The organism is Arthrobacter sp. 08Y14 (assembly GCF_002929455.1).
GTDB lineage: Bacteria > Actinomycetota > Actinomycetes > Actinomycetales > Micrococcaceae > Arthrobacter_B > Arthrobacter_B sunyaminii.
Genome location: NZ_PJIX01000004.1, coordinates 1 through 56,533 on the forward strand (window position 1 = coordinate 1; position 56,533 = coordinate 56,533).

General features: G+C 65.6%; 51 protein-coding genes and 1 tRNA gene. 31 read left to right on the top strand and 21 right to left on the bottom strand.

Going from position 1 to position 56,533, the window contains the following annotated elements; translation table 11 throughout:
• Nucleotides 1–149 precede the first annotated feature (149 nt).
• Both CXR03_RS15840 and CXR03_RS15845 read left to right on the top strand, forming a co-directional pair.
• Complete coding sequence (locus CXR03_RS15840; protein ID WP_104104727.1) at nucleotides 150–803, top strand: TMEM175 family protein; 654 nt, start codon at nucleotides 150–152, stop codon at nucleotides 801–803.
• Nucleotides 804–870: 67 nt separating this feature from the next.
• Nucleotides 871–958: transfer RNA gene (locus tag CXR03_RS15845), tRNA-Ser, on the top strand.
• A gap of 100 nt (nucleotides 959–1,058) precedes the next feature.
• On the opposite strand, the gene CXR03_RS15850 is transcribed toward CXR03_RS15845, so the two are convergent.
• From CXR03_RS15850 to CXR03_RS15875, 6 genes are all read right to left on the bottom strand, one after another.
• Nucleotides 1,059–1,748: a thioredoxin domain-containing protein gene (locus CXR03_RS15850; protein ID WP_104104728.1), complete on the bottom strand. Its 690-nt coding sequence runs from the start codon at nucleotides 1,746–1,748 to the stop codon at nucleotides 1,059–1,061.
• Between the two features lie 368 nt (nucleotides 1,749–2,116).
• Entirely contained in the window at nucleotides 2,117–2,521 is a 405-nt protein-coding gene (locus tag CXR03_RS15855) for a hypothetical protein (protein WP_258073713.1), read from the bottom strand.
• 131 nt (nucleotides 2,522–2,652) lie between these two features.
• Complete coding sequence (locus CXR03_RS15860) at nucleotides 2,653–3,561, bottom strand: oxygenase MpaB family protein (protein WP_104104729.1); 909 nt, start codon at nucleotides 3,559–3,561, stop codon at nucleotides 2,653–2,655.
• Nucleotides 3,562–3,657: 96 nt separating this feature from the next.
• Nucleotides 3,658–6,969: an ATP-binding protein gene (locus CXR03_RS15865; RefSeq protein ID WP_104104730.1), complete on the bottom strand. Its 3,312-nt coding sequence runs from the start codon at nucleotides 6,967–6,969 to the stop codon at nucleotides 3,658–3,660.
• Nucleotides 6,966–7,778 (bottom strand): DUF4194 domain-containing protein, encoded by an 813-nt coding sequence (locus CXR03_RS15870; protein ID WP_104104731.1) that lies wholly within the window; start codon nucleotides 7,776–7,778, stop codon nucleotides 6,966–6,968. Before CXR03_RS15870 ends, CXR03_RS15865 begins: the two co-directional genes overlap by 4 nt.
• Nucleotides 7,775–9,220: a DUF3375 domain-containing protein gene (locus CXR03_RS15875; protein ID WP_104104732.1), complete on the bottom strand. Its 1,446-nt coding sequence runs from the start codon at nucleotides 9,218–9,220 to the stop codon at nucleotides 7,775–7,777. Before CXR03_RS15875 ends, CXR03_RS15870 begins: the two co-directional genes overlap by 4 nt.
• A 1,415-nt stretch (nucleotides 9,221–10,635) precedes the next feature.
• Here CXR03_RS15875 and CXR03_RS15880 point away from each other — a divergent pair.
• The 5 genes from CXR03_RS15880 to CXR03_RS15905 all read left to right on the top strand — a co-directional run bounded on the left by CXR03_RS15880 (nucleotide 10,636) and on the right by CXR03_RS15905 (nucleotide 15,391).
• Entirely contained in the window at nucleotides 10,636–11,547 is a 912-nt protein-coding gene (locus tag CXR03_RS15880; protein ID WP_104104733.1) for a nucleotide-binding protein, read from the top strand.
• A gap of 5 nt (nucleotides 11,548–11,552) precedes the next feature.
• Nucleotides 11,553–12,020: a hypothetical protein gene (locus tag CXR03_RS15885; RefSeq protein WP_219816266.1), complete on the top strand. Its 468-nt coding sequence runs from the start codon at nucleotides 11,553–11,555 to the stop codon at nucleotides 12,018–12,020.
• A gap of 517 nt (nucleotides 12,021–12,537) precedes the next feature.
• On the top strand, nucleotides 12,538–14,256 hold the full coding sequence (gene poxB / locus CXR03_RS15895) for a ubiquinone-dependent pyruvate dehydrogenase (protein ID WP_104104734.1): 1,719 nt from the start codon (nucleotides 12,538–12,540) through the stop codon (nucleotides 14,254–14,256).
• A gap of 170 nt (nucleotides 14,257–14,426) precedes the next feature.
• A complete protein-coding gene (locus CXR03_RS15900) occupies nucleotides 14,427–14,672 on the top strand; it encodes a hypothetical protein (protein WP_104104735.1) in 246 nt (81 codons plus the stop codon).
• Nucleotides 14,673–14,989: 317 nt separating this feature from the next.
• Nucleotides 14,990–15,391 (top strand): hypothetical protein, encoded by a 402-nt coding sequence (locus CXR03_RS15905; protein WP_146070541.1) that lies wholly within the window; start codon nucleotides 14,990–14,992, stop codon nucleotides 15,389–15,391.
• 78 nt (nucleotides 15,392–15,469) lie between these two features.
• On the opposite strand, the gene CXR03_RS15910 is transcribed toward CXR03_RS15905, so the two are convergent.
• The 7 genes from CXR03_RS15910 to CXR03_RS18375 all read right to left on the bottom strand — a co-directional run bounded on the left by CXR03_RS15910 (nucleotide 15,470) and on the right by CXR03_RS18375 (nucleotide 21,027).
• Nucleotides 15,470–16,165, bottom strand: coding sequence for a hypothetical protein (locus CXR03_RS15910; RefSeq protein WP_104104737.1), 696 nt, complete (start codon nucleotides 16,163–16,165; stop codon nucleotides 15,470–15,472).
• 168 nt (nucleotides 16,166–16,333) lie between these two features.
• A complete protein-coding gene (locus CXR03_RS15915) occupies nucleotides 16,334–16,969 on the bottom strand; it encodes a response regulator transcription factor (RefSeq protein ID WP_104104894.1) in 636 nt (211 codons plus the stop codon).
• Nucleotides 16,970–16,982: 13 nt separating this feature from the next.
• The gene (locus CXR03_RS15920; protein WP_104104738.1) at nucleotides 16,983–18,659 is read right to left on the bottom strand and encodes a sensor histidine kinase; all 1,677 of its coding nucleotides are present in this window, start codon (nucleotides 18,657–18,659) and stop codon (nucleotides 16,983–16,985) included.
• A gap of 23 nt (nucleotides 18,660–18,682) precedes the next feature.
• Nucleotides 18,683–19,324, bottom strand: a complete 642-nt coding sequence (locus CXR03_RS15925; RefSeq protein ID WP_104104739.1) for a hypothetical protein — start codon at nucleotides 19,322–19,324, stop codon at nucleotides 18,683–18,685.
• 242 nt (nucleotides 19,325–19,566) lie between these two features.
• Nucleotides 19,567–19,941: a hypothetical protein gene (locus tag CXR03_RS15930; RefSeq protein ID WP_104104740.1), complete on the bottom strand. Its 375-nt coding sequence runs from the start codon at nucleotides 19,939–19,941 to the stop codon at nucleotides 19,567–19,569.
• Between the two features lie 159 nt (nucleotides 19,942–20,100).
• Nucleotides 20,101–20,847 carry an acetamidase/formamidase family protein gene (locus CXR03_RS15935; RefSeq protein WP_104104741.1) on the bottom strand — a complete coding sequence of 249 codons (747 nt, stop codon included), beginning with the start codon at nucleotides 20,845–20,847 and terminating at the stop codon, nucleotides 20,101–20,103.
• Between the two features lie 18 nt (nucleotides 20,848–20,865).
• Nucleotides 20,866–21,027: a hypothetical protein gene (locus CXR03_RS18375; RefSeq protein WP_181034656.1), complete on the bottom strand. Its 162-nt coding sequence runs from the start codon at nucleotides 21,025–21,027 to the stop codon at nucleotides 20,866–20,868.
• Nucleotides 21,028–21,092: 65 nt separating this feature from the next.
• Between CXR03_RS18375 and CXR03_RS15940 the strand changes: the two genes are divergently transcribed.
• From CXR03_RS15940 to CXR03_RS15955, 4 genes are all read left to right on the top strand, one after another.
• Nucleotides 21,093–21,494, top strand: a complete 402-nt coding sequence (locus tag CXR03_RS15940; protein ID WP_181034657.1) for an ATP-binding protein — start codon at nucleotides 21,093–21,095, stop codon at nucleotides 21,492–21,494.
• A gap of 359 nt (nucleotides 21,495–21,853) precedes the next feature.
• The gene (gene dctP / locus CXR03_RS15945) at nucleotides 21,854–22,906 is read left to right on the top strand and encodes a TRAP transporter substrate-binding protein DctP (RefSeq protein ID WP_104104743.1); all 1,053 of its coding nucleotides are present in this window, start codon (nucleotides 21,854–21,856) and stop codon (nucleotides 22,904–22,906) included.
• Complete coding sequence (locus tag CXR03_RS15950) at nucleotides 22,903–23,613, top strand: TRAP transporter small permease (RefSeq protein WP_104104744.1); 711 nt, start codon at nucleotides 22,903–22,905, stop codon at nucleotides 23,611–23,613. Before dctP ends, CXR03_RS15950 begins: the two co-directional genes overlap by 4 nt.
• Complete coding sequence (locus tag CXR03_RS15955; RefSeq protein WP_104104745.1) at nucleotides 23,610–24,893, top strand: TRAP transporter large permease; 1,284 nt, start codon at nucleotides 23,610–23,612, stop codon at nucleotides 24,891–24,893. The genes CXR03_RS15950 and CXR03_RS15955 overlap by 4 nt, the downstream gene beginning before the upstream one ends.
• Before the next feature lie 162 nt (nucleotides 24,894–25,055).
• On the opposite strand, the gene CXR03_RS15960 is transcribed toward CXR03_RS15955, so the two are convergent.
• From CXR03_RS15960 to CXR03_RS15970, 3 genes are read right to left on the bottom strand one after another with little or no spacing between them, the layout of a single operon-like run.
• On the bottom strand, nucleotides 25,056–26,168 hold the full coding sequence (locus CXR03_RS15960) for a CaiB/BaiF CoA-transferase family protein (protein ID WP_104104746.1): 1,113 nt from the start codon (nucleotides 26,166–26,168) through the stop codon (nucleotides 25,056–25,058).
• Nucleotides 26,168–26,968, bottom strand: a complete 801-nt coding sequence (locus tag CXR03_RS15965) for an SDR family oxidoreductase (RefSeq protein WP_258073714.1) — start codon at nucleotides 26,966–26,968, stop codon at nucleotides 26,168–26,170. The genes CXR03_RS15960 and CXR03_RS15965 overlap by 1 nt, the downstream gene beginning before the upstream one ends.
• Nucleotides 26,952–28,148: a CaiB/BaiF CoA-transferase family protein gene (locus CXR03_RS15970; protein ID WP_104104748.1), complete on the bottom strand. Its 1,197-nt coding sequence runs from the start codon at nucleotides 28,146–28,148 to the stop codon at nucleotides 26,952–26,954. Before CXR03_RS15970 ends, CXR03_RS15965 begins: the two co-directional genes overlap by 17 nt.
• Before the next feature lie 153 nt (nucleotides 28,149–28,301).
• Here CXR03_RS15970 and CXR03_RS15975 point away from each other — a divergent pair, with 153 nt between their 5' ends.
• From CXR03_RS15975 to CXR03_RS16005, 7 genes are all read left to right on the top strand, one after another.
• Nucleotides 28,302–29,210 carry a CoA ester lyase gene (locus CXR03_RS15975; protein ID WP_104104749.1) on the top strand — a complete coding sequence of 303 codons (909 nt, stop codon included), beginning with the start codon at nucleotides 28,302–28,304 and terminating at the stop codon, nucleotides 29,208–29,210.
• 5 nt (nucleotides 29,211–29,215) lie between these two features.
• Nucleotides 29,216–31,171: an AMP-binding protein gene (locus tag CXR03_RS15980; RefSeq protein ID WP_104104750.1), complete on the top strand. Its 1,956-nt coding sequence runs from the start codon at nucleotides 29,216–29,218 to the stop codon at nucleotides 31,169–31,171.
• Nucleotides 31,168–32,337 (top strand): acyl-CoA dehydrogenase family protein, encoded by a 1,170-nt coding sequence (locus CXR03_RS15985; protein ID WP_104104751.1) that lies wholly within the window; start codon nucleotides 31,168–31,170, stop codon nucleotides 32,335–32,337. Before CXR03_RS15980 ends, CXR03_RS15985 begins: the two co-directional genes overlap by 4 nt.
• 13 nt (nucleotides 32,338–32,350) lie before the next feature.
• A complete protein-coding gene (gene fabG, locus CXR03_RS15990; protein WP_104104752.1) occupies nucleotides 32,351–33,106 on the top strand; it encodes a 3-oxoacyl-ACP reductase FabG in 756 nt (251 codons plus the stop codon).
• A 25-nt stretch (nucleotides 33,107–33,131) separates the two neighbouring features.
• Nucleotides 33,132–34,349 (top strand): acetyl-CoA C-acetyltransferase, encoded by a 1,218-nt coding sequence (locus tag CXR03_RS15995; RefSeq protein ID WP_104104753.1) that lies wholly within the window; start codon nucleotides 33,132–33,134, stop codon nucleotides 34,347–34,349.
• 15 nt (nucleotides 34,350–34,364) lie between these two features.
• Nucleotides 34,365–35,207: an acyl-CoA thioesterase domain-containing protein gene (locus CXR03_RS16000; protein ID WP_104104754.1), complete on the top strand. Its 843-nt coding sequence runs from the start codon at nucleotides 34,365–34,367 to the stop codon at nucleotides 35,205–35,207.
• A gap of 102 nt (nucleotides 35,208–35,309) precedes the next feature.
• The gene (locus CXR03_RS16005; protein WP_368784664.1) at nucleotides 35,310–35,834 is read left to right on the top strand and encodes a MaoC family dehydratase; all 525 of its coding nucleotides are present in this window, start codon (nucleotides 35,310–35,312) and stop codon (nucleotides 35,832–35,834) included.
• 112 nt (nucleotides 35,835–35,946) lie between these two features.
• Here the strand turns inward: CXR03_RS16005 and CXR03_RS16010 are convergent, their stop codons facing one another.
• The 4 genes from CXR03_RS16010 to CXR03_RS16025 are packed head-to-tail and all read right to left on the bottom strand — an operon-like array spanning nucleotide 35,947 to nucleotide 40,427.
• Nucleotides 35,947–36,918, bottom strand: a complete 972-nt coding sequence (locus CXR03_RS16010; protein ID WP_104104756.1) for a MaoC family dehydratase — start codon at nucleotides 36,916–36,918, stop codon at nucleotides 35,947–35,949.
• 52 nt (nucleotides 36,919–36,970) lie between these two features.
• Entirely contained in the window at nucleotides 36,971–38,191 is a 1,221-nt protein-coding gene (locus CXR03_RS16015; RefSeq protein ID WP_104104757.1) for a CoA transferase, read from the bottom strand.
• 41 nt (nucleotides 38,192–38,232) lie between these two features.
• Complete coding sequence (locus CXR03_RS16020; RefSeq protein ID WP_104104758.1) at nucleotides 38,233–39,612, bottom strand: acetate--CoA ligase family protein; 1,380 nt, start codon at nucleotides 39,610–39,612, stop codon at nucleotides 38,233–38,235.
• Nucleotides 39,609–40,427, bottom strand: a complete 819-nt coding sequence (locus CXR03_RS16025) for an enoyl-CoA hydratase/isomerase family protein (RefSeq protein ID WP_104104759.1) — start codon at nucleotides 40,425–40,427, stop codon at nucleotides 39,609–39,611. Before CXR03_RS16025 ends, CXR03_RS16020 begins: the two co-directional genes overlap by 4 nt.
• Nucleotides 40,428–40,636: 209 nt before the next feature.
• Between CXR03_RS16025 and CXR03_RS16030 the strand changes: the two genes are divergently transcribed.
• From CXR03_RS16030 to CXR03_RS18745, 8 genes are all read left to right on the top strand, one after another.
• The gene (locus CXR03_RS16030) at nucleotides 40,637–41,830 is read left to right on the top strand and encodes an acyl-CoA dehydrogenase family protein (RefSeq protein WP_104104895.1); all 1,194 of its coding nucleotides are present in this window, start codon (nucleotides 40,637–40,639) and stop codon (nucleotides 41,828–41,830) included.
• A gap of 15 nt (nucleotides 41,831–41,845) precedes the next feature.
• Entirely contained in the window at nucleotides 41,846–42,730 is an 885-nt protein-coding gene (locus CXR03_RS16035; protein ID WP_104104760.1) for a CoA ester lyase, read from the top strand.
• A gap of 48 nt (nucleotides 42,731–42,778) precedes the next feature.
• Nucleotides 42,779–43,528 carry a GntR family transcriptional regulator gene (locus CXR03_RS16040; RefSeq protein WP_104104896.1) on the top strand — a complete coding sequence of 250 codons (750 nt, stop codon included), beginning with the start codon at nucleotides 42,779–42,781 and terminating at the stop codon, nucleotides 43,526–43,528.
• A gap of 88 nt (nucleotides 43,529–43,616) precedes the next feature.
• Nucleotides 43,617–44,039: a MarR family transcriptional regulator gene (locus tag CXR03_RS16045; protein ID WP_104104761.1), complete on the top strand. Its 423-nt coding sequence runs from the start codon at nucleotides 43,617–43,619 to the stop codon at nucleotides 44,037–44,039.
• The gene (locus tag CXR03_RS16050) at nucleotides 44,032–45,447 is read left to right on the top strand and encodes an MFS transporter (protein ID WP_104104762.1); all 1,416 of its coding nucleotides are present in this window, start codon (nucleotides 44,032–44,034) and stop codon (nucleotides 45,445–45,447) included. Before CXR03_RS16045 ends, CXR03_RS16050 begins: the two co-directional genes overlap by 8 nt.
• Before the next feature lie 174 nt (nucleotides 45,448–45,621).
• A complete protein-coding gene (locus CXR03_RS16055) occupies nucleotides 45,622–46,398 on the top strand; it encodes an electron transfer flavoprotein subunit beta/FixA family protein (protein ID WP_104104763.1) in 777 nt (258 codons plus the stop codon).
• Nucleotides 46,399–46,406: 8 nt separating this feature from the next.
• Complete coding sequence (locus CXR03_RS16060) at nucleotides 46,407–47,393, top strand: electron transfer flavoprotein subunit alpha/FixB family protein (RefSeq protein WP_104104764.1); 987 nt, start codon at nucleotides 46,407–46,409, stop codon at nucleotides 47,391–47,393.
• A 499-nt stretch (nucleotides 47,394–47,892) separates the two neighbouring features.
• A complete protein-coding gene (locus CXR03_RS18745) occupies nucleotides 47,893–48,777 on the top strand; it encodes a cytochrome b/b6 domain-containing protein (protein WP_258073726.1) in 885 nt (294 codons plus the stop codon).
• A 123-nt stretch (nucleotides 48,778–48,900) separates the two neighbouring features.
• Here the strand turns inward: CXR03_RS18745 and CXR03_RS16070 are convergent, their stop codons facing one another.
• Nucleotides 48,901–49,644, bottom strand: coding sequence for a FadR/GntR family transcriptional regulator (locus CXR03_RS16070; protein ID WP_104104766.1), 744 nt, complete (start codon nucleotides 49,642–49,644; stop codon nucleotides 48,901–48,903).
• Nucleotides 49,645–49,814: 170 nt separating this feature from the next.
• Between CXR03_RS16070 and CXR03_RS16075 the strand changes: the two genes are divergently transcribed.
• From CXR03_RS16075 to CXR03_RS16095, 5 genes are read left to right on the top strand one after another with little or no spacing between them, the layout of a single operon-like run.
• On the top strand, nucleotides 49,815–51,332 hold the full coding sequence (locus CXR03_RS16075; protein ID WP_104104767.1) for an ABC transporter substrate-binding protein: 1,518 nt from the start codon (nucleotides 49,815–49,817) through the stop codon (nucleotides 51,330–51,332).
• Nucleotides 51,333–51,387: 55 nt separating this feature from the next.
• On the top strand, nucleotides 51,388–52,335 hold the full coding sequence (locus CXR03_RS16080) for an ABC transporter permease (protein WP_104104768.1): 948 nt from the start codon (nucleotides 51,388–51,390) through the stop codon (nucleotides 52,333–52,335).
• Nucleotides 52,335–53,222 (top strand): ABC transporter permease, encoded by an 888-nt coding sequence (locus CXR03_RS16085; protein WP_104104769.1) that lies wholly within the window; start codon nucleotides 52,335–52,337, stop codon nucleotides 53,220–53,222. Before CXR03_RS16080 ends, CXR03_RS16085 begins: the two co-directional genes overlap by 1 nt.
• Complete coding sequence (locus tag CXR03_RS16090) at nucleotides 53,219–55,057, top strand: ABC transporter ATP-binding protein (RefSeq protein ID WP_104104770.1); 1,839 nt, start codon at nucleotides 53,219–53,221, stop codon at nucleotides 55,055–55,057. Before CXR03_RS16085 ends, CXR03_RS16090 begins: the two co-directional genes overlap by 4 nt.
• Nucleotides 55,054–56,496, top strand: coding sequence for an amidase (locus CXR03_RS16095; RefSeq protein ID WP_104104771.1), 1,443 nt, complete (start codon nucleotides 55,054–55,056; stop codon nucleotides 56,494–56,496). Before CXR03_RS16090 ends, CXR03_RS16095 begins: the two co-directional genes overlap by 4 nt.
• Nucleotides 56,497–56,533: the final 37 nt, after the last annotated feature.

Genomic DNA, 56,533 nt, shown 5'->3' on the forward strand with positions numbered 1-56,533 from the left:
GAGAGTAGGTCACCGCCGGACAATATTTGTTCAGAGAGTTGGGCCCCGCATGGTTGCGGGGCCCAACTTGTTTAACCAACAACCAGGCAGCTGGAGCTCCGGCGGGCTCCTGGGGTGACGCGGTGGGTGCAATCCGCCACACTGGCTGTGTGTCCATCAAGAGCATGAACGAAGCGTTCGCCCAGCGAGTCAATTCCGGTGCTGACGTAGAGCGCACCGCTTTCTTCAGTGATGCAGTGTTTGCCATTGCCATGACCCTGCTGGCCGTGGATATCAAGGTTCCGCGGGTGGCGGGCGATGAGCTGGGCCGGGCCGTCGTCGAACAGGGTCCCGAATTTGCCGCCTACCTGCTGTCCTTCGTGGTGACCGCCGCATACTGGCTCAGCCATCACCGGCTTTTCCGGCTGTTGTCCGGCTATACAGTCGTCCTGCAGCGCCTCAATCTGGGGTTGCTGCTGATGGTCGGGCTCATTGGCTATGCCGCCGACATGATGGCCTTCTACAGCGACCAGGTGCTGGGGGTGGTGATTTACGCGACGATCCTCGGGCTGATTGGGGTGGCCAACACTACGCTGTGGATCTATGCCGGGCGCCGCGGACTGTTTCAGGACGACATTGACCCCCAGCTTCTGGCCTACGCGCAGCGCCGCGTCGCGGTGACGCCTGCGGTCTTCCTGCTTTCCATACCGATTGCCTTTATTAGCCCCACTGCGGCCGCCTTGTCGTGGGCCGCCATCGTCGTCGGCAACCTGGTATTTCGGCTCCTGGGGAGAAGAGCGGCAGCGGCGGATGTGAAGCCTTGATCCCCCGATTCGTTGGTTTGGCCCTTTGTCGGGTAGTCTTATATCTGCTTCTTCGGGAGCAAAGCCTGGAGGATTCGCCTAGCGGCCTATGGCGCACGCCTGGAACGCGTGTTGGGTTAACGCCCTCGGGGGTTCAAATCCCCCATCCTCCGCCAATAAGAAACACCCCGGTCCCTTGGACCGGGGTGTTTCTTTGGCTGGGCTGCATTTGCGCCGGTCCAGCCGGGCGTGCGGGCCGCCTAGTAGGCGCAAGTACTATTTTTCGAGTGCGTTATCCAGCGGGCCGGAAATTTCGCTGTAGGCGCCGGTCTCCAGCTGTACGGCGGTTCCGTCGAGATACAGCGTGGGAGTGCCGGGTACCTCAAGGTCCTGGGCATCCTGTAGATCCCGGGCCACTCGCTCCTTGATGGCGTCGGAGGAGTAGTCGGACTTGAACTGCTCGATGTCCAGCCCCAGCTCCTCGGCGTAGCCGGTGAAGATTTCGTCCACGTTGGACTCGTTCTTCCAGTCCTCCTGATGTTCGAAGATGGCGGCGGCCATTTCCTCCATGGCACCCTGTTCCGCTGCGGCTTCCACGGCGCGGGCGGACGGCTCGGCGTTCTTGTGCTTGGGGAGCGGGTAGTTCCGGACGACGATGCGGACCTCGTCTCCGTAGTCGGCCTTGGCCTGCTGGATCAAGGGGTCCATCATGGCGCAGTAGGGGCACTGGTAGTCGGTGAAGAGCACCAGGGTGGCCTGCGGATCTGCCGGGTCGGTGATGGTCCGGGCATCCGCGGGAACCAGCTGGTCCATCTGGTCCGCCGGTACGGTGACTTCCGGGGATGGGGAAGCAGACGCGCTGACCGAGGTATCGGGGGAGGAAGACTCTCCGGAGGTTCCGCAGGACACGACGCCGCCGCTTACCAGCAGGCCGGCGATGATCAGTGACGGTACAGCTTTGTGCATAGTTCCTTTCCTGCATGGGGAGCGCGCGCCGATGCGCGCCGGATACGGGTTGGGAGTTGCTGTCCTTTAAATGGTTCCACCGGGGCCGGGGGAATTGGAAGGGGGCTTTCCGCCCGCTTCCTGTGATCTTGATCAGCTTGGCCTGTGACTCACATGACGGTGCCGGTAAGCGCAGGACGACGCCGGTTACCGTGGCTCGATGCTGATGCGCATCACGGTCTTGTTCTTACCGATATGCCGCTCGAAGACGAAGCCGGCCTTTTCAAACATGGCCCTCGTGCCGTTGTGAAGAAATGAGGACGAGGTCCTCTTGCCGGGGGTGAGTTCGTTGGGGAACGAGACTACTTCGCCGCCGCCGGCCCGGGCAATCAGCTCAAGCGCACCGTCCAGTGCTCCCGGGCCACGCCGGAGCGCCGGTGGTCGCGGTCGACGAAGAAGCATGTGATGCGCCACGGCGCCGGTCTGGTTTCGCCTGCGTCGTACTGCTTGCGGTGGTAGATCCCCGGCAGCTCGTCCGGACTGCCGTACTGGCACCAGGCAATCGCTGCATCGCCGTCGAACACCAGTGCCGCGTGTGCTGCACCTTCGGCTACGAGCCGCTGCTTGAAAGTCGGCCTGTCGTACTCATTCTTGACGGTGTTCTGCGTGTCGCCGTGGAAATACGAGCAGTAGCACCCGCCCCACACCCCGTTGTGCTTCTGCGCGAGTGCCAGCCACGCCGGATAGGTCTCCGGGGTGAGTGGTTTGATGACGTGTGCCTGTGCCTGTGCCATGCCCGCCTCCAGGGTTGCCGCGGGTCACGCCACCCGCGTGTGTGCGAACAGTACATCCGATGCCGGGCCGGCCTTCAAGACGAAATCGGCCGGTGCTGCACTATTTCGTGTCCTGACTGGCTTCCCGCCGCTCAGTCCTGCGGCTGGGCCAAGCGGGCAAGTCGCTCGCGGGCTGAGCGTTCGGACGGGGCCATATTTCCGAGCCCGAACTGGATGACGCGCAGCACCAGTCTCACCGGGCCGTGCACCGGCAGCTTGATTGGCCCCAATCGAGGTTCGCGGAGGCCGAGCAGTTCGCGGTGCCGCGGTTCCAGGGAGGCGACGGCGCCGGCGAACAGGACCCGGTAGCCGATGAGCTGGTTCTTCGGCAGGGGAGGATGGCGCAGGAACCGCACCACTTCCTGGACCGTGGCGCTGGAGCACAGCTCAGGGTCGAAGGCGGCCATCTGCTTCCGCAGCCCGGCCAGGTCCCGGGGCGGGCTGTCGATGCGCATCAGTTCACCGGCGGTGGCCCACTCGGCCACGTATGCATCCGGGCCGCCGGGTATGGGCCCGCCAAACTCCATGTGAGAGGTCAGGAACGCATCCGTAAAGGCGAGGTGGACCCAGCGGGCCAGCTCGGGATCGTTCGCCGAGTAGGGCCGTTCTACGCCGGCGGCATCCTCATAGGTGCCCTGAACCCGTTCATGCAGCCGCAGCACCCAGTTTGATGCGCCGCGTGCCGCCGTCGTATCCCCGTAGGTGACGGTGAAGATCCAGCGGATGGTGCCCGCAAGCCGGCCGAGCGGATCTTCCTTGTAGTTGGAGTAATCGCGCACGCCGGCCATCGCGCCGGGGTGCAGCGCCTGCAGGAGCAGGGCGCGGATGCCGGCGACAATCGTCGTCATCGATCCGTGGACCGCCCACACTGCGGAGTCCGGTCCGTAATAGCCGCGGTCAGCGCCGTTGGCGAGCTCCAGTTCCCATTCCGGGATGGTCTCGGCATTGTTGCTGAAGGTGCCGACCAGCTGCCGGCGCCAGGAAGAAAGAAGCGTGCCCATCGTCCCAGTATGGCCCCGGCGGCTGGGAGGTGCCCGGCAAGGGGTACCTCTCCGGATCAGAGGACCCGGCGAGCCGAACCCCCGGACCCCCGGGACCTAGCGCAGCTGGATGTCCACCGACCGGGAATTGCCCAGCCCGCGCTCCAGCACGCCGGAACGGTTGGTGACGTCGTCGCGCAGGATCTCGGTGACCGACCCCAGGAACCTGGACAGATCCACCTTGTCCTCCGGGGCGGCGAGCAACAGCTGGAAGCCGAACTCGTGCAGCGCGTTGATGGACGCCTCCGCGAAGGACAGCGAGGACTTCACGAACGCCTCATCCATCATCACCGTGCCGTAGGTGCTGAACCCCTGGGACACGATGCCCAGCTGGTAGGCCAGCGCCGACGCCATGATGAACGCCGTGAACCGCTGGCCCTCACCGCCGGACATCAGCGACGCCTGCAGGTTGGTGTACGTGTGGCCGTTGGCAAGGCGGTGGTTGCAGGTGATGGTCACGTGCGAGCGGACATCCAGCACCTCGGCCCGCCAGCGCTTCTCCTCCGGGTCCTTCAACCGGTCCACCAGCGTCTCCAGGGCCGCGTAGCGGGCGTCCATCTCGGCCTTGTCCTGCCGCCGCCCCATCATGGGCAGCGCGTTCTTCAGCTCGGTGCGGAACTTGTACGCGGCGTCGGGAACGGTGGTGGCCACCTCGATCTCCAGGTGGCTGCCCGCGTGGTATTCCACCCGGCGCAGCACGGAGTTCAAGGGCAGCAGCCGGGAGGAGATGCTCCGGCGTTCCTCATCGAGCAGCTGCAGCAGGTCGCTGAACCGCTCGTAGGTGCGGTTGTTGAAGTATTCGCGGAACTCTGCCTCGCGCTGCGGCAGGCCCTCGGTGATGATGCCTTCGAACCGGTCCTCGTAGGCGCCGGCAGCCTCCACGGAGGTGCCGAAGTCCGAACCCCACTTGTCGGAGTACGTTTCGAAGGTCCGCTCCAGCTTCGCGCGGGTCTCCAGCAGGGTCTTCTCCAGCCGGCTCTGCTCGGTGATCAGGGACCGTTCAACCTCCCCGGCGGCTTCCTTCAGTGCGGCGGCGTCCGTCAGGTCCCCGAACGGAGCAAACAGGTTCGCCAGCGCGGTCCGCAGCCCCTCGGAGAGATTGTCGGGCGCCTTGGCGGAGAGCGCGGTGCGGCGTTCGACGGCGGCGGCCAGGTCCGCGTTCAGCCGGGCAGTGTTCTGCTTCAGTCCGCCCACCCGCTCGGTGGCGGCGGTCAGGTCCAGCTCGGCGGTGTCCAGCTCAAAGCGGATCTGCTCGAGGTCCTCGTTGGCATCCCGGGCCGATTCTAGCCGGTCGTTGGCCTGCGCGACGGCGGCGCGTGCGGCCTCCGCGGACAGCTCCTCCCAGGTGCGGCCGTCGTCGAGCACGCGGCGCACAGCGGCCAGCCGGCGGACAATCTCATCCTGTTCCCGGGCGTGCTGCTGGGAGACAGTGTCCGCCTCCTCGAAGACCGCACGCAGGGCCAGCAGCTCATTGCCGAGCGCCGCGACGGTGTCCTTGTTGTCAAAGCCCAGGACGTTGTCAGAGGCCTTGGTGTGCCGGTCATCCTTTTCCGTGGTGCTGCGGTTGCGCTTGACCGCACCGCCCAGGCTCACGCCCTTGGCGACGCCGGCCAGCCCTGCCGGGTCCTCCACGCACACGAAGTCGTAGTGCGCGGTGATTTTCCGGCGCACCCAGTCGCCCATGGCGGAATCGTGGGTGACGAGCTTGGTGATCAGGTCATCGGGGCCGGGCTCGGACGGTCCGTCCAGGGGCACGGAGACGTCGATGCAGCGCACGTAGCCCTGCATGTCGTTTTCGCTCAGGAAGCGGGTAACGGCGGCCATGTGCTCGCCGGGCACCAGCAGGGCGGTGGCCAGGGAGCGCAGGGTGCGCTCGGCGGCCGGCCGCCACTGGGCGTGCTCGGCGGGCAGGTCGATCAGCTCCGCGGCGAAGGGCATGTCCGCCTCGTCGATGCCGGTGGCGGCACAGATGCGGGTCCGCTGGTCCAGGGATTCCTGCCGGATGCTGGATTTGCGGCGGCGGAAGGAACCAATCTCGTTTTCCAGCTTGGCGATCTGCCCCTTCAGAGACCAGGCCTCGCCGTGCGCGTTGCTGCTGCGCTCCTTGGCGGCGTCCAGGTCCTTGGTCAGGGACTTCATCAGGTCCGCGGCGCGGCTGCGGGCGGTGACCAGCCCGGCGGGGGAGAAGTCGACGTCGATCCCCGCCGCGGTGAGCTCATCGCGGAACGCGTTTTCCACGGTTTCGCGGGAGCGCAGCTGCGCGGCCGCGGCGGCGAGTTCGCGTTCCAGGGTGGCGATGGCGCCGCCGCCCTCTTCTGCGTAACGGGTGCTCAGGGCATCGCGCTGGTCCTTCAGGGTGGCCCGGCGGGCTTCCGCGGCGGACAGTTCCGCGCGGGCAGCCGCGGCTTCAGCTTCCAGCTTCTCGGCGGTGCGGCGGGCGCCGTCCAGGGCCAGACGCTGCCGGTAGGCGGGCAGTCCTTCCTTGGTCAGTGCCCGGTTGTGCGCCAGGGCGTCCGCTGCCTGCCGGTAGCGGGTGTGCAGCTCGGGGACGGAGGCCAGATGATCGCGCTGCTGCCGGGCGCGTTCGAGCTGGCGGCGGATACTGCGCAGGTGGCTGAAGTCCTCCACCGCTTCCTCGGCGGCGGTGAGGGTGCGCGGGGTATCCAGCACATTGGTGCGGAAGAAGTCATTGACCGTACCGCCCAGGCCCTTGCCGGTCTGCAGGATGCGCAGCAGGTTGAAGGCCTTCTCATCCTCCACGCCCAGGGCCTGCCGGTAGCGTTCGGCGAACGTCTTGTGCGAATCGAACACGGCGGCGCCGGGCAGCAGCGACTCCAGGCTGCCCTTGGTGAAGCGGCCGCGGATGCCGGTCTGCAGGGCGGCGAGGTCCAGCGGGCGGTTGTGCACCAGGTAGAAGCGGCCCAGGTTGTGTTCGGTGCCGGTGGCCGGCAGATCCATCACCACGGAGAGGGACGTGATCTGGCCCAGGCCGTTGTCGAAGGTCAGGCAGACCGCGGACCAGGTGGCGCCGGGCCGCTGGTAGGCGGTGCCCGCGCCGTCGTCCGCTCCCTGCGTGCCCAGCCGGCCACGCATGTAGGAGAAGGCGGTACGCTTTTCCTCGGCGTTGGTGCCGTTGTTGTTCTGTGCAGCCTCGTTCATCTTCGGGCGGGCGTCCATCACCAGCAGCATCGCGTCAAAGACGGTGGACTTGCCGACGCCGGAATCGCCGGTGAGCAGGGTGCCGGCGCGGTCCACCTTGATGGTGTGCGCGCCGTCGAAGGTTCCCCAGTTCACGATCTGCACGGAGGAGAGCCGATTCTGGCCGGGGTTGATCAGGTCGCCCATGGGGAGGGTGGTTTCGATGCTCATGCCGGCTCCTCGCCGTCGTTCGTGGCGGGTTCAGCGTTCTCAGGAGCGACGGGCTCGATGGGGTCGAGAGTGGGAATGCCGTCCAGATCCAGGGTGGCCGCGCCGTCGTCCGCTGCGTCCTCCCCGGAGAGGGTCTGCATAAAGGTGACGATGTCGCCGATCTGGCTGTAGGGCAGGGCCAGCGGCAGGGCGGGGGAGATGACCCAGACGTTGTCCAGCTCGGTGGGGATGAGCAGGCGGCGGTCCTGGACGAGCTTGCGGATAGCGGCGTCCGCGGTGTCCTCCACGGACTTCGCGTCGCGCTGGCCCGGGTCCACGTAGGCCTCGAGGACCTCGAGGATGTCCTGCCGGGCGATGGTGGCCTCGTTCCCGGTGCCGGTGTGCCGGTCCAGGATCAGCCGCAGGCGCAGCAGCAGCAGGGTTTCCTCGCGGGTCATTTCGCGCTGGCGCTGCAGGGCGGAGGTGTGCGGTTCGGGCATTTCCACCGGGCGCAGCAGCGCGACCTTGCGGTCCTCGTCGATGACCAGGGTCAGGAACAGTTCGCTCAGCCGCACGCGCAGCTGCTCCTGGTTGTCCACCACGGTTTCGTACACGTTGTCGGACGAAGTGCCATCCAGATAGGGGCCGCGCAGCAGCCGGATCAGGGCCTGGCGCAGCTTCAGCGGCAGGGTGCCGGTGTCGCCGGGGAACAGCTCCGGGCCGTCGACCAGGAGGTCGCGCGGGGCGTCGGTTTCGTCGGTGTCTTCGGCTTCCAGCTCCGGGTTTTCCGGGGCGATCTCTTCCGGGGCGGCGTGGATGGTCTCGCTCATTTTTCGGGGGCTTTCGCGACGGCGACGGCGGGCAGCAGCGCGGTGCGCTCGCTGCCGTCGATCTGGGTAAAGGTAACGGATTCAAGGGTGTCCCCGGCAGCACTGCCGCCGGCGAGCAGGGCACGGATACTGTTCAGGTGCCGGTGCTCGGGCGGCAGCTGCTCGAACACCTGGGCCACCGTGGCACCGGGGCGTTTCGCCGTAGCCCGGGAGACGGCGTCGGCCAGCACCCGCCGGTCCGCGCGCGGGGTGCGGGCCGAGCGGTGGATGTCAGCCTCGGTGAACTGCGGCGGTTCGGGCAGGGTGCGCGGGGCGGCGTGGTCTTCGGGGTTGTAGACCCGGACCATGCTCAGGGACTCAAAGCCCGACCCGTACAGCTGCGGCGCGGGCACGACGGCGGCGCGGCGGCGTCCGCGCGGAGCCTTGTGGATGGCGGCCTCGGCGGCGCGGATGAGCTGGCGCAGCTGCACCGATTCGCGGTACTCGTCGCTCTGCACGTAGGTGTGCATGGATTCGGAGAGCCGGCCGTAGATGCGGTGGATTTCGGTGGCCTGGTCCCGCATGTCGCTGATCAGCCGGTACAGGCTCTGCCGGTCCTCGGGGCTCAGGTTGTCGGCGAAGTCCCGTTCCAGCACCTCGGCGATGGCGGCACGGAAGCGGGCCTGCTGGTCGGCGTCGTTCAGGAAGGCGGTGAAGCCCTCGTAGGTGCGGCCTTCGGCGGTGCTGCGCAGCTTTTTGTCCGCTTCGAGGATTTCGCCCATGGTCAGGCCCTTGGCGGCGTTGGATTCCACCATTTCCTGGCGCAGGTTGTGCAGCATCTTTTCCAGGCCGTCGCGCATGCGTTTGAAGTCGGCGGGCAGGGCGGCGGCCAGGTCCAGGATGTCGCGGGCGGCTTCGACGGCGGTGTCCTCCGGCAGCGGCGGGGGAGCCTCGCCGGTTTCCAGGGCGCGGATCATCTCCTCGCGGCGGGCGACCTCTTCTTTAAGGACCGCGATGCGGGCCGCCGGGTCCGGGTTGGATTCCTGTGCGAGGTTCTCCACCCGGTCCAGCAGGGTGGCCAGGCGGGAGGAGTTCAGGGACGTTTTGTCGCTGGTGTAGCCGTCCAGGTAGGAGAGGAAGCGGGCGGAGGATTCGGTGAGTTCGTAGACGAACTTCCCGTCCGCACGGGGCCGGGCGAGGAAGCGGCGGGCCACCCAGTCATCGGCGTAGTTCCGGCCGGTCCAGTCCTCGCGCAGCTGCACGCCGTCCATGCGGAGCCGGTTCAGGAAGGCGTCCGTCATGGCGTGGAAATCGTCCAGTGGAACCCGCGGCCGGGTGCGGGTGAAGGCCTCGCGGAAGAGCGCCGGGACCCAGGCGTTGGCGTTGGTCAGTTTCCAGCCGGGGGAGGCCTGGAGCCGCTGCAGTTCGGCCCAGCGGGCAACGGCGTTCTCGATGAAGGACATTCTGCGCTTTCCGCCCGTGCGGTGGGGAAAAACGGGCCTCCTCGATTTTAGCCGGGTGGAGGAGCGGGGTGGGTATTTGGACGTGGCGGGACAAGACCGTCCCGGGGTCCGGGACTACGTCGGGATCACTTGAGTATTGACCTGTTCAATCGCCAGATTTGTCTGCCAGATGGGTAGATAAACGGCCAGTTTGCACACCGCAGGCCCCGATGGGAAGGGCTAATGCACTCGCCAAACCACTGTTTGCCAATTGTTTGTGCTGGAGGACCTCACTAGGACCGTCCTTATCTTTAAGGGAAGCCTAGGCCGGCCGTTTTTCTTTCTCGGCAGTCCATCCAGGACGAGCTTGTTGCCAGCGAAGCGACCCCCCCAGTCCATCAGGCTATATTCGTGATTGGTTGCGGCTTGGCCACTGTTTGGTGATTCGAGGATCGATATCGAGTTACTGCCATATTTACGTTTAGGCATATTCTTGTGTAGCGACTCTATTGTGGATTTCACTTGGTCGATGGGTCCGGAAAGGACGAAGAAACAATCGTTAGTTAGTGAGTGCTCTCGAACAAGGGCAAGGCGGCAAAGGTCGAGGAGGACTCTGTCCCAAGTGCAGTAATTTGATCCAGCCCATTTGGCTTCAACACAAACATTTTGGGCGCTGGGGTCATGAGCATATACGTAGAAGTCAACCTCACGCTGACGCCCGCTTGCCCGGTCATCGTTCCTAGCGAGTGCAGGATGGGGGAAGCCTGAACGCGGTATAAAGTCCTTGGGGCTTATTATCGATGAGATAATCTCGTTCATCACACCATGAAGATGATACTCGCTGAAGGAATGCCCTCGCTCGCATACGTAGTCAAATTCGAGCTTAGCGGTAATCCCATCAGCTAATCGCTTGCCAATATCTTTTCGTTGCTGCACAGGACAAGACTAGTCGGGAACATCGGTAAAGAGAAAAAATATAGTTGATGTCCGAACTTAGACTGGCTCGATGAATCGGTCAGCTCGTGAGGGGTCAAAGCGGGCGAAGAATGCATGAAGATACCACCCCGCCGGGGGGGGGGGGCTGGTCCCGGTTGCGGCGACCTGGTCGCGGCCGGCCAGCAGGGCGGAGGCGTTGGCGGTGGTACGGCCAAGTCGCACGAGGAATAATGTTGCCATCCACCAGCCTAGTCATGGGTGCGGGGGCGGTGTGTTGGGCTCAGGGGCGTAGCGGTTGGGCTACGGGCATTAAGGGGCGGGCAAGGTATACGCGAATCCGAGATCGCACTTTCTAAATATGAGTTTCCATGGTGGGGGAGTGGGTCAGAGGTGGCGCGGTCGGGGGCGGCTTACCGGAGACTGTCGGAGGTACCGTCTATCGTCAGTTGTGATGCTCGTCCCATCCGTGGGTGAGCCGGATTTTCCGGAGGAGAACTTCATTGAACACCCCGAGTGACGGTCGTTCCGTCTTTGTTGTACACGGACGTAATGAGCCGCTCCGCAAGTCAATTTTTGAATTCCTGCGGAGCATCAATTTGTCGCCACTGGAGTGGACAGCTGCCGTTGAGCTCACCGGAGAGGGTTCTCCCTACATCGGGCAGGTACTTGATGCCGCCTTTGATCATGCGACTGCTGTAGTAGTCCTTATGACGCCGGACGAGGTTGCCTACCTACAACCCCGCTATGGGTATGGCGAGAACGACCACGAGACACAGCCTGCGCCGCAGGCCCGACCCAACGTGCTGTTCGAAGCTGGCATGGCGTTAGGCCGGGACGCCAAGCGAACCGTACTAGTAGAAGTAGGTGAGGTGCGCCCGTTTAGTGATGTTGCCGGACGCCATGCGATCCGTCTTACGAACGCTCCAGCTAGTCGCCAGGCGCTGGCGAGCAGGCTTCGAACGGCGGGCTGCGCTGTCGACCTTATAGGTACTGATTGGCTCGCCTCGGGTGATTTCACCGCGCCCCCTCCGCCCGGTGACGGCCTCCCGCTAGGTCGCCGGCTGCCGAGCGGCACCTCGGTTAGGAAAGCGCTCGACTTCGACCTCAAATACTTCAATAGGGGCGGCACCCGTGCGGACAAGCTTCAGGTCATTAACCGGGGAACAGAGACTGCCTACGACGTGGCACTGACCGTGCCGGAGAACGCGGCTCTGGATCTGCGCTCGAGCGACATCGGGACAATTGCAAAGATCCCAGGCAACGGCCGCTCTGTCACCCTGACCGTGTTCAACATGGCACGGATGGTGTCCGGCGGTACTCGACAAGACAAGGCCTTTGATGTCACGATCACAGCCCGGGCCGAAGGCGGGCAGCAGATAAACCAAGAAGTGTTCCTCGATCTGAACGGATAATGACTATGGACGATGAGATCCAAATTCCCATAAGCATGCCACTGGACAGTGATGGCTTCCTACGCCGTGAGTGCCCGACCTGCGAACAGGAGTTCAAGTGGTTCAACCACGCCGAAGGCGATCAAGACGCTGCGCAGGTCTCCCAATATTTCTGCCCACTATGCGGGGCGGCGGCAGGGCTAGATTCGTGGTGGACCCCGGCGCAGCTTGAGTACGGCTTCGGCAGCGCCTCTGGTGCCATCGATGAAGCAATGAACGCAGCAATTGCCGACGCGTTCAAGGGCGTTAAGGGCATGAAGTTTAAGCAGAACTCGTCCTTTAGCCTGGACATCGAGGCTCCGGATCCACTCATAGAGCCTGATGACATGCTCATTGTGGAGCCGCCGTGCCACACCAATGAGCCGTTAAAGGTCCCAGAAGGGTTTACAGAAGGTGTGTTCTGTTTGATCTGTGGTGCACAGTTCGCGGCATAGACCGGAAGGGCGCCAGCCTCACCCTCTGTGCGCCCGGTAAAGGGATCCAAAATAACACTGCAGAGGCTTCAGCCAACTAGTCGATCTGCGCGCTGCAGCGAGCTGGATCCATAAGGGTTAGGCGTCCAAGGGGACCGGCTCCATGCACGTTAGGCCGCGCTTCGCTTTCCGAGTGGCCGGTGATCCCTGGCGGGACAATCTCGTCAATCCTGTCGAGGGAGTCATAGGAGAGAACGGTGTAGAAGCCGGCGAGGAGGTCGCCGAGCTGCGCCTCAGTGCGCGGCACCGAGACGTGCGCTCGTGATACGGGGGCGCGAGATGGGCGACGACGGGCTCCCGCTGGCCAGCAACCTTGAGGCATTCGCTGTGGTGTGGCCGTGCCGCACCATCACCACAGCCTAGACATGGGTTCGGACGTAGCGGGAGCCAGCCACACTCCCGCCACACCTCTGGCCCCGCCCGATCCCAGGTGCATAGACTGATGACGCCGTCTGAATGCACCAAACAGAGGAGCAGCATGCCCACGATCGCCGAGACCGTCGTCCACAACCTCGCCGTCAACGGGATCCAGCGGATCTGGGGAGTGCCCGGCGATTCCTTGAACGCGGTGACCGAGGCCATCCGCCGGGAGAAGGGCATCGAGTGGATGCTCACCCGGCATGAGGAGGAGGCCGCGTTCGCTGCCGCGGGGGAGGCGGCGCTGACGGGCGAGCTCGCGGTGTGCGCGGGCAGCTGCGGCCCCGGAAACATGCACCTCATCAACGGGCTCTACGACGCGCATCGCAGCCGGGTTCCCGTGCTCGCGATCGCCTCGCACATCCCGAGCGACGAGATCGGCAGCCAGTACTTTCAGGAGACCCGGCCCACCGAACTGTTCCGCGACTGCACGGTCTTCTGCGAGATGGTGCTGAGCCCTGAGCAGATGCCGCGGCTGCTGGAGATCGCCATGCGGACGGCCATCGAGAAGCGGGGCGTCGCCGTGCTCGTGATGGCGGGCGATACCGCTCTTGAAGACGCCGCGGACGAGCGCGTCTTCACAGTCCGCCGCACCGACCCGGTCACCGTGCCCTCCCCGGCGGAGCTGCAGGAGGCCGCCGCCACGCTGAACTCCTGCGGGAACGTGACCATCCTGGCGGGCGCCGGCGTCGAGGGGGCACGCGAGGGGGTCCTCGCCCTCGCCGACGCCCTGGCCGCGCCGATCGTGCATGCCCTCCGCGGCAAGGAATTCATCGAACACGACAACCCGTTCGACGTCGGCATGACCGGGCTCCTCGGCTTCGCGTCGGGATACCGGGCGATGGAGGACTGCGACGCGCTGCTGATGCTCGGCACCGACTTCCCGTACCAGCAGTTCTACCCGAAGAAGGCGAAGATTCTGCAGGTCGACATCCGCGGTGAGCAGCTCGGCCGCCGCGTGCCGCTCACCCAGGGCATGGTCGGCGGGGTGCGGGAGACGGCGTCGGCCCTGCTGCCGCTGCTCGAGCGGAAGTCGAACCGCACCCACCTCGAGAAGTCCCTGGACCACTACCGCCGCACCCGCAGCCAGCTTGACGACCTCGAGAAGCAGGGCCCGGGCACCATCCATCCGCAGCACCTCGCCCACCTGATCGACGAGCTCGCGGACGACGACGCGGTCTTCCTGCCCGACGTCGGCACTCCCGTCATCTGGGCGTCCCGGCACCTGCACATCGGCGCGCGACGGCGCCTGATCGGCTCCTTCTGGCACGGCACCATGGCGGCGGCGACCCCGCTCGGCATGGGCGCCCAGGCCGTGGACCGGAACCGGCAGGTCGTGGTCCTCGCCGGCGACGGCGGCCTCGCGATGATGCTCGGTGAGCTGCTGACCGTGGTGCAGCATCGGCTGCCGATCAAGATCGTCGTGTTCGACAATGCGGCGCTCAGCTTCGTCGAGGTGGAGATGAAGGCGGCGGGTCTCGTCAACTTCGGCACCGGGCTTGAGAACCCGGACTTCGGTGCGGTCGCGCAGGCGGTGGGAATGCACGGCGAGAGCGTGACGCGCCCGGAGGACCTCGAGAGCGCTCTGCGCCGTGCGTTCGCGTACGATGGCCCCGCGCTTGTCTCCGTCGCGGTGGAGCGGCAGGAGCTCTCCATGCCGCCGAAGATCGAGGCGAAGCAGGCCACGGGCTTTGCGGTCTACGCGATGCGCACGGTGCTCGCCGGCAACGGCCGCGAACTCATCGACCTGGCAAAGGCCAACGCACGGCAGCTGCTCTGAGATCTCGTTTCTGCTGCGGGCCCGGAACTGTCTATCAGCTGACGGGCCAGCAGCAGGCACAAATCGATTCAGCCGAGCGCCCGGCTAGTTGTCATATGGGCTATTGATGACGCTTTTAAATATGGCAGGTGGGATACGCTGAGCCGGTCGTCATTTCCAGGGGGAAATAAATGAACCGTCCGCATCCGGTCGCCGGAATGTTCGCTGCCACGCTAGTGCTGTGGCTTGTATCCATCGGCTGCACACTATTCGCCGCTTTCACAGTCGGGATTAACCCGAACGCCGGACTCGCCGGCCAGCCGTCGCTGCTGGCAGTCTTCGCGGCCGTGGCCGCCGTAGGCGCCGGTGTCTTTGCCATATGGACTGGATGGCGGGCCTGTCGAGCTCTGGATTATCTGGTGCGCACCGCGAGGTGACTAGTTAGCCACCACTGCTGGTTGCGAAACAGACACCGCCCATCTTCATGTAAGTGACCAATAGCAACTGCTGTTCGCATGGCATGTTTACCGGAGGACCCTTGAAGTATTTAAAGATTGTTGTCGTTGCTACGCTCAGCGCCCTGCTGTTCACTGGATGTAGTGACACGGGTCCCGTGCCAGTGGATAAACCGGTTGTGGAGTCTTCAGCATCCAGCACAGCGGCATCCGCGCCGTCACAAGACGGCACAACATCCCGTCCATTCGATTTCGGAACGCTAGCTACCTCTTCTGCCAACAGCAGGTGGGATGTGACCGTGACTGAGACGGTAACGACTGGCGGTGCGGCGCAGATTCTCGCTGAGGACTCGTACAACGAGGTCAAGGACGGTTGGGACTACGTGCTCGGCCGGATGACCTCAGTGGTGAATGAAAGCCTTCCAATTGCGGATGCCGGTGAACCTATGTCCCCGACATCTGTTATGCCGGTATTCATTGGTAGCGACGGACGGATTTACGACATATGGAATGACGACAACTCAGCCGTCGTGATGGAAGAGGGATGGGTCGGGCAGCCCGACATTATTGCCAAGACAGGGATTGCATCTACCGGCCGCTTCGCTATCCAGGTGCCAAGTGCTGCTATTCCCGGAGGCCAGTTCGCGACACGTAACCAGGTCAATGGAACAGTTCTCTACTTCGGGGAACCCGCTAAGTAGGACGGCCAAACAGACCGGAGGCCAGGGAACCGCCTGCATCCCGCCGCTCACCAAATCCCCGACCCAGCCCCTCGCGCCCTACCCGCGCTTGAAGAGAACGAACTCAATTTCGTCGGCGCGGACTTTACGCGAACCCTCCAAGCGTTCAGTGGCCTGCTCTGCCCAGGAGCCGGCCACCGCACAGTAGCGGGCGTAGGTGTCCGGAAACCATGCAGCCTTCGGAGCGCCGGGCCAGACATCGGACAAGTTGTGGGCAACTACCTGATCGAGGATGAGGTAGCGGGGTGGGACATCTTGGCCTTGGGCAAAGTAGAGGAACTTGGTCGAGAAAGCAGGGCCGAGCCACGGAATGCGTCCGGCACCTCTGTCCGTGGTCAGCACGCCGTAGACGTCCTGTGCAGACTCACCGTTCCTGACCGCTTGCCAAGCATCAACCAGCAGCTCTCCGGCCCGGTCCTGATGGGCGGCGAGGGCGTTCAGCCGCTGATGCAGGCGTGGGGCCCGGCCGCCAAGGCCCCAGGCGAGTGAATAGTACAGAAGCTGGAAAGCGTTCGGCGGGGTGATCTCACGGCCGCCCAACTCGAATACATCGCCGCGGGAAACTTTCGTGACACCCGGGCCGGCCAGTGCACCTTGCAGCGGCGGCAGCCCGCGAGTGCTGAGTGCATCCTGCCATCGGTCGCCGTTGACAGCGATAGCGTGGCCCAGGACGGCATCCTCCCCGGGAAGAGCGGCGAAAAGATCTTCGGGCAGGGGTGCATCAGCATTGATCATGGCGTGACTCTACGGGGTAAATCGCGGGTTTACCGGCGACTCACCAACACAGGAGGCCGGCGAATCAATGCCAGTCGGGCAACGGCCGCGCGTGGGCGCTGAGAGCGGTGGCCATCGGCCTGTTCCTACCGCCCGGATTGCTGCAGCACCGGTTCCCGGCGACGCCCCCTACGGAGCAGGAGCCTCAGCGCCGTCGACCCCCGCATCGCGTGCTGCTGCCACGGCCTGCGCCCGGGTGGTGACACCGAGCTTACGGAAGATGCCCGAGACCACGTTGCGCACCGTTTTGACCGAGAGCACGAGCACGTCAGCGATATGTTCGTTGGTGCGGCCCCGGCTCATCAGGCCCAGCACATCCCGCTCGCGCGGCGTGAGCTGCGGGAACGGCTCCGGCGGGCGCAGTCCTGCACGCAGGCCCTGGGCGACCTCCGGTGCGATCGTCATACCGCCGGATTCCACGGCGTCCAGTGCGGCCCGGATTTCCGCATGGCCGGCGCCTTTGAGCAGGTAACCGCTCGCTCCTGCCCGCAGCGCCGCAAGCATGGTTGCCGGTTCGTCCACCATTGTCAGTGCCAGAACCCGGACTAACGGATGCTCGGCCACGATGCGCCTCGTGGCCTCCACGCCGCCCATGCCCGGCATCGACAAGTCCATGACCACAATGTCGGGTTCGAAGGCCGCCGCCAGCATCACCGCCTCCTCTCCGCTCGCCGCTTCGGCAACTACCTCGACTCCGAGCTCATCGAAGAGGGCCCGCAACCCGTCCCGGTAGACCGGATGGTCGTCACACAGCAGGACTCTCATACGCGTGCCAATCTCAATCCGGAACAGGGATCCGGGCGCGGACGGCGGTGCCCGCGGCACTGCTGGTGATGGACAGTTCTCCGTTCAGCTCAGCGACGCGCTGGTGCATCGAGGCGAGCCCGACGCCGGCGCTGGGCTGGGTGGGATCGAACCCGGTCCCGTCGTCGACGACCTCCAGATGCAAGGCATCTCCGTCCGCCGTCAACCGGATATCCACGGCGGAGGCGCCGGCATGCCGTACCGCGTTGCCCGCCGCCTCCGCTGCAAGACGATAGACCGCCACCTCGACCGCTGCCGGCAGAGATGTCGCCGCCATCGCCGTCACCCTCACGCTGGTTAGTCCCGAGAGCCGGACAGCGAGTTCGTTGAGGGCACCTGCCAGCCCGAGGGTGTCGACGGCGACAGGGTGCAGGTCACGGGAGATCCGGCGAAGAGCGGTGACGGCTTCGCTGCCGGCGGTGCGTGCCTTGTCCAGGGACTCGCGGGCGCGCTCCGGTGAACGGTCCAGGGCCAGGCCGGCGACGTCTGTCTGGGCGATCACCGCAGCGAGCAGGGGTCCTACCTCATCGTGCAGATCACGGCGCACGCGCCGTCGTTCCTCCTCCCTGGCCACCGCCAGCTCCGCGCGGGAACGGCGGACGTCCGCCGCGAGCCGTGCTGAGCTGAGCACCGCGGCGATCGACGGTGAAACCGCGTCTATTTCTTCAGCAGCGTCTCCGGCCAGCTTCGGCGTGAGGAGGAACCCCTCGAGCCGGCCCAGGTGAAGGAGCGGCACCCGGTGGTGGCCCGGATCGCCGTCGGAGGCCACGACGTTTTCACCGACCTTGATGGCGAGGCCCGAGAGGCCAAGGTCGCGGGCGACTTCAGCGAGCGTCGCGTTCAGGGCGCTGGAGGGATCGGCTGCGCCGTCGAGCTGGGGGCCCACCGAGCGGAGGGTGCGCGAGCCCGTGCCGACCGCGGTGAGGGACAGTGCGACCGGCAGGAGGGGGAGGGTGAGCACCTGAATCAGGGGCGACCATTCATTCGCGGCTGCTCCCACTGCGATTCCTGCGAGGCCCGCAACGGCTGCGATCAGTACCGGCAACGCCTGCCGGCGTCGGGCGGGACTTGTCAGCTGCAGCGCCAGGAACGCTGCCGCGGTGAAGGCGGTGCATGCGGTGAGCAGGACGCCTGTCAGGGACAGGGCTGGAGAAAAAGGAAGCTCGAGGGGGTTGGGGTACTCGACGCCTTCCTCCACCGTGACCGTTGGCAGTGTTGCGAATCCGAGTGCCATCACCGCGGTGCTGAGGACGGCGGCAAGCTTTATAAGCCGGGAGGAACTCCGCCAGCGCGCAGCCCTCAGCACGCCCAGCGTGTAGGACAAACCGACGGCGCTGCCCCAGGCCCAGGTGCATATCCAACCCGCGGTGACGGACAGGGGCGAGCCCGCCACCGCCAAACCACCAGTCGCGGCCGCCACACTCCATGCTGCCGCGATGGTCAGGACAGCCCCGGCCGGGCGGCCGCGGACCGTCCAGATGGCCGCAAGCACCGTCCATGACAGAGCCGCCACCGTGTCCTGCACCAGGTTTGACGTGAGTGCCCGCTCAGGACCCACGACGACGACTGCTCCGGCTGCGCCCACGGTCAAAAGGAAGCAGACCGTGGGCCCTGTCAGGGCGCGAAGGCGGCGGGCGGTTGGCTGGTTCATAACGCCTCGATGGGGACGTTCGTTTAGGCATCAGTGTGAACGCTTGCCGGTTGCGGAGCAAGGGAAAACACTTTGTAGACCGCCAGCGCGATCAGGGCGGCGACGAGTGGTATCTGGGTGAGTGCGACGACGGGACCTAGGCCGGCGGTGAGGAACCCTAGAACAACTCCGGCGAGCAACAGCAGGGGCATCCACCGGGGAGCTGACTTGGCGATCAGCAAGCCGATGCCCATGACGATGAGTCCGATGCCGAACAGCGGAACCGACCAGTACGAGACCACCAAACCCGCCGGGCCGTCTTCCAGGTGCAGGAGGGTTTGCATGGAGGCCCCGTGGTCGAGCCCCGGGGCCGTTGCTCCCCAGGCGGCGTAGCCCTGGACCGCCTGGCTGACGGCGTTGAAGAAGGTGCCCACAGCGGCGATGGCCGCGCCCGCGCGCGTGACAGTTCCGCCCAGTCCGGCTACCAGCCAGAACAGGGGAAGCAGCAGGTAGGCGCCGGCGGTGGTGAGGAGGCGGGAGAGGATGAGCTGGTCGCGGTATTCCAGCATCAGGGGAAAGGCCGTGGCAGGGTCACGGCCCAGATTCGGCAGGAGCGCCTGACCGGTAACAAAAAGGATTGGAGCGGCGAGGGCCGCTGCGAGCAGAAGGATACGTGTTGGTGTCATGTGCTGATGCTGGCCCGGGCCGTTCCCGGGCGGACAGAGGCGCAGGTCCCGGTTTGTCACCGTGCTTCGATATCACTGTCAGTGCGCCGGTTTCCGCACCAGGGGCAGGATGCAGCATGACGGGTTCCTAGCCCAGAAGTTCCTTCACCGCCTTGTCGATGAAAGCGGTGTCAGCGGGGTTGCTGCCGCCGTCGGCGAGGTGCCCCCCGATGCCGGGAATGACGCGCACTTCGGCCCGTCATTTAGGTGCCGGCAGGACGCTGGCCCATCCGCCTTTGGGCGACTAGCCAGGTTATCGCCCAATATGCGGCTGGTGTCAGCGCCAGCAGCGAAACGGCAGCCAGGGGAATGGCGGCACTTGCTGTCCACGTAAAGAGCGGAACTAGCAGCGACAACGTGAGAGTAAACATTCCAATGGCTGCAAGATATTTTGAAGAGTTTTCCGCTCTCATAAGATCAGCAACCGCGAACGTGCCCGCGCATAAGGATGCAAGCGCCGCAAAAACCGACAGCGGAATTAAGCCGTTCGCGCCAACAAAGACGGAGCCGATCGAGAAAAGTGCAGCCACCAGGATGGTGGTCCCAGTTGAAAGACCCCGAAATTTCTGACGACCCATGGGTGACGCCTCCTTCCTTACTGCGATTGCAGTTCTTCGCGCTTTTTCGCAAGCTCGCAGATTTCATTCCATTCGGAGGCAGCAACGCTAACAAGGATCAAAACTGCGGGCAAAGCGCAAAGTTTCCCGCCTGCGGGCACGGCGCACCAATGAACCGAATCACCGGTTCATCACGGAGAGCGGCAGGTAGGCGCTGACAATCCAGTTGGGTGCGTCAACAACCTCGCTGATCTTCAGGTCCACGATGACCGAGGACAGCAGATATGCCTCATGGGGTTCAACGCCGTAGGTGAAGCACAGGTGGCCGATCATGTGCCGGAGGGCGTCCCGGGCCGTCCCCAGAAGATCCGGCCCCACCCCGGTGGTGGCGTAGTACCCCTGGTCCTCGATGCCCGGCCGGAGCGGTCCTGACGTCTGGAACTGCGGTGACGGAATGGAACGTCCCTGGTGCAGAGTCACCTTCAGCGTTCCGCACAGTGGTGCTTCGATGGCGGTGACGCACACTTCCCCGTCCCCCTGGGCGGCATGGGGGTCGCCGAACATGAGGCGGGCGCCGGGAAGGCGGACGGGCAGGAAGATCTTGGTTCCCCCCACCAAGTCGCGGATGTCCATGTTTCCGCCAAAGTTTCCCGGAGGCATTAAGGGCAGGGGATCCTCCGTTGCGGGCGTGCACGCCATCACCCCGAGGAAGGGCTGCAGGGGAACGGCTGCTATGTCAAGGAACGCGGTGGTGGGGCCGGTGGACAGATCCCATTTGTAGATGAACGCCTCCGTGAAATCATCCGGCAGGAGGCCGGCGCCGGGGCGGCTGGCAGTGAATCCCCAGCCCAGAGGGGCGAACTCGAGCGGCTCGATCTCCAGCACGTCACCGGGCCGGGCGCCGTTCACCGTGACCGGCCCGCGCAGGGGTAGCTTCGGGCGGGATCACCGTCGGGGATGGGATCCGTTGCGGTAGTCGTCCAGCTGCCCGTCCGCTGCGTCCCTGCCCTCAAAACTGATGGTGTCACCGCTGCTGATCGTCAGGACCGGATCATGCCGGGGAGTCCACAGGCGGTTGTAAATGTCCAGTACTTCGTGGTGCCCCATCGATGTATCGCCGCTTTCTCTTGTTGTCTGGTGCTGGGGGAAATGATGAAACGTCCGCGAACCGAATGACCCGTCCCTCCTTGTGGATGAAGCAACGGAAACCCTGCTGCCCTGGCCGAGAAGCGCCGCATCCGCTCCTGGTCCACGGCAGGGTCGCTCCCGCCATCGGCTCCCGGGCGCTGCTGCTGCAGGTGGCCATCAACCTCCTGCACAACGCGTTCAGCCACCATCTGCCCGACGGCGGCACGGTGCGGGTGTGTGCTGAGTTGCACCCCGGTAGCGTCGAACTCGTGGTGGAGAACCCGGGTAAAAACTATCGTCCGAACTGGTCTCGACGCATGCCGAACCGTTCCAGTGCGGCACGAAACGCGTGCTCGGATCAAGCCGGCGTCGGTTTGGTACTGAGCATCGTTCGGAGCATTGTCCAGGTGCATGACGGAGCCCTCACCATCACCGCACGGCGCTAGGGCGGACTCCATATCTCTGCGGTGATGCCCCTTGGGGATTTGGCTAGGACAGGGTCAGCGCCGCAATGTCACATGGCGAGTGAAGCGGTTTCCTCGGAGCGGGCAGCCTGTTCATTGAATCCCGACCCGGATGTTACCGAGCATGGCCTATCCGATTTCACTGATTGTGACAATAGACACAGATAACTCTGGTGTTTAGATCCTGTAAAATATATGATGCTGAAAGTGGGTCAGCGGCTTCAGGTTGCATGCGGCTCGGCTGCACCCCCAGCGGCCGGTCGCATCTGCATACGGAATGAAACGTGTCTGAACCCGCACGGGGGTGTCCTGATTTGATGAAGTAAGGAGCCAGTTTCCATATGCTAAAAACCGCGAGATTATCTGCTGCCTGTGCAGTCACCATGTCGCTGGGTCTGGCGGGGTGCGCCGCTCCAATGGAGGAGTCGTCGCCGAACGTGGTCCTGACCTTTGCGGATGGGTTTTCTGAGAAGCATCCGCTCGGAGCCGGGACGGTCCAGCCGTTTCTGAAGTACCTGGAGGAACACGGTGAGGCGGTCGGCATTGAGATCCGGCGGCTGCCTCCCGGAACCATTGGATCGACCAAGGATCATCTGACGCTCATGCGGACCGGGGTCGTTGATATGGGGCAGATGGTCCCTTCCAACCAGCCGACGCAGCTGCCGTTGTCCGCTGTGGCCGACCTGCCGGGAATCAGTGATGATCCCTGCGCAGCGCTGGACGCCCTGATGCCGATGATGCGGGAGGGCGGCATCCTCTACGAGGAGGAATTCAAGGCAATGGGGGTGCGCCCCCTCTTTACCATGCCGATCGTTGGCTACGAAGTGGTAACCAAGGGCAAAAAAGTTGAATCCGCTGCGGATCTGGAGGGCACGCTGCTGCGTTCGGCAGGCGGAGTTTCGGATCGTGTCCTCAAGCATTACAACGCGGCGCCCGTCAACATTCCGGGTTCCGACATCTACGAGGCCATATCACGGGGCACAGTCACCGGCGCCCTGATGGCACCCCTGAGCATCCCTGAATACGGCTTGCAGGACGTGGTCCACTACGCCACCGACGGCGCAAACCTGGTTAACCTGACAAGCGGGTTTGGAATCAGCATTGAAACATGGGAGGAGCTGACGCCGGAACAGCAGGAGGTCTTCGACGGTGCCTCCCTGCTGGCCCAGACCGAGGGCTGCCAGGCACAAATCGATGCCGACGAAAGGATGGATCAGGTCCTGGTCGACGCGGGTGTGGAGCTGACAGAGATTACGCCGGAACAGCGCGAAGCCTGGATTGACCGACTGGAGCCGGTCCACGAGGAGTGGCTGTCCGTCCTGGAATCGCGTGGATCGCCGTCACGCGAGGTCTACGCGGAATTCCAGCGCCGGCTGAAGGAGGAGCAGTCATGACCAGCATAGTTGTCCACCCCTTCCGGCAGGGCGCGGCGGAGCGGACCCGCTTCGGCTACCTGACCGGGGAGTATCCGCGTCTGGAACGCATGCAGAACACCATCTCCGCTGTGTGTGGCTACGCGGCAGGCCTGGCCATCACAGTGATGGTCGTGCTGACCCTGGTCGACGTCGCGGGACGCACCCTCTTCGACAGTCCGCTGGGCTGGACGGTGTCCTTCATCGAAACCCACCTTATGCTCGCTGCCGCCTTCTTTGGAATGGTCGCAGCGTACCGAAGCGGCGCGCATGTCGCCGTGGCATCCGTCTACAACCGCTTCTCCCTGCGGATCCAAAAGCTTCTGATGCTGATGAGCCATAGCATCGTGGCGCTGGGGTTCACCGTGCTTCTGATTGCAGGCACACAGGACACACTCTTCGCACTGGAGACCGGGCAGCAGGCCCTCCCCGGCGGCGCGGACCTCCCCATCCCCGCCGCCGTCTGGAAGGCATACATCCCCATCGCGTCAGCGCTGGGATTGGTGCTGGTCCTCGTGGACCTCTTCCGCGAACTGCTCAGCCCGTGGGACCAGCCCAGCACCGACTACGACCCGGGTGACCTGGTCGAGGACGTACTGCCCGATTCCCCGCCGCCGGCACCCCAGCCCTCCGCGGACCGCTCCCCGTCGCCCACTGAGCTGATGGCCAACTCGAAGGACGCCAGATGATAGCCCTGCTCATGATCTTTCTGCTCATTGCCCTGATTGTCTGCAGGGTGCCGGTCGCCTTCACGATCATCTTCACCGGTTTCGTTGGCCTTCTTGCCATCATGGAACCGGGAGCGGTGTTCGGAGTCCTGATGGTGGCCCCGGCTGATGCTGTGCAGAGCTTTTCGCTCTCCGCCATTCCGCTGTTCATCTTTATGGCCCACCTGATGCTGCAGTCCGGACTGGTGGACAAGCTCTTCGCAGCGGCCCAGGCGCTGCTTGGACGCACCCCGGGCGGCACCGGCGTCGCGTCCACCGTTGCGGGCGTCGCCTTTGCCGCGGTGTCGGGCTCGTCGACAGCCTCCGCCGCGACACTCGCCCAGACCACCTCCGTGAAGATGATCGAGGAGGGATATAAGCCGACGACGGCCACGGGCATCGTCGCCTCCGTGGGCACGCTCGCGGGCATGATCCCGCCGAGCATCATCCTGGTGTTCTATGCGATCACGGCGGAGGCTAATGTCGGCGACATGATCATTGCCGGATTCGTTCCCGGTCTGATCATCGCAGCCGCACTGCTCCTGACGATGTACATCACCATGCTGCGCGACCCGGAGGCCATGCCCAAGGGTCAGCGCGTTGGATGGATGGACAAGATCCGGCAGAGCAAGGGTGCTATTCCGATCGTCCTGATCTTCGGCGCGGTGATCGGCGGCATCTACTTCGGCATCGCCACCCCCACGGAGGCCGCGGCGATCGGGTGCCTCTCTGCCTTCGTTCTGCTTTTGCTGAGCGGCAAGATGACCGTGCAGGGCCTGTTGGGCGCGGTGATCGAAACCGTGAAGTCGAGTTCGATGATCTTCGCGATCATCATCGGCGCGTTCATCTTCGGCCACTTCATCACGGAGACCGGGGTAACTGACGAAATCGTCGGCTGGGTGGAATCCCTCGGCGTGCATCCCCTGGTGATCATGTTCTTCATTACGGCCTTCTATGTTGTCCTGGGCTTCTTCATGGATCAGGCGGCGATTGTGGCGCTCACCGTGCCGATCATGCTGCCCGTGGTGGAAACCCTCGGCTACGACGCGATCTGGTTCGGCATTTTCGTGGTGCTGATGGGCGAAATCGGCCTGATCAGCCCGCCCCTGGGCCTGAACGTGTTCATCGTCGCCAAGACCGCCAAGCGGCCGACAGAAGAGGTGTTCAGGGGAGCTGTTCCCTACATCATTTCAATGATTGCGGTTGCGATCCTGTTCATCCTGTTCCCGGGCATCGTGACCTGGCTGCCCAACACCATGTAGGTGTGTCCGGCAGGATGCCGTCCCCCGCGGCATCCTGCCGGACTGCACCGAGGTATCGAACAACAAACAACAAAAGAAGGCCTGGGGCGGGTAGCTTGGCTACCCGCCCCAGGCCTTCTTCTATGTGGGGGTCCTGACGGACGCACCGCGTGCCGGCCGGAATCAGCTCCTGCGCCAGCTGGCAAGCAGCTCGCCGACATCCAGCAGATTCTCATCCGGTGTTGCCGGCGGCCGGGCCGGCGTCCGGCTGAAACGTGGTGCCGGCGCGGGCTGGAGAGCTCCGTCAAGCTCGGCATAGAGACCGCGCTTGTGGTGGCGCTGCGCTGCCTCGTCAAAAGTCAGAACGGGGCTGACGCAGGCGTCCAGGGAATCGAAAATCCCGGCCCATTCGCGCATGGTCCGCTCTTTGACGGCCTCCGAGATGCGCCGGCGCAGTTCCGGCCACGATGACTCGTCGTTCTGGTCCGGCCACCCGTCCGTATCCACGCCGAGCCCGGAGAGGAACTGCCGGTAAAAGTCGGACTCCAAGGCTCCCACGGCAAGGTACCGGCCGTCGGAGCATTTGTAGGTGTCATAGAACGGCGCACCGGAATCGATAAAATTCGTGCCGGGGAGGTCGCTGAGCAGGCCGGCGGCCCGCAGGCCTTGAAGCTTGGCGGTGAGCAGCGCGACCCCGTCCACCATGCCGGCATCAACCACCTGTCCCTCTCCGGTGGTGCGGGCCCGGAGCACCGCGGAGACAATACCGAAGGCGGCCAGCAGGCCTCCGCCCGCATAGTCGCCCAGGAGGTTGAGCGGAGGCTTCGGGCGCAGGCCCTCCCCGCCCATGGAATGCAGCGCCCCCGACTCGGCCAGGTAATTGATGTCATGGCCGGCGGTGGCGGCGAATTCGGAGTCCTGCCCAAAGCCGGTGAGCCGTGAATAGACAATCCGGGCGTTGGCCTGCAGGAGCGCTTCAGGGCCCAGGCCCAGGCGCTCAGTGACCCCGGGCCGGAAGCCCTCCATAAAGACGTCGGCCTCAGCCGCCAGCTCGAGCACCCGGGAAACACCCTCGGATGACTTCAGGTCCAGGGCAATGGAGCGGGTGCCCCGATTCACCACGTCCTGCCGGGCCGTGAACTCAGCAGTCTGGCCCAGGGCGCGGGCGAGGCGGTGCGGCGGGCGGTCGACGCGCACGACGTCGGCACCGAGATCGGCGAGCAGCATGCTCGCAAAGGGGCCCGGGCCGAGGCCTGCCAGGGCCAGGACCCGAACGCCCTCCAGCGGCCCGGGCATCAGTGCAGCGTTCCCACGCCGCCGTCGACCGGCAGCACCGTGCCCGTGACGTAGGAGGAACACGGGGCCGAGAGGAAGACCGCCGCTCCCGCAAGGTCCGTCGGCTTTCCCAGCCGTCCCATCGGGACCCGTCCGAGGACGGATTCCTCCCCGTCGCGTTCAACCGTTCCGGCCACCATCTTGCTCGGGTAGATGCCCGGAGCAATGGCATTGACCGTGATGTTCTCCCGGGTCAGCCGTTCGGCCAGCACCTTGGTCAGATGGTGCACGGCGGCCTTGGAGGAGGAGTAGGCGTAGGTTTCATGCGGGGAGAGGGCAAAACCCTGGATCGACCCGACGTTGATGATGCGGGCCGGTTCCTCCACTGAGGCTGCAGCCCTCAGCAGGGGCAGGAGGGACTGAATGAGGAAGAAGACGGACTTGACGTTGATGTCATACACCTTGTCCCACCCGGCCTCCGGGTACTCATCGATGGGGGCCGCCCACATCGTTCCCGCATTGTTGATCAACACGTCCAAGCGGGATTCCAGACGGGAGAACGAAGCGGCCAGCGCCTGCGCCGTCGCCGCGTCATTCAGCTCCCCGGGAAGGGGCAGGCAGGTCCCGAAGGCGGACAGCTCGGCGGCGGCTTCCTCGCACCGCTGGACGTTCCGCCCGCCGATGTAGACTTTGGCGCCCGCCCGGACCAGGCCCTCGGCAATGGCCCGTCCGATGCCGCGGGACCCGCCGGTGACGAGCACCACCTTGCCCCGCACGTCGAAAAGCCCGGCGATATCCATTGGTTCAGTTGCTGCTGACATATTCACTCTCCTGTGTGTAAATGACGCCGGAAGCCAGAAGCTCCTCGACCTCTTCCGGCGGGCAGACCTCCGCTGCGATCTCGAGGGTATGTTCGCCCACCCGCGGAGCCGGCAGGTCCCGGTGGGGCCGTTCGCCGTCGAACCGCCAAGGCGGGCGGACCTGCGCCACGCCGTCCGTTTCGGGCTCGTACAGATCGAGCCATTTCATCTGCGGGTCCTCCTGCAGGGAGGAAATCGTGTGGACCGGCGAGAAGGGGACATCGTGTTCAATGAGCCGCTCCTCCCATTCCGCGGCGGGACGGGTCGCCAGGGTTTCCGCGAGCATCGGAGCCAGTTCGAAGTAGTTCCGGACGCGGTCCGCATAGTTGGCGAACCGCTCGTCCACGGCCAGATCCTCCCGCCCGATGGCGTGCAGGAAGCTGCGCCAGAATTTCTGGGAGGAGGAGAGGTGGACGGTCAGGAAATCCTCGGTCGCCGTCCGGAAGACGAAGTTGTTTGCCTGCGGGTGGCGGCTTTGGCGGTGCGGGTCCTTCTTGCCGTCCTCGTAGTACTGGGTCACTGAATCCACGGTCACAGTGCTCATGGCCTCTGCGATGGAGGTTTCGACGTGCTGGCCGCCGGCCCCCCGGCCCCGGGCCACAAGGGCGGCCAGGATTCCGGCCGTGGTGGACAGCCCGGTGACCAGGTCGGCCAGGCATGTGCCGGTGAGCTGCATGGCTCCCTTGTCGCTAAGCAGTGAGATCATTCCGCCGAAAGCCTGGCCGATCATGTCGTAGGCGGGGCGCTGGGCCAGCGGCCCGTCATTCCCGAACCCGGTGACGGAGACATAGACCAGGTCCGCGCGGAGTTCGGTGCATGCGTCCCGGCCCAGCCCCAGGGCATCCATTTTTCCCGGCCTGAGGTTCTCGACGATCACGTCGGCGGTCGGGATCAGGCGCCGGACGAATTCGATGCCCTGCGGGTCCTTGAGGTCCACGGCGGCGGAGCGCTTGCCTCCGTTGTACTGAATGAAGTACGGACTTTTGTTGTCCACTCCGCGCCGAAAATCCTCACCCACTACCGGGCGTTCAATCTTAATGACCTCCGCGCCCAGTGACGCGAGGAGCGACGTCGCGTACGGAGCGGCGATATACCCGCCAAATTCCAAGACGCGGATTCCTGCCAACGGCTTTTCCTGCATCGCTGCCCTCTTTCCCCTACGACGATTTCCCTGCGACGACCAGCGCCAAGACCAACTATGTACGATATTTTTCACTTCGCACAGCCGAACCATCTGCTTGCTAGTACATCTTATATTATGTACGATCAACGGCAAGCGGCCTGAGGAGGCAAGATGAAACCACTACGTTCACTGCTGTTTGTGCCGGGACATCGCGGCACCTGGGTGGAGAAGGCGATCGCGTCGGGAGTCGACGGTCTCTTGATCGACCTCGAGGATTCCGTCCCGGAGTCCCATAAGACGGAGGCGCGCGACGTCGTCGCGGCATCGATCCGCCGCGTGCGGGACAGCGGTTCCGATATTCCGATTTACGTTCGGGTCAATGCGCTGGAAACCGGGATGACCGGCGATGACATTGAAAAGGTGGCAATCCCCGGACTCACCGGATTTGCCCTGCCGAAGACCTACGGCGCCCGTGACGTCATGCACGCCGATGCCCTCGTCACCCACTACGAGCGCCGCAACGGCGTCGAGGAGGGGACGATCAAGTTCATCCTCAACTTCGAAACCGCGGAGGCGTACGCGGATTGTGACGCGATGGCCATTGCGTCACCGCGCGTGGAGGCGCTGTTTGCCGGGACCGCCAGAGACGCCGACGTCTCCCGGTCCCTCGGCTTCCAATTCACCCCGGGCGGCCTCGAGACGATCTACCTCCGGAGCAGGATCATCCTGGCCTCCCGTGCCGCCGGGCTCGAATTCCCGCTCGTTGGCGTATGGCAGGACCTCGAAGACCACGAGGGCGCGCGGAACTTCTCCGTGCAGAACCGCCAGCTCGGCTTCCGCGGCCAGGTGCTGATCCACCCCTCCCACGTGGCCCTGGCCAACGAGGTATTCAGCCCGACCGAGTTCGAGGTGAACTTCTACCGCGGGATGATCTCGGCCTTTGAAACGGCCGAGGCTTCCGGCGCCGCAGCGGTCCGCTATGAGGGCATGCACATTGACTACGCGCACATCAAGACCGCCCGCGAGGTGGTGGCCTACGCCGATCAGCTCGCCGGTGCCGGCGCCGCCGGGACGAAGTGAGCGCAATGGTTGCTTCCCAGGCGTTCGCCGCCGGCGCTGCCCCGGCCTGGCGGCCGGCTGCCGACCGACGGAAGCGAAGCCGGCTGCTGGCGGCCATGCACCGATGGGGCTTCGACAGCTTGGAGGACCTCCATGGCCGAGCCGTCCAGGACCCAGAGTGGTTCTGGCGTGCTGTTGTGGAGGATCTTGACATCGAGTTCTCGGCGCCGTTTGACGCTGTCCTGGATGCCGGCAAAGGCCACGAATTTCCCGTTTGGTTCCCCAACGGCCGCATCAACGCGGCACAGCTCTGCGCGCACCGCCACGCCGACGGGCCGATAGCGGATAAGGAAGCGGTGGTGTACGAGGCCGACAACGGCAAGCGCCGCTCCCTGACATACCGGGCCCTGGATGAGCAGGTACGGGCATTCGCCGCGGGCCTGGACGAGCTGGGCGTCCGCCGCGGGGACCGGGTTGTCCTGTTCATGCCCGTGGTTCCCGAGGCCACCGTCGCCTTCCTCGCCGCTGCTCGGATCGGCGCCATCGCGGTCCCGGCCTTCACCGGGCTGGGCGTGGAGGCACTGGCCGTGCGCCTGCGGGATTCCGGGGCCGCGGTACTGATTACGGCCGACGGCACCACGCGCCGGGGCAAGACGATCGACCTGAAGGCGACGGCGGACGCCGCGGTCGCCGAGGCGCCGAACATCAGCACCGTCGTCGTCGTCCGCAACCTCGACAGTGCCGTGCAAATGACCGCGGGACGTGACGTGTCCTGGGACGATGCGCAGGGCGACCCCGGCACCAGCGTCCTGGCGGACACGGAATCCAACGACCCGCTGACCATCATCTACACGTCCGGCACCACGGGATCCCCCAAGGGAATCGTCCTGTCCCACGCAGGGTTCCTCGTCAAGGGTGCCACGGACTTCGCTTACGGATTCGACATCCACCAAGACGACGTCATCGCGTGGATAGCGGACATGGGCTGGATGCTCGGCCCCCTCCTGATCATCGGTTCCCTCCAGCTGGGGGCCACTGTGGTCATGACCGAAGGGGTTCCGGATTATCCCACGCCGCAGCGGCTGTGGGAGGTCGCAGAGCGGAACAAGGTCACCTTCCAGGGCGTTGCCCCGACGGCGGCGCGCCTGGTCCGTTCACACGATGAACCGGTCCGGGCCGACATCGGCACCATCCGGTCATTTGCCTCCACGGGCGAGCCCTGGGACGACTCCACCTGGCACTGGCTCTTTGACGAGGTGGGCGCAAAGCAGCGGCCGATCGTCAACTACACCGGCGGCACGGAAACGGGCGGCGGAATCCTGGTCGCCTATCCCTTCCTGCCGATGTCAGCAGGGGGATTCAACGGTCCGCTGCCGGGGATGGACGCAGCCGTGCTGGACGAGACCGGCCGGCCCGTTGCGGGAGAGCACGGCCAGCTCGCGGTGCTGAACACGTGGCCGGGCATGACCCATGCCTTCTGGCAGGACCGGAAACGCTACCTCGAGACCTACTGGAACCGCTGGCCAAAGGTCTGGGTCCAGGGCGACCTCGCCAGCGTCGACACGGAAAACGGCTGGCGCCTTCACGGCCGGTCCGACGACACCATCAAGGTCTCCGGCCGGCGGGTGGGCCCCTCCGAAATCGAAACGGCACTGCTGAAGGACGCCCGGATCCTCGAAGCCGCCGCCGTGGGGGTGCCCGACGAGCAGCGCGGCCAGCGGGTCGCTGCGTTTATCGTGCTCCGCCAACCGCACGGCGACCTCACCGACATCACGGCCACCGCCGTCGCGAACGTCGGCCGGTCCTTCGCACCCTCGCTGCACTTCGTCGGCTCGGTGCCCAAGACCAAGAACGGCAAAATCATGCGGCGCGCCATCCGGTCGCGGTTTCTGGGGACAGACCCCGGCGACCTGTCCGCGCTTGACCCCGCAACACCCATGACAGACATTCCAACCCTTAACCCAATTGGAGCAGAACAATGACCGTCGTTGATCATGACCGCGTGGCCGCCCTCGACGAGGTGCGTCAGCACGCCCGGCAAATCGCCCAGGGCTTCGACCACGAGTACTGGGCCGACAAGGACGCCACCGGGACGTACCCCTGGGAGTTCGTCCGGGCCTTCGGCGACGCCGGGTGGCTCGGCGCCATGATCCCGGAGGAGTACGGCGGCCTGGGCCTGGGCCTGACCGAATCCTCCATCATGCTGCAGGAGGCGGCCCGCTCCGGCGGGGCCGCCGCCGCCTCGGCCCTGCACTTCTACATCTTCCCGCCGGGCCCGGTCATCCGGCACGGCTCCGAGGAGATGAAGCGTGAATTCCTGCCGCAGATCGCCAAGGGCGAGCTGCTGATGGCCTTCGGCGTCACCGAACCCAGCGCCGGCGTGGATACATCCCGCATCACCACCAAGGCAGTCAAGGCCGACGGCGGCTGGGTGGTGAACGGCCACAAGATCTGGATCACCAACGCCCAGAATGCCCAGCGGATCCTCCTGCTGGCCCGGACGTCGCCGCGGAACGAGGAAAAACCCTTTGAGGGCATGACCCTGTTCTTCACCGAACTTAACCGGGAACGAATCCTGGTCCGTGAAATCAAGAAGATGGCCCGCTCGGCCATCGACTCCAACGAACTGTTCATCGATGACCTGTTCATCCGCGACGACCAGGTGGTCGGGGAAGTGGGCAAGGGTTTCTCCTACCTGCTCGACGGCCTGAACCCGGAACGCATCGTCGTCGGCATGGAGATGACGGGCCTGGGCCGCGCGGCCCTGGACATGGCGGTCCGGTACGCCAACGAGCGGGTGGTGTTTGACCGCCCGATCGGCAAGAACCAGGCCGTGGCCCATCCGTTGGCGGACTCGTGGATCCGGCTCGAGGCGGCGGAAACGATCTGCCTCAAGGCGGCGGAGCTGTACGACTCGAAGCTGCCCTGCGGCCGCGAGGCGAATGCCTCCAAGTTCCTGGGCAGCGAGGCCGGCTTCCAGGCCTGCGACCGGGCCATGCAAACGTTCGGCGGGTATTCCTACGCGAAGGAATACCACATTGAGCGCCTGTGGCGTGAGTCCCGGCTGTTGAAGGTGGCCCCCGTCTCCCAGGAGATGGTCCTCAATTACGTATCAACCAAGGTCCTCGGCCTGCCGAAGTCCTACTGACAGGGAGCTGACGATGAACGGAGCGGGAGCACTGCTGCTGGGGAAAACCGCGGTAATCACCGGAGCCGGGCAGGGAATCGGGCTGGCCACGGCCCGGCGGTTCCTGGCCCACGGCGCCAACGTGGTGATAGCCGACATCGACGAGGACAAAGCCAATCAGGCGATTGCCGAACTGGTGAAAGCCGACGCTCCGGTCATTGCCGTGGCCTGCAACGTCGCTTCCGGGGCCGACCAGGACAAGGTGGCCGCCCTCGCCCTGTCCCGGTTCGGCGGGCTCGACATCCTGGTCAACAACGCCGGGGTCACCCGCGACGGCTATATCAACCGCCTCTCCGAAGACGATTACGACGCCGTCCTGGACATCAGCCTCAAGGGCGCGTGGCTCGGGATCCGGGCTGTTTCCCCGCTTTTCCGGAAGCAGGGGAGCGGCTCCATCATCAATATGTCGTCCCTGTCGGGAAAGATCGGCAACCCGGGCCAGACCAACTACTCCGCGGCCAAGGCCGGCCTGATCGGCCTGACTAAGGCGGCCGCGAAGGAACTTGGCCCCGCGGGAGTTCGAGTGAACGCCATTCAGCCCGGCCTCGTCCGGACCGACATGACGTTGGCGATGAAACCCGAGATCTTCGCGGCGAAGGAGGCCGAGGTCCCGCTGGCCCGTGCCGGTGAGCCCGAGGAAGTGGCTGACGCCGCGGTGTTCCTCGCTTCGCCGATGGCCTCCTACATCAATGGCGCAGTGCTCGAAGTTACTGGTGGACGCGGCATTTGAGCCGGTCCCGAGAAAGGAAGAATTCATGAGAGATGCCGTAATCTGCGAGCCGCTGCGTACGCCGGTGGGCCGCTACGGTGGTGTCTTCAAGGCCGTTACCGCGGTGGAACTTGCGGCAACTGTCCTGAAGGAACTGGTGGCCCGAACCCGCATCAACGCCGATGATGTGGACGACGTGATCTTCGGTCAGTGCTATCCCAACGGCGAGGCTCCGGCGATTGGGCGGGTGGCGGCGCTGGACGCCGGGCTGGCTGTCACGACGCCGGGCATTCAGCTTGACCGGCGCTGCGGCTCGGGTCTGCAGGCCGTTGTCGATGCGGCGATGCGGGTGCAGACCGGGGCGGCGGACCTCGTCATTGCCGGTGGCGCCGAAAGCATGAGCCAGGCTGAGCACTATGCGCTCGGTCTGCGGTTCGGCCTGCGCGGTGACCAGACGCCGCTGATGGACCGGATCGCGCGTGGCCGGGTCACGGCCGGCGGCAGCCAGTACCCCGTTCCCGGCGGGATGCTGGAGACAGCCGAGAACCTGCGGCGGGAATACTCCGTGACGCGCCAGGAGCAGGACGATCTGGCGTTCGCATCGCACCGGCGCGCCGTCGCCGCCCATGAAGAGGGACGCTTCGCCGAGGAGATAGTTCCGGTTGAGGTGAAGGGCCGAAAAGGAACGGTTGTTGTGGACCGGGACGAGCACCCGCGGCCGGACATTGACCGGGAAGCGCTGGGCAACCTTAAGGCCGTCCGGGCCGGAATCGACCCGGAGTCGACAGTGACGGCCGGCAACGCCAGCGGCCAGAATGACGGGGCCGCCGCCTGCATCGTCACCACGCCGGAGCGCGCCGAGCAGCTCGGTCTGAAGCCGCTGGCCCGACTGGCCAGCTGGGCCGTTGCCGGCGTCGAACCTGCCCGAATGGGAATCGGCCCGGTTCCCGCCACCGAGCGGGCCCTCGGGCGGGCGGGGCTGAGCCTCTCGGAGATGGACCTGATCGAGGTCAATGAGGCCTTCGCCGCGCAGGCCCTTGCCGTCACCAAGGCCTGGAACTTCACCGCCGCGGACTTTGACCGGTTCAACGTCAACGGGTCGGGAATTTCCCTTGGACACCCTGTGGGCGCCACCGGCGTCCGGATCCTGGCAACGATGCTCCGCGAGCTGGAGCGCCGGAACGGGCGCTACGCGCTGGAGACCATATGCATCGGTGGCGGCCAGGGAATCGCTGCGGTTTTCGAACGCGTCAGCAATCCCTGAGGCTGGGCTGCGGAGGTGGATGACGAGGCACTGTTTGACATCGCGGCCCGGGAGGCAGGGGAGGTCTTTTCTCCCCTGCCGCGGTCCCGCAGCGGCTGGGGCACCGGCCTGCTGCGGGGCATGGCGGTAACGGGGCTGCTCGCCCGGGGCACCGAGGCCTGCGCTGCCGGCCTGGGTGCGGAAGCGCGGTTCTCTCCGGTGCGTTTCACCGCCGACCTGTTCCGGCCGGCTCCGGCAGTTGAGAGCCGGGTGGTGACCTCGGTTGTGCGCCGGGGGCGGAAACTGTGCGTGATCGACGCGGTCCTGATCCAGGATGACGTGGCTGTGGCCCGGTCCAGCACCGTGCTCGCCGCCGCGCTGCCGCCACCCGGCGGCACCGTATGGCAGCAGGACGATTCCGAGCTGCCCCAGGCGCCGCAGCTGCAGCCGACCTCCGAGGATCTGAGGCTGTTTTATGCCGGGGAAACCGGGTGGGCCCAGGTCGACGACGCGCCGGAGTCCCCGGCACGCCGCGGCGTGTGGCACCTTGCCTTGCCGGTGGTGCGAGGGGAGGCGGCCAGCGGATTCGTCGTCGCCGCTTACGTCGCCGATGCCGCCAACATCGTCTCCAACTGGGGCGACACCGGTCTCCAGCACATCAACGCCGACATCACCCTGGCGCTCAGCCGCGTCCCGGACGCCGGCGGTGTGGGCCTGTTCGCCCTGGACCGCCACGAGGCAGGCGGAGCCGCCATCGGCACGTCGGCCATGTTCGACAACCGCGGCAGGTGCGGCACGGTAACCACTGTGGCCCTGGGCAATGCCGAGCACGCGGTGAATCCGAAAACCAAGGCACCGCTCGAACGGGTCTCCGGCTAGGAAAGGACAGCATCTCCGGGTCCACAGAACCATATCTTATGTATAATATATTTATTGCGAACAGCGCCTGCCGGTTAGCAAAGGGCAGATGTTCGCGGCCCAATACATCTCGGATCACCCCATGGTTCCGGGAACAAGCGAGAGGAACAGGAAATGGCCGGACTGTATTACGAGGAATTCCAAGTGGGCATGGTGTTTGACCATGCGACCCGGCGGACGGTAACCGAATTCGACAACATGCAGTTCTGCGCCATGACACTGAACCTGGCGCCCCTGCACCTGGACTATGAATACGCCAAGAAGTCCATCTACGGCCAGCCGCTGGTGAACAGCCTTTTCACCCTCGGCCTCGTCACGGGCATCTGCATGCAGGACACCACGCAGGGAACAACCTTGGGCAACCTCGGATTCGAGGAAACCAAGTTCCCCGGCCCGGTGTTTTACGGTGACACGATCCGGGTGCGGACTGAAGTGCTGCGTATGCGGGAATCCAAGAGCCGGAACGACTCCGGCATTGTCACTTTCCGGCATCAGGGAATCAATCAGCGCGATGAGGTGGTGGTGGACTGTATCCGCGCCGGCCTCATGCTCAAGCGCTCGGCCGTGGAGGAAAGCATCAGCGCCTAACGGATGTAAAACGGTCCGGAAGGGCCGGGAGCCGGCCGCCCGTCATACGGGTGGCCGGCTCCCGTTTTGTGGTCCCGGCCCGGTGCCGACGACTGCTTCCCGGGGCGGGCCCTCACCGGCTCAGGGCGGTGAGCCTCCAGTCGAGTACGGGGGCGGGTTCGGTCTCCGCCGCGCCGCGCGCCCTCACCTGAATCCGCAGGTCCAATGCCCGCCACCCGCCGTCCATGGCGGCAACGTTCTCGATCGTGATGGTGGATGCCACCGTGTCACCCTCCCGCACGGGACCAAGATGGTCGCAGCCGGCCCAACCCGAAATAGTGACCAGATCCGGCAGCGTCCGCGTCAGTTGGGCCAGGGCAATGCCGATGGTGTGTCCGCCGTAGACCAGCCGGCCCGACGGCTGGCGGAAGCGGTCATGGTGGACGTGCGCCAGATTAAGCGTGAGCCGGGCGAGTTCGGGGGCGCTTGAAATGACATCTCCCGCCTCGAGCTCCCAGGACCGCCCCGCGGTGTAGGGGACGGCCGACTCCGGGAAGGCAGTAATATCCCAACCCTCAACCATGGCCGCGGCACCCGTGGAAACGGTTTCGGAACCCAGCTGCGACAGGTCATCGGCGTGACCGGTCTGCGTCGACGGGTCTTTCAGCGGCAGCATGGCGCAGCGCAGGAAGTCCAGGACGAGCTGATCGTCCTGATCCCGGGTGGTGACGCGCAGGGCGGCAAGGCCGGTGGGACCGCTCCTGTTCTGTTTCAGGCCGACAACCTCGGTGCGGGTGGTCAGCGTGGACCCGAGGGAAGGCAGCCGGTGGAATGACAGGCCCCGGTAGAAGAGGTTGGCAACGACTCTTCGGGTGACCAGAGTCGATTGCCCGATGGCCACGTCCCAAACAAAGCCGGGATCGGCCAGCGGGCGCCCGGCAACCCGGCGGGACAGTGCTTGGTCCAGGGACAACCGCAGCCGTGATCCCAGAATGGACTGATGGACAGCCGCCCGGCCGTCGGTCAGCGTCAGGCCAGGGGCCTGATCGAAAACGTCGCCCACGGCAAGCTCATCGAAATACGGGCCTTCAAAATTGGACAACATCCTGCTCGCTTCCTTCTTGGGGGTGGTGGGGAACGACGGCGGGCCACAGCGCCTAGGTGCCGATGACTCCGTCGTTCCGCAGTTTGCCGAGCTCGCGGGCCGTCAGGCCAAGAACCTCAGACAACACCTGCTCCGTGTGCTCGCCGCGGTGGGGTGCGCTGGCGGTGGGGCCGTAACCGGCGTCCAGACGCAGGGGGGAACGTGAGGAAATGACCGGTCCGGTGCCGGGCTGGTCGACTTCGGCCAGTACCCCGGAAGAGGTGCCGGCGCGGAAGTCCGCGACAACCTCTGAAGGGTGACGGTAGCGGCTCCACAGGGCGCCAACCCCGTCGAGGGCCCGTTCAACCTCCTCCATGTCACGGGCGGCGAACCAGGGTTTGAGGACCGCGGTGAGGGTCTCCCGGTGGATGTAGCGGTCACCTTCATCGGCAAGGTTGATGTCAAGGGCGGTCTCCAGTGCCGCGAATACGGCGGCCGTGCCGGTGGCCTGGACCAGGACTTTCCATTGCCGTCCGGTCAGGGCCACGACCATGACGCGTTCTCCGTCCCGGGTGGCGAAGTCGATGCCGTAGGCCCCGTAGAGGTAATTGCCCGTCCGGTCGCGTCCGCCGCGCTCTTCGGCTTCAGTGAGCCAGCCCATGGAGGCGAGGCCGGCAAGGGCTACATCGGCGAGGGAGATGGCTATGTACCGGCCCTCGCCAGTGAGGTCCCGGTGGCGAAGGGCGGCGAGGAGGCCAATCGATGCAGTTGCCCCGGTGAGCAGGTCCCAGGCCGGCAGCACGTGGTTGACCGGCCCCGCGGAGTTCTCCGGTCCGGTCATCCAGGGCACGCCCATCTCAGGGTTGATCGTGTAGTCCACGGCCGGGCGGCCGTCCGCGTGGCCTTCGATATGCACGTGGATGCAGTCCGAGCGAACCTGGCGCAGCGCCTCCGGCGCTAGCCAGCTGCGGCCGGGCTGGTTTTCGATGAGGATGCCGCCCTGCGGGCCGGGGGCGGCCGCGAGCCCGACCAGCAGCTCCTGGCCGGCGGGGCTGCGGACATCGATGGCCACGGAGCGTTTGCCCTTGTTCAGGCCGTCCCAGAACAGGCTCCTGTTCGACTTGGCCGAAAGGGGCCATCGGTGGGAGTCCGGGGCGCCGTTGATGGGGTCGACGCGGATGACGTCAGCTCCCAGCTGGGCCAGGGTCATGCCGCCGAGGGGACCGGCGACAAAACTGGAGAATTCGATCACCCGCAGGCCGTCCAGGAGTCCGGGTGCCTGATGTTCGGTCATGGTTGAGCTTTCTCTGGTCGGTACGTGGGGAACACGGGCCGTCAGCCGGCGCTCGAATGGTGGTGCAGGTGGGCGAGCACCCGCACGGCCCGGTCCGGTTCCGGATAGGCGGGGACGCCGGCTTCGAGTAGTGCCCGGAGCGGACGTCCGCTGCCGCCGGTCCACACAACCGCGAACGGTTTCGTGCTGGCCCGGTGTGCGGCCACGAGGCGTTCCACGATCTTTTCCGCGTCCTTGTCGGCGTTGCCCAGGATGACCAGGATGGCATCGGTCTGTGCGTTGGCGGAGGTTACGGACAGCCCTCTGTCCAGGAGGGACAGGTCATTGATCATCGCCCCCGTCATATCAATGGGATTGGCGGTCGAAGCGAAGGACGGCAGCACCTCGCGCAGGGCCCGGTGGTCCTCGGCCTCGGACCAGGGATCAACACGCAGCCCCTCCAGCACGGCGCGGTCGGCGGCGAGCGCGCCGGAACCTCCGCTGAGGGTCAAAATGGACAGGCGCGGGCCGGCCATGCGACGCCCGTCGGCGAAGAGCAGGGCGGCGTCGGCCCACTCCTGCATGCTCTCGACGCGCACCGCCTTCCCGGCCGCCAGGACCTGGTCGAACGCGGCGTCGTCACCGGCAATGCTGGCGGTGTGCCGGCGCACGGCGCGGGCACCCGCCTCGGTGCGGCCGGATTTCAGGAAGAGCAGCGGCTTATCCTTCCGGGCGGCCTTGCTGACCAGCGAGCGCAGCGCGGCCAGATCCCGTACTCCCTCCAGATGGCCCATGAGGACCTCGACGGCGTCGTCGTCGGCGAGCGCGTCCAGAATCTCCACCGCGGTGACATCGATTTCATTGCCCGTGTTTGCGTAGTGGCGGAGGCCCAGGCCGTTTGCCACCATGGTGGTGTAGGTAAAGGTTCCGACGGCGCCGCTCTGCGAAACCAGAGCAATGGGCGCGTACGGCCGGTCTCCTTCGGCATCGAAGGCGGTGGAGAAGGTGCTGTAGACATTGTTGGCCGCTGAGAACGCGCCGAGGCAGTTCGGGCCCAGGAGCCGGATGCCGGTTTCCCGGACGGCGTCTGCGAGTTCCGTCTGCAGGTCCTGGCCGTCCTCCGCTTCGGCGAAACCCGAGGCGAACACGATGGCCGCCCCCACTCCGGCCTGCCCGCACCGGCGGACCGCGTCCGGCACGGCAGGAGCCGGAACGACGATCACAGCCAGGTCCACCGGCTCGCCGATGGATGCGACATCCGGGTAGGAGGGCACGCCCTGCACCTCGGAGCGCCGGGGATTTACCGCATAGACGGACCCTTCGAAGCCAAAGGACAGCAGGTATGCCAGGGGGCGGCCGGAGAGCTTGTCCGGATCAGCCGACGCGCCGTAGACCACAACGCTGCGCGGGTTGAACAGCAGTTCGGCCAGGGCCGGACTCATGAAGCCGCCCCCCGGCGGAACATCGGGGCGCGCCGCTCGCGGTGCGCCGCAACGCCCTCCGCCACGTCCGGTCCGCCGAAGCCCAGGAACTCCAGTCCCAGTGAGGCGTCGAACATCGGCCCGTTTTGGCGGTACCACTGGTTCAGTGAGTGTTTGGTCCAGGCGATGGCTTCCTGCGCCCCGTCGCTGAGCTCCCCGGCGATTTCCCGCGCCGTGGACAGCAGATCGTCGCGGTCGACGGTCAGGGAGACTAGGCCGGCGCGTTCGGCGTCCTCTCCGGAGATCTCCCGGCAGGTGAGGAGGAGGTACTTCGCCTTCGCCATCCCGCAGAGCAGCGGCCAGACCATGGAGGCATGGTCGCCGGCGGCGACGCCGAGGCGGGTATGGCCGTCGATGATGCGGGCATCGCGGGCCGCAACTGAAATATCTGCCATCAGCGCCACAACCAGCCCCGCTCCGACAGCCGGGCCGTGGATAGCCGAAATGATCGGCTTGCTGCAGTTGATGATGTTGTAGAAGAGGTCGCTGGATTCGCGCATCACCCGCATCCGGACGTCATAGTCCTCGATCTGGCGGTCGATGAGGTCAAAGCTGCCGCCGGCGGAAAAGGCTTTGCCGGCGCCGCGGACCAGGACGGCCCGGACTTCGGGGTCCTGATCGATCATGGGCCAGATGGCCGGGATCTGGGTGTGTGTGGCCTCATCCACGGCATTCAGGCCCGGCCCGTCGAAAATCACCTCGAGCACACCGTCCTGATGGCTTTCAAAGGACAACCTGCTGAAGGCCTGCTTGTATCGCTCGATGAGGTCTGACATGGGAATCCTTTCGGTCAGCACGAAGCTCATGCCCCGCGGATGACACCCCGCCTGCACTCTCGTCGGTGAGGCGGCGGGGTCCGGCCGAAGCGCGGTCCTTGGGGATGGGAGCCTTGATTCTCCCTTCTTCGTTACAATCACATATTATATACTTCATATTCACCGCCGGTCCACTGTGGCGGTACCGACCCCGCGGAAAAGAGATGACGATGCAGCGACTCGTGAGCACTGACGGCCTGACCGAAATTCAAACAGAGATTCTGAGCACCGTCCGGCTGTTTGTTGAACGGGAGATCCTCCCCGTAGCCACGGAACTTGAGCATCAGGATGCCTATCCCACGGAGATCATCGAGGGGCTCAAGGAACTCGGAATCTTCGGCCTCACCATTCCGGAGGAGTTCGGCGGCCTTGGGGAGTCCCTCCTCACCTACGCCCTGGTGGTAGAGGAAATTGCCCGGGGGTGGATGAGCGTGTCCGGTGTCATCAATACCCACTTCATCGTTGCGTATCTGCTGATGCAGCACGGCACCCCGGAACAGAAGCAGAAGTACCTGCCGCGCATGGCCACCGGGGAAATTCGTGGCGCATTTTCGATGTCCGAACCGGGCCTCGGCTCAGACGTGGCGGCCGTTTCGACCCGGGCCAAGCAGCTGGACGATGGAAACTACGAAATCTCCGGCCAGAAAATGTGGGTGACCAACGGAGCCACAGCCAACCTTGTGGCCGTGTTGACCAAGACCGACGAGGGGGACTCCAGCCCGTACCGGAACCTGACCGCCTTCCTGGTGGAAAAAGAGCCCGGCCTGGGTGAAACAGCCCAGGGCGTCACCGTGCCGAAGAAGCTCGACAAGATGGGTTACAAGGGAGTGGAAACCACGGAGCTGTTCTTCGACGGCCACCGTATCGGCGCGGATCAGATCCTCGGCGGAACCCCCGGCAAGGGCTTCTACCAGATGATGGACGGAGTCGAGGTGGGCCGGGTGAACGTCGGTGCCCGCGCCGTCGGAATCGCCAACCGCGCCTTCGAACTGGGCATCAGCTACGCGCAGCAGCGCGAAAGCATGGGCAAGCGGATCGCCGACCACCAAGCCATCCTCTTCCGCCTCGCGGAGATGGCAACCAAGGTCGAGACCGCGCACGCCATGGTTGTCAACGCCGCCCGGCGCAAGGACTCGGGTCAACGCAACGACGTCGAGGCCGGCATGGCCAAGATGGTGGCCAGTGAATTCTGCAGCGAAGTGGTCGAGGCGTCGTTCCGCATCCACGGAGGCTACGGGTACTCCAAGGAGTTTGAGATTGAACGGCTGTACCGCGAGGCGGCCTTCATGCTGATCGGCGAGGGCACATCGGATATTCAGAAAATGATCATCGGCCGCAGCTTGCTCAAGCAGTACGCGCAGTAGACGGGACGCGGGAACATGAAGACAGCACCGCCGTCGCTGGCAGGTCCGGCAATCCTGTTCTGCCCCGCCGACCGGCCGGACCGCTACGGAAAGGCGCTGGAACGCGCCGACTGCGTCATCCTGGACCTGGAGGACGCGGTTGCCGGCGGACGCAAGGCCGACGCGCGGCGGGCACTGCAGGCCTGGACCGCGGACCCGGCCAACCGGCCGGTTCTTACCGCCGACCCGCTGCGGATTGTGGTCCGCATCAACGCGATCGGCAGCGGGCATTATGCGGACGATGTCCGGGTCCTGGCAGCCAGCGGCATCCGCGCGGTCATGCTGCCGAAGGTTGAAGCGGTTGCCGACCTCGACCGCCTGGCCGCAGATCTGCCGGGGGTCGCGGTGGTGGCCCTGTGTGAAACGGCCCTGGGCGTCGCGCGGTCGCTGGAGATTGCGCAGCACCCCGCCGTGGCCGCAGTGATGTGGGGCGGCGAGGACCTCACCACATCGCTGGGCGGTACGTCCTCGCGCACAGCCAACGGAACCCTTCGCCATGTGTTCCAAGCGGCGCGCTCAACCGTACTTCTGAACGCAGCTGCCGGTGGGAAGCCTGGCATCGACACCGTTTACATTGATATCCGGGATGTGACGGGCCTGGCGGACGAGGCAAAGGATGCCGTCGCCAGCGGGTTCGCCTTCAAGGCATGCATCCATCCAAGCCAGGCGGACGTAGTCCGCAGCGCCTTCCTTCCCAGTCCTGATGAGTTGCGGCGCGCCCGCGCCGTCATGGATCTGGTGCACTCCGGCCGCGGCGTCGTGCAGTTCGAGGGCGGGATGGTTGACGAACCCGTGATCCGCCAGGCCGAACGCATCATCGAACGTGGCAAGGCGGCCGGCCGGCCGCCACACGTGCCCTAGCCGCCGCGGGTACCGAGGCCGAAGGATGTTTAACATATAATGCTTACCATGGTGCCTACCACCCAGCCAAACAGCCCTGACGACCTCGGGTACAGCTATCAATCGCGCCGCACCTCCCGCCGGCAGCAGCTTCCGGAAGAGGTCGCGTCCTATGTCCGTGAGCTCATCGTCTCCGGAGGGGTGAAGGAGGGAGAGTTCCTCAGGATGGAGCGGATTGCCGAAGCGGTCGGCGTGAGCAACACTCCGGTGCGCGAAGGTCTGCTGCTGCTCTCCAATGAGGGTTTCGTGCGCTTGGTTCCGCGTCGCGGGTTCGTGGTCTCATCCTTCACTCCCGAGGACATCCGGGATCTGTTCTGGGCGCAGGCAAAGCTTGCCGGTGAGCTCGCGGCCCGGGCCGGACAGCGCGCCACGCCGGAGCGGATCCAGCGGCTTGAGTCCATCAGCGCGGAGTATGACCGCGCCGCCGAAGCGGGGGACGATGAAGCGCTGATCGAGCTGGGCCATGTTTTTCACCGCGAACTCAACCTGGCGGGCGAATCGCCGCGGCTGGCCCGTCTGCTGGGTACCGTGGTCAAGCAGCTCCCCAACCGTTTTTATGCCGCCATCGAGGGGCAGATCCATGACAGCCAGGAAGAGCATCCACTCATCGTCCAGGCACTCCGGGACAAGGACGGGGAGCTGGCGCGCAGCCTCACGGAAGCCCATATCGCGGGCGCAGCCGACCGGCTGATCGATATGCTCCGCGAGCGGGGGCTGTGGGCCGATCAGGACAACAGCCCGGAGTCTTCCGACGCATAAGGGCGGTACCTTTCCGTCGTCGACCCCCACTCACATATACAAGCAAACTGATCAAGTAACTTGATCAGTTTGCTTGTATATTTGGGCAATGGTTGAAGACAGACTGACCCGGTCCCTTCTTGAAGTGCTGCTGCCGCTGCTCCGGCGGCTGAATGCTGAACGGTCCGTTTCCGCGGGCAAGCTCGGTGCCCTCCGCTACCTCTCGGAGCACGGGCCAGCCACTGTTTCGGAACTCGCCGCTGCCGGCCATGTCAGTCCCCAGGGCATGTCGCTCGCGGTGCGTGAGCTGGAGGGGCTGCGGTTCGTCGCCAGGCTTCCCGATACCGAGGACCGCCGTCGGGTCTGGATTCAAATCACGGACGCCGGGCAGGGCAAACTGGTTCAGGAGCTGGCCGCAGGCTACGGCTGGCTGGAGCAGTCCGTCTCGCGTCAGCTGACGCCGCAGGAGCGCGCAGTCCTGGAGGCCGCTGTGCCCGTCCTGCGCAAGCTGGCGGCGGCATCCGATGAGTGAGGTCCGCATGGCTTCGGCCCGCCCGCTGCCCGCACTTGTGTATGCAGCCCTGTGCACGGCGATCGTGAGCTCACTGGGCATGCTGCTGGTTCCCTCGATTGCCGAAGCGATGGACGTTACGGTCAGCACGGCGCAGTGGATGCTCACCATTAACCTCTTGGTCGGTGCCATCGCCACGCCAGTGATGGGAAGGCTCAGCGACGGGCCGTTCAAGAAGCGGCTGCTGCTGTGGTCCCTGGCGGTCATCTTCATCGGGTCGGTGCTGGCCGCGCTGGCGCCGAACTTCACTGTGTTCCTTATCGGCCGGGCGCTGCAGGGCCTCAGCTACGGCATTGTTCCGGTGACGATCGCGCTCGCCCGGCGGTACGTTGAGCCCGCGAAGATCCAGCCGGCGATCTCCAGTCTCTCGGTGACGGTGTCGACGGGGATCGGTATCGGCTACCCCTTAACCGGGGTCATCGCCGGACTTCTCGACTTCCGTTTCGCCTTCTGGTTCGCAGCGCTGTTCGTGGCCACCGCTGCCGCGGCCATATGGCGCCTCGTTCCGCCGGGGCCTGATGAGCAAGCCACTCGGAACCCTTTTGATTTCCGGGGCGCCGCGCTGCTCGGCCTCGGTCTCGGGGTCCTCCTTCTGGGCATCAGCGAAGGGCCGAACTGGGGGTGGGACGCGCCGTGGACCATGGCAGTCTTCGGCGTCGCCGCCGCGGTCCTGGCCGTTTGGGTCTGGACGGAACTGCGGGTGCCGCATCCGCTGATCAATCTCCGGGTCCTGCGCAACGCCGAGGTGCTTCTGGCCAACGGCACGGCCATGGGCCTCGGTGCCGCTCTGTACATCGGCCTATCGATGTCCAGCCTCGTGGCGCAGGCCCCCGAATCCACCGGCTACGGTCTGGCGCTGCCGGTGCTCTGGGCCGGTTTTGTCATGTTTCCGCTGTCGGTGGGCAGTTTCAGTGCGAACCGCCTGGTGCGCCGGCTGTCCGATCGGATCAGCCTGACCACCCTGCTGCCGATAGGTGCCGGAACCATGACGGCAGCCGGCACGCTGATCTGGTTCGCCCACACGCAGCTGTGGGAGATCCTGCTGGGGATGCTGGTCTTCGGCCTGGGCATGGGCGCCAGCTATGCCGCCATGCCGGCCCTGATCGCCCGCAGCGTGGCCAGCGAGGAGCTGGGCAGTTCGGTGAGCTTCAACCAGGTGCTGCGCACCGTTGGCAGTTCGTTCGGCACTGCAGTCTCCGCTGCGTTGCTCGCAGCGCACACCCCGCATGGCCCCTATGCCACCGAGGCCGGCATCAGCACGACGTTTGCTCTTGGCGCGCTCGTGTGCGCGGGCGTGTTTGCTGCGTTGCTGATCCACTTCTTGGTTGCCCGGTCTGGGCGGGAGCCAGCCAAGGACCCGATGCCCTGACGGGCTGACGCAGGCCCGTTTTGGTCAGCACACTCCTTCCATCGACTACGCATGATATATTTTATCCAAGTTAACCGGCGGGGCCGATCGACGGCCATCCGAGGGCAGCAGTCCCGGCTTTGGCCAACGCTGTCGGTTGAACGGAACGAACGTGCGACAGGAGCGTGGGGATCGATGAGAATTGCTGTCTTGCTGAAGGAAGTCCCGGACACGTACGGCGAGCGTAAGCTCGACCTGCAGAGCGGCCTGGCTGATCGGGGGGCCACCGAGGCCGTCCTCGATGAGATAGGTGAGCGTGCACTGGAAGTGGCGCTCACCCATGCCGACAACCATCCGGGAACCGAAGTAACGGTTGTCTCGATGGGGCCGGCGACGGCTGCGGCGGGTTTGCGCAAGGGACTGGCGATGGGAGCCGACAACGCGGTTCACATCCATGACGACGGGCTGCTCGGCGCCGATCTCACGCTGACGGCGGAGGTGCTCGCCGCCGCCCTGCGACGCCGAGCATTTGATCTCGTCATCGCCGGAAACCTCTCGACTGACGGAAACGGTGGAGTAATTCCGGCAATGATTGCCGAACTGCTCGGCACACCGCACCTCACAAGCCTCGAATCGGTCTCCATTGACGACTCCGGCATCCGCGGCCGGCGGACCAGTGAGGCAGGGATTGCATCGGTCGAGGCAGGGCTGCCTGCCGTGATTTCCGTGACGGAGTCCATGCCCGGCGCCAGGTTCCCCAACTTCAGGGGAATCATGGCCGCCAAGAAAAAGCCGCTCGAGACGGTCGGACTCGCGGAACTGGGCGTCCACGCAGAGGACGAGTCCGTGGGGCGGTCCATCGTGATTGCCGTGGCCGAGCGTCCCGCACGCCAGGCCGGAGTGAAAATCACCGATGAAGGGGACGCGGCCGCTCAGCTGGTCGATTTCCTCGTGAGCAACCGACTGGCTTAGGAAGGAAAATGATGGAATTCGCTAACGATTCAGTCTTGGTTTTTGCTGAGGTCACTCCGGACGGAGAAGTGGCCTCGAGTGCCGCGGCGCTGCTCGGTGCTGCCGCACTGGTGGGCACTCCCGTGGCGCTCGTCGTCACACAGCCCGGGCAGGGAAGCGCAGCGGCGTCGACACTGGGCAACTGGGGTGCCGCGCAGGTGCTCACAGCGGAGGCCGCAGACGCGGGCACCGTACTCACCCGACCGGCAGTCGATGCCCTCGCCGCTGCTGTGGCGCTGGTCCGGCCCGATGCCGTGCTCATTCCCAACTCCATTGAAGGCCGGGACATTGCCGGTCGGCTCGCGGTCCGCACGCATTCCGGTCTGAACGTCGACGTCGTGGGAATTGGCCGTGACGACGAGGGGATTGTCGCCCAGCATTCCGTGTACGGCGGGGCTTACAACGTCGGCACCGCCGTGACTGTGGGCTTCCCGGTGATCACCGTGCGCCAGGGCGCCATCGAGGCGCGCGCCGAAGCGCGGAAACCGGAGCTTCTGGCCCTGGACGTGCAGCCGTCCGGCGCGCCGGCTGCCGCCGTGACCTCGTTCGAAGGGGTCACGAAGAGTTCAACCAGGCCGGAGCTCCGCGGCGCGGCGAAGGTGGTTTCCGGTGGCCGCGGACTGGGGTCGGCCGAAAAATTCGAACTCGTGGGCCAGTTGGCCGATTCCCTGGGTGCAGCGGTCGGAGCATCGCGCGCCGCCGTGGATGCCGGATACATTCCGCATACTCACCAGGTCGGGCAGACCGGTGTGTCGGTGTCACCGCAGCTGTACGTCGCCCTGGGCATTTCCGGTGCGATCCAGCACCGCGCCGGCATGCAGACCGCAAAAACGATTGTTGCGATCAATAAGGACGCAGACGCACCGATCTTTGAGGTGGCGGATTTCGGAATCGTAGGCGACGTGCACACCGTGGTGCCGCAGCTCGTCTCGGCCCTCGAGGCCCGGAGGAGCTGACCCAATGGCCGAGGACACAGGCACGGGAGGCACGGCACCGGTTCGCCGCGGCTTGCCGAGGCGAGCCGGCGAAGCGGGCCCGGAAACAGCCGGGCGTGCCTCATCCGCTTTGGCCGCGCAGGCACCCGGTCCGGCCGGGGCCGCGGCAAACGGTGAACGGCCGTCCGCCAAGCCCAGGCGTACGGGGCTGCTCCGGGACGTGACCGGCGCCGGCTCCGCCGCCCCGGGTGCGCAGGCGGCGGCCGGCAGGCCGGATGTGTCGGCCGCGCCGCCGTCGCCGGGTGGTTCCCCGGAGCGCCGGCGGTCCGGCCTGCCGCGGCCCGGGGCTGGCCCGGCCGCAGCAGCCCCGACGCAGACAGCCCCGACGGCGGACCCGGCACCGGAGGAGCCGGACGCGGCGCCTGCGCCGCCGGCACCCCCCGCTTCCCAAGCCGGTAGCCAAGGGGCAACCACCATTCCGGGCCAAGACGTGCAGCGTCAGCCTCGGTCACGGGTCCGCATGGCCTTTCTGGGGCTTGCCGGACTGCTGGCTGCGGCCGCCCTCGCGGTCCTGTTTGCCCGCTGGCTTGTTTCGTTGGACTCCGTGCAGGACTTCTTAACCCGTTATCCCGGCGAGACACATCTGCCGGAGGGCGCGCCGGTCGGGCTGCCGGTCTGGCTGGGCTGGCAGCACTTCTTCAACGCCTTCTTCCTGGTGCTGATCATCCGGACCGGATGGCAGGTGCGGACGCAGAAGCGCCCGCCCGCCACCTGGGTGCGCAACAACACCGGCCTGATCAAGACAAAGAATGCGCCGCAGAAGATTAGCCTCACCCTGTGGGCGCACCTGACCTTCGACGCGCTGTGGATCCTCAACGGGTTGGTCTTCGTGATCCTGCTCTTCGCCACGGGCCAGTGGATGCGTGTCGTGCCGACCTCTTGGGAAGTGTTCCCCAACGCCGTTTCGGCGGCCCTGCAGTATCTGTCCCTTGACTGGCCGCTGGAAAACGGCTGGGTGAACTACAACAGCCTCCAGATGCTGGCTTACTTCGTCACCATTTTCATCGCGGCACCGTTGGCAGCACTCACCGGTATCCGGATGTCGGGGGCGTGGCCGAAGAATGCGACCCGGCTCAACCGGATTTATCCAGTCGAGTGGGCGCGCGCTGTTCACTTCCCCGTGATGCTGTACTTTGTCCTCTTCGTGATCTCACATGTTGCGCTGGTTTTCGCCACAGGGGCGCTGCGCAACCTCAACCACATGTACGCCTCACAGGATTCGAGTGGCTGGGCCGGTTTCTGGATCTTCTTTGTGTCCCTGGTCGTAATGGTGGGTGCCGTGATCGCCGCACGGCCGCTGGTGTTTGCACCCATCGCCCAGCTCACCGGCAAGGTCGGGCGGTAACGGGCTGGGGCCGGACCGGTGCACCTGTTCCGGCCACCGGGATAAGGTATGTCGTGATGTATCGCCACTTCCTCTTGTTGTCTGGCTGCTGATGTGTGCGGACGTGGCGGCCCGGCTACAGGCTCAGAGCGCGGCCAGCCCGTTGCGTCCGTCAGCATCCAGATACTCGGCGTAGGTGGCCGTGATCGAGCGGCGGGCCTGCTCGGCAGCGGCCGCGCTGTCCCCGCTGGCAATGGCACTGAAGAGCAGTCGATCGCTGGCGGCGGCATCCCGCATGGCAACCCCGGGGTCACCGGCCGAAGAGATTCGATCATTCATGAGGTCCAGGAGCGCGCCGGAGACGGCCTGGCCGCTGGCCTGCAGCAGCTGGTTGTGGCTGGCCTCCCAGACGACGGCGTGAAACTCCAGATCCGCTGCATTGAACAGGTCCATGCTGCCTGCCGCGGATTCCATGCGTTCCACCGCACCGTGCATCGCGGCAAGCTGCTCTGGCGTGTGCAGCGCGGCTGCCAGCTGGCAGGCGGAGCTTTCCAGGATGATGCGGAACTGGACGAGGTCCGAGAGGGACAGGGAAGCAATTCTTGCCAGCGTGGTGAAGGACTGCTGCAGCGCCTGTCCGGTGAAGGGAAGCACCTCCGGCCCGGAGCGTCCGCCGGGCCGGGAGGCGATGAGTCCCCGGCTCTGCAGCACCCGGAGCGCTTCACGCACCGTGGGGCGGCTGACCGAGAACTGGACCATCAGCTCGCGTTCGCTGGGCAGATGCTGTCCGGGCTGAACCTCGCCGGAAATGATGACCGCTTCGATCTGTTCCACCACGCGTTCGTAGGTCAGGACGGGGACAGCGGGAGAGAAACTGATTTTGCTCATGCGGCCCTTCACAATCGAAGTTTTTTCGAATCTACCGGGCCGCATCGGCCAGCGATATACCTCCGTCCAAAACTTTCACTGGTAAGACCAGATAAATAGGTAGACAGGCTGGCACTCCATGAGGTTGTCTGGTTCAAATTGTTGGACTTGCCGGAGGATGGAGATCCCCAATGAATCGTGCACCTTCCCGGGCAGCGGTCGCGCTGGCCGCATCGGCGCTCTTCCTGTCATCCTGCTCTGCGGGTTCTTCGGGGGAGGAGCCGGCCGAGTCCGCTGAGGAGCGGTCCGGAATCACAGTGGCCCTCACCGGAGAACCCACCAACCTTGACTTCACCACCACCGCCGGCGCCGCCATTCCCCAGGCGCTGATGACCAACGTGTATGAAGGCCTGGTGGAAATTGACCAGGACGGCGCCATCCAGCCATTGCTTGCCGAGTCCTGGGACATCAGCGAGGACCGCCGCACCTACACGTTCACGCTGCAGCCGGACGTCACCTTCTCCAACGGCGAGCCGTTTACCGCCGACGACGTGAAGTTCAGCCTCGACCGGGTCAACTCCGGGGCATGGGTTTCGAGCCTGAAGAACAAGATGGCCATTGTGGAGGCGGTCAACGTCCTGGGTGACACCGAAGTGGAGATTGTGTTGAGCCGGCCGAGCAACGCCTGGCTTTTTGACCTCGGCACACCGGTGGGAGCCATGTTCGATGAAAGCGGCGTGGATGATCTGGCGAACACTGCCATCGGCACCGGACCGTTCACCATCGAGGCCTGGAACCGCGGGCAGTCCATCGAGATGAAGGCCCGCGACGACTATTGGGGCGAGGCGCCCAAGGTGGAGACCGCCACGCTGCGCTACTTCGCGGACGCAACGGCCACCACCAACGCGCTGCGCTCCGGCGACGTGGACGTGGTCTACAACATGCAGGCACCCGAGCTGCTCTCCACCTTTGAAAGCGACGACGCCTACCAGGTTCTGGACGGCACCTCCAACGGCGAAATCATCCTGTCCATGAACAACAAACAGGCACCCTTTGACGATGTCCGCGTGCGCCAGGCGGTCATGCACGCCATCGACCGGCAGGCCGTGCTGGATACCGCATGGAGCGGCTACGGCACCGTGGTGGGGGCGGCCGTACCGCCCACCGACCCGTATTACGAGGACCTGACCGACGTCAACGCCTATGACCCGGACAAGGCCCGCGAGCTGCTCGCCGAAGCCGGAGCCGAGGACCTGAACATCACCTTCAGCGTCCCCACCCGCCCGTACGCCACAGCCGTGTCCGAAATTGTGGTCTCCCAGCTGGCGGAGGTGGGCATCAGCGCCACCATCGAATCCGCCGAGTTCCCCGCCGTCTGGCTGGACAAGGTCTTCACCCAGCATGACTACGACATGTCCGTGGTCCTTGCCGTGGAAAGCCGGGATTTCCTGACCATGTTCAACAACCCGGACTATTACCTGGGCTATGACAACTCCAAGATCGCAGAAACGGCCGCCACAGCGGACGCCGCCGACGAAGCCGGCTACGTGGACGGCATGAAGGACGTGGTCCGCACGGTGACCGAAGACGCAGCCGCCGGAGTCCTCTTCCTGTTCCCGAACATTGTGGTGGCCGATGCCGATGTCACCAACGTCCCCGCCAACTCCGTCACCGAGGCCCTGGACCTGACCGGAATCGGCTGGAGCTGAAACCGGTGTGAGAGCATCCCGCGGAGCCGACGGCACAGACTGAAAAGAGGCACGCATGGGCATCAGGCTGCTCATCAACGCGGCACGGTTCGCCGTCACCTTCCTGGTGGCCACGGTGGCGGTCTTCATCTTCATGCGTGCCGTCCCCGGCGACCCGGCGCAGATTGCGCTGGGCGTCAACGCCACACCGGAGCTGCTCGAGCAAACCCGGGCGGAGTTCGGCACTGACCGGCCCCTGCCGGTGCAGTACTTTGACTGGACGCTGGGCCTGTTCCGCGGAGATTTCGGCACCAGCTACGTCACCCGCCAGGACATCACGCCGCTGATCCTGGACCGGGTGCAGGTCAGCCTGATCCTGGTGGGCCTGGCCATGGCGGTTGCCCTGCTGATCGCCGTTCCGCTGGGCACCCTGATGGCCGTGAACCACCGCCGGATCAGCGGCATCCTGCTCAGCGGCCTGAGCCAGGTGGGCGTGGCCATTCCCGGGTTCCTGGCAGCCATCCTCCTGGTGGTGGTGTTCGCCGTCGGGCTGGGCTGGTTCCCGGCCAACGGCTGGACGCCGCCGGGGGAGGACTTCGGTGACTTCCTTCGCCGGGTATTCCTGCCCGTGCTCGCCCTGGCCTCCGTCCAGGGTGCCATCCTCACCCGGTACGTGCGGTCCGCGGTCCTGGAGATCATGAGCGAGGACTATCTGCGCACCGCCCGCGCCAAAGGGCTGGGGCGGACCGAAGCGCTGGTGAAGCACGGCCTGCGCAACGCCGCCATTCCGGTGCTTACGGTGACCGGGGTGCAGCTGGCCGCGCTGATCATCGGCGCCGTGGTCATTGAGCGCGTCTTCGTCATCCCCGGGCTGGGCTCCCTGCTCCTGGACGCGGTGGGCAACCGGGACCTGCTGACCGTGCAGTCCGTGGTCATGGTGCTGGTGGCCATCACCCTCACCATCAACCTGCTGGTGGATGTCCTGTACACCGTGTTGGATCCCCGAATCCGGAAGAAGGCCTGATGAGCGATCTCACCCCGGCTGCCCTCACCGGAGCCGCTCCGGTCCCCGTCGGGCGTCCCGGCCGCGGCAAACCGTCGCCCACCCTGCTGATCGGCGCGGCACTGGTGGCCGTCGTCGTCGCAGCCGCCCTCCTCTCCTTTTTCTGGACACCGTACGATCCGGTCCGGGCCGTACCCGGGGACCGGCTGCTCGGCTCCAGCGCGGAGCACCTGATGGGAACCGACCGCTACGGCAGGGACGTGTTTTCGGGAATCCTCTACGGCGCCCGGATCACCCTGCTGGTGGGCCTGATCTCCGTCGGCATTGCCCTTCTCATCGGAACGCCGCTGGGCATCCTGGCCGGAATGCGCGGCGGTGCGGCCGAGGAGATCAGCATGCGCGCCGCAGACATCCTGATGGCGTTTCCTGCCCTGCTGGTTGCCATCATGTTCGGCGCGGTGTTTGGGGCGGGGACGACGACGGCGATGGTCGCCATTGGCATCGGCTCAATCCCGGGCTTCGCACGGGTGGCGCGCAGCGGAACCCTGCAGGTGATGAGCACCGAATATGTCCTGTCCGCCCGCGCCTCCAGCCAGAGCGCACTGCGCATCGCCCGCCGGCATGTGCTCCCGAACATTGCGGGGGTGCTGGTGGTCCAGTGCTCCGTCACGTTTGCCCTGGCCGTCCTGGCGGAAGCGGCACTGTCCTTCCTGGGACTCGGTACGCCGCCGCCGATTCCCTCCTGGGGCCGGATGCTGCAGGAATCCCAGCAGTTCCTGGGCACCTTTCCGGCGCTCGCCATTTGGCCGGGAGCTGCCATTGCCCTGGCGGTCCTGGGCTTCAACCTGCTGGGAGACGGGCTGCGCGACCGGTTTGACCCCAAGCTGAACGGGGAGGCTCGGCGATGAGTGAACGTCTGCTGGACGTTAGGGACCTCCGGGTGTCCGCCGGAGAGCGCACGCTGGTGGACGGCTTCAACCTGGCGCTGGGCACCGGTGAACGGGTGGGACTGATCGGCGAGTCTGGGTCCGGCAAGTCCATGACTGCCACCGCCCTGATGGGACTGCTGCCGGAGGGGGTCTCCGCCACAGGCTCCATCCGGCTGGCCGGAACCGACCATGACCTGGTGGGGGCCCGGGACAGCCAGATGCAGCGGATCCGCGGCAACGCGATGACCATGGTGTTCCAGGAACCCATGAGCGCCCTCAACCCGCTCATGAAGGTGGGGCCGCAGGTGGCCGAGGTGATGCTCAAACACCGCACGGTGCCCAACCGGCGGGCGGCTGCCGCGAAAGCCGTGGAGATGCTGGCCTCCGTTCGGCTGCCCGATCCCGCGGAAGCCGCGCGGGCGTATCCGCATCAGCTCTCCGGCGGACAGCGGCAGCGCGCCATGCTGGCCATGGCGCTGGCCAATGATCCGGCGGTCCTGCTCTGTGACGAGCCGACCACGGCCCTGGACGTGACCGTGCAGCGCCAGGTCCTGGACCTCATCCTGGAATCCGTGAGCCGGCGCGACACCGGACTGCTCTTCATCACCCACGACCTGTCCGTAGTGGCCAGCGTCTGTGACCGCGTCCTGGTCATGAACAAGGGCCGCGTGGTGGAAGAGGGAACCACCGAACAGGTACTGACCCGGCCCGCCCACGCCTACACCCGGGGGCTGTTGGCGGCCTCGGACCTGGAGGCGACGGACAGTGACGGCCGGTTGTTCACGGTGGCCTCGGCCGACGCCTATGTACCGCCGAAGATCGCATCCCCGCCAGCCGAAGGGGCGACGGCGGAGACGCGGCCCGCGCTGCCTGAGGTACCTTCGCTGCCTGACCGCCCTAGCGCGCCCGCCCCGGCCACGCGCGCCGGCCAGCCTGACCGCGAAGGGAACGACGGCGCCGTCGAGCCGCTGATCAGTGTGCGGGACCTGGTGCGCACCTACCGGCGCGGCCGCACCTCGCTCTTTGGTGCGCCCGCCGAGGTGCAGGCGCTGCGGGGCATCTCGTTTGAGGTGGCTGCAGGGCAGCGGTTCGGCGTGGTGGGAGAGTCCGGGTCCGGCAAGTCCACGCTGCTGCGAATCCTGGCCGGACTGGACCAGCCCACGTCCGGCAGCGTCAAAGTTGCCGGAAACGAGGTGGCCGGGGCCCGGGAAAACGAACTGCGCCAGCTGCGCCGCGAGCTTCAGATTGTTTTCCAGGACCCCATGGGATCGCTGGATCCGCGGATGCGGGTGAGGGACATCATCACGGAACCGCTGCTGCTGCCGGGGGAAACGGCGCGCCGCGGCAGGCATGCCGAACGCGCGGCCGAAATGCTCCGGGCCGTTGACCTTCCGCCCGAAGCGGCGGACCGCTTTCCGCACCAGTTCTCCGGCGGACAGCGCCAGCGCATTTCCATTGCCCGGGCCCTGATCGGAGAGCCGCGCATCCTGGTTGCCGACGAACCGGTGAGTGCCCTGGACGTTTCAGTGCGCGCACAGGTGCTGAACCTGCTCTCGGATCTGGTGGACCGGTACAACCTGACCCTGGTGTTCGTGTCCCATGATCTCGCCGTCGTGCGGCATCTTTGCGACAACGTGGTGGTGATGAACCAGGGGCTCATTGTGGAAAGCGGCCCGACGGAGCAGATTTACGAGGACCCGCAGCACGAGTACACCCGGACGCTGGTGGCGTCCTCGATGTCGCTGCGGACGGAACTCGCCGGGCGGGCGATGGACAGCCGGGAAGAACTGACCAGTCAGGGAGAGGGAAAATGACGGAGACGGCCAATCAATCACCGCAGCAGGAGGGCACCCCGCGCAGCCGGGGCCTCCACGACCTCTCCGCCGCCGAGCTCAGCAGCGCGTATGCCGCCGGAACCCTGACCCCGGTGGAGGTGGCAGAAGCGGTCATCGAACGGATCCGGGAGCGGGAGCCGGAGCTGAACGCGTTCTACCGGTTTGATCCGCAGGACGTCCTGCGCCAGGCCCGGGACAGCGCCGAACGGTGGCGGACGGGATCCTCCCGCAGCGCATACGACGGTGTGCCCTGCAGCATCAAGGAGAACATTTCCCGGGCCGGCATCCCCAAACCGTCGGGGACGGCCCTGCCCGATCCGCCGATGCCGGCCGGGAACGCTCCCGTCACGGACCGGCTCCTGGAAGCGGGGGTGGTCATTCTCGGCTCCACCACCATGCCGGACTGGGGCATGCTCTCCTCCGGAGTGTCCAGCCTGCACGGGGTGTCGCGCAGCGCCTGGAATCCGGCCTGGACAACGGGAGGCTCCAGCGCCGGAGCCGGCAGTGCGGCGGCTGCCGGATACGGTCCGCTGCATGTGGGCACCGACATTGGCGGATCCATCCGGCTGCCCGGAACCTGGCAGGGGCTGGCCACGCTGAAGCCCAGCGCCGGACTGGTCCCGCTCGATGCGCCGTACACCGGCCGGGCAGCGGGCCCGCTGGCACGCACGGTGGCGGACGCCGCCGTCCTGATGGGGCTGGTGGCACGGCCTGACCCCCGGGATTACACCACCCGGCCGTTCCCACCCCAGCAGTGGAGCGCGGAGCCGGCGGATCCGGCGCCGCTGCGCGTTGCGCTGCAGCTGGACGCCGGGTGCGGGGAGGCACCCGACGCCGAAGTGCTGGCGGCGGTGCAGACGGCGGCCGCGCTGTTTGAGCAGGCCGGAGCCGCGGTGGAAATCCTTGCCCCCTTCATCGATGAGGACATGCTGCACGGGCTCGACGAATTCTGGCGCACCCGGTCCTATGCCGATTTGGAGGAACTGGAACCCGCGCACCGGGAGCTGGTCCTGGATTACATCGTCCGCTGGTGCTCCCGCGGCGCCGACGTCTCGGGCAGCCAGACCATCCGGAATTTCCACAGCATCGGACGGATGCAGCAGGCGACGGCGCTCGCCGTCGCGCCTTACGACGTCGTCCTCTCACCAGTGGCACCCATGGCGGCGTTCCCCGCTGAACAGCCCATGCCCGTGCCTGACCCCGGGCGGACCATGGGCCACATCGGATTCACCGTGCCGTACAACATGTCCGGCCATCCGGCTGCCACAGTGAACTGCGGATTCACGGCGAACGGCAGACCCATCGGTCTGCAGCTTGCCGGAGCGGTGGGCAGCGATGCGGAGCTGCTGCGGGTTGCGGCCTGGTATGAAGCGGCGCGGCCGGTGTCTTCAACTCCGAACTGGACAGCCTTGGCCTGAATCGGACTTAGCTCTGAACCAGGCCGAAGCGAGCCCG

Bases quoted from the DNA above. Each gene is read 5' to 3' on its own strand.
- CXR03_RS15850 (WP_104104728.1), bottom strand. From the start codon at position 1,748: ATGCACAAAGCTGTACCGTCACTGATCATCGCCGGCCTGCTGGTAAGC.
- CXR03_RS15855 (WP_258073713.1), bottom strand. From the start codon at position 2,521: ATGGCACAGGCACAGGCACACGTCATCAAACCACTCACCCCGGAGACC.
- CXR03_RS15860 (WP_104104729.1), bottom strand. From the start codon at position 3,561: ATGGGCACGCTTCTTTCTTCCTGGCGCCGGCAGCTGGTCGGCACCTTC.
- CXR03_RS15865 (WP_104104730.1), bottom strand. From the start codon at position 6,969: ATGAGCATCGAAACCACCCTCCCCATGGGCGACCTGATCAACCCCGGC.
- CXR03_RS15870 (WP_104104731.1), bottom strand. From the start codon at position 7,778: ATGAGCGAGACCATCCACGCCGCCCCGGAAGAGATCGCCCCGGAAAAC.
- CXR03_RS15875 (WP_104104732.1), bottom strand. From the start codon at position 9,220: ATGTCCTTCATCGAGAACGCCGTTGCCCGCTGGGCCGAACTGCAGCGG.
- CXR03_RS15885 (WP_219816266.1), top strand. From the start codon at position 11,553: ATGGACGATGAGATCCAAATTCCCATAAGCATGCCACTGGACAGTGAT.
- poxB (WP_104104734.1), top strand. From the start codon at position 12,538: ATGCCCACGATCGCCGAGACCGTCGTCCACAACCTCGCCGTCAACGGG.
- CXR03_RS15900 (WP_104104735.1), top strand. From the start codon at position 14,427: ATGAACCGTCCGCATCCGGTCGCCGGAATGTTCGCTGCCACGCTAGTG.
- CXR03_RS15910 (WP_104104737.1), bottom strand. From the start codon at position 16,165: ATGATCAATGCTGATGCACCCCTGCCCGAAGATCTTTTCGCCGCTCTT.
- CXR03_RS15915 (WP_104104894.1), bottom strand. From the start codon at position 16,969: ATGAGAGTCCTGCTGTGTGACGACCATCCGGTCTACCGGGACGGGTTG.
- CXR03_RS15920 (WP_104104738.1), bottom strand. From the start codon at position 18,659: ATGAACCAGCCAACCGCCCGCCGCCTTCGCGCCCTGACAGGGCCCACG.
- CXR03_RS15925 (WP_104104739.1), bottom strand. From the start codon at position 19,324: ATGACACCAACACGTATCCTTCTGCTCGCAGCGGCCCTCGCCGCTCCA.
- CXR03_RS15930 (WP_104104740.1), bottom strand. From the start codon at position 19,941: ATGGGTCGTCAGAAATTTCGGGGTCTTTCAACTGGGACCACCATCCTG.
- CXR03_RS18375 (WP_181034656.1), bottom strand. From the start codon at position 21,027: ATGGGGCACCACGAAGTACTGGACATTTACAACCGCCTGTGGACTCCC.
- CXR03_RS15940 (WP_181034657.1), top strand. From the start codon at position 21,093: ATGACCCGTCCCTCCTTGTGGATGAAGCAACGGAAACCCTGCTGCCCT.
- dctP (WP_104104743.1), top strand. From the start codon at position 21,854: ATGCTAAAAACCGCGAGATTATCTGCTGCCTGTGCAGTCACCATGTCG.
- CXR03_RS15950 (WP_104104744.1), top strand. From the start codon at position 22,903: ATGACCAGCATAGTTGTCCACCCCTTCCGGCAGGGCGCGGCGGAGCGG.
- CXR03_RS15955 (WP_104104745.1), top strand. From the start codon at position 23,610: ATGATAGCCCTGCTCATGATCTTTCTGCTCATTGCCCTGATTGTCTGC.
- CXR03_RS15960 (WP_104104746.1), bottom strand. From the start codon at position 26,168: ATGCCCGGGCCGCTGGAGGGCGTTCGGGTCCTGGCCCTGGCAGGCCTC.
- CXR03_RS15965 (WP_258073714.1), bottom strand. From the start codon at position 26,968: ATGTCAGCAGCAACTGAACCAATGGATATCGCCGGGCTTTTCGACGTG.
- CXR03_RS15970 (WP_104104748.1), bottom strand. From the start codon at position 28,148: ATGCAGGAAAAGCCGTTGGCAGGAATCCGCGTCTTGGAATTTGGCGGG.
- CXR03_RS15975 (WP_104104749.1), top strand. From the start codon at position 28,302: ATGAAACCACTACGTTCACTGCTGTTTGTGCCGGGACATCGCGGCACC.
- CXR03_RS15980 (WP_104104750.1), top strand. From the start codon at position 29,216: ATGGTTGCTTCCCAGGCGTTCGCCGCCGGCGCTGCCCCGGCCTGGCGG.
- CXR03_RS15985 (WP_104104751.1), top strand. From the start codon at position 31,168: ATGACCGTCGTTGATCATGACCGCGTGGCCGCCCTCGACGAGGTGCGT.
- fabG (WP_104104752.1), top strand. From the start codon at position 32,351: ATGAACGGAGCGGGAGCACTGCTGCTGGGGAAAACCGCGGTAATCACC.
- CXR03_RS15995 (WP_104104753.1), top strand. From the start codon at position 33,132: ATGAGAGATGCCGTAATCTGCGAGCCGCTGCGTACGCCGGTGGGCCGC.
- CXR03_RS16010 (WP_104104756.1), bottom strand. From the start codon at position 36,918: ATGTTGTCCAATTTTGAAGGCCCGTATTTCGATGAGCTTGCCGTGGGC.
- CXR03_RS16015 (WP_104104757.1), bottom strand. From the start codon at position 38,191: ATGACCGAACATCAGGCACCCGGACTCCTGGACGGCCTGCGGGTGATC.
- CXR03_RS16020 (WP_104104758.1), bottom strand. From the start codon at position 39,612: ATGAGTCCGGCCCTGGCCGAACTGCTGTTCAACCCGCGCAGCGTTGTG.
- CXR03_RS16025 (WP_104104759.1), bottom strand. From the start codon at position 40,427: ATGTCAGACCTCATCGAGCGATACAAGCAGGCCTTCAGCAGGTTGTCC.
- CXR03_RS16030 (WP_104104895.1), top strand. From the start codon at position 40,637: ATGCAGCGACTCGTGAGCACTGACGGCCTGACCGAAATTCAAACAGAG.
- CXR03_RS16035 (WP_104104760.1), top strand. From the start codon at position 41,846: ATGAAGACAGCACCGCCGTCGCTGGCAGGTCCGGCAATCCTGTTCTGC.
- CXR03_RS16040 (WP_104104896.1), top strand. From the start codon at position 42,779: ATGGTGCCTACCACCCAGCCAAACAGCCCTGACGACCTCGGGTACAGC.
- CXR03_RS16045 (WP_104104761.1), top strand. From the start codon at position 43,617: ATGGTTGAAGACAGACTGACCCGGTCCCTTCTTGAAGTGCTGCTGCCG.
- CXR03_RS16050 (WP_104104762.1), top strand. From the start codon at position 44,032: ATGAGTGAGGTCCGCATGGCTTCGGCCCGCCCGCTGCCCGCACTTGTG.
- CXR03_RS16055 (WP_104104763.1), top strand. From the start codon at position 45,622: ATGAGAATTGCTGTCTTGCTGAAGGAAGTCCCGGACACGTACGGCGAG.
- CXR03_RS16060 (WP_104104764.1), top strand. From the start codon at position 46,407: ATGATGGAATTCGCTAACGATTCAGTCTTGGTTTTTGCTGAGGTCACT.
- CXR03_RS18745 (WP_258073726.1), top strand. From the start codon at position 47,893: ATGGCCTTTCTGGGGCTTGCCGGACTGCTGGCTGCGGCCGCCCTCGCG.
- CXR03_RS16070 (WP_104104766.1), bottom strand. From the start codon at position 49,644: ATGAGCAAAATCAGTTTCTCTCCCGCTGTCCCCGTCCTGACCTACGAA.
- CXR03_RS16075 (WP_104104767.1), top strand. From the start codon at position 49,815: ATGAATCGTGCACCTTCCCGGGCAGCGGTCGCGCTGGCCGCATCGGCG.
- CXR03_RS16080 (WP_104104768.1), top strand. From the start codon at position 51,388: ATGGGCATCAGGCTGCTCATCAACGCGGCACGGTTCGCCGTCACCTTC.
- CXR03_RS16085 (WP_104104769.1), top strand. From the start codon at position 52,335: ATGAGCGATCTCACCCCGGCTGCCCTCACCGGAGCCGCTCCGGTCCCC.
- CXR03_RS16090 (WP_104104770.1), top strand. From the start codon at position 53,219: ATGAGTGAACGTCTGCTGGACGTTAGGGACCTCCGGGTGTCCGCCGGA.
- CXR03_RS16095 (WP_104104771.1), top strand. From the start codon at position 55,054: ATGACGGAGACGGCCAATCAATCACCGCAGCAGGAGGGCACCCCGCGC.